This is a genomic window from Streptomyces sp. NPDC005483 (genome assembly GCF_040606035.1).
Classification (GTDB): Bacteria; Actinomycetota; Actinomycetes; order Streptomycetales; family Streptomycetaceae; genus Streptomyces.
In genome coordinates this window covers 241628-299298 of sequence record NZ_JBEXEA010000003.1, presented here as the reverse complement: position 1 = coordinate 299298, position 57671 = coordinate 241628, and the positions used below count along the sequence as shown (strand labels likewise).

The 57671-nt window shown below is 68.6% G+C and carries 47 protein-coding genes and 5 pseudogenes; 22 read left to right on the top strand and 30 right to left on the bottom strand.

The window, feature by feature from the left end; all coding sequences use genetic code 11:
* The first annotated feature begins 15 nt into the window (after window positions 1-15).
* Complete coding sequence (locus tag ABZT06_RS07455) at window positions 16-1632, top strand: cytochrome bc complex cytochrome b subunit (protein WP_355736244.1); 1617 nt, start codon at window positions 16-18, stop codon at window positions 1630-1632.
* Between the two features lie 169 nt (window positions 1633-1801).
* Here the strand turns inward: ABZT06_RS07455 and ABZT06_RS07450 are convergent, their stop codons facing one another.
* The 3 genes from ABZT06_RS07450 to ABZT06_RS07440 form a co-directional block, all read right to left on the bottom strand.
* Window positions 1802-2299, bottom strand: coding sequence for an Ohr family peroxiredoxin (locus tag ABZT06_RS07450; RefSeq protein WP_355736242.1), 498 nt, complete (start codon window positions 2297-2299; stop codon window positions 1802-1804).
* Window positions 2300-2529: 230 nt separating this feature from the next.
* On the bottom strand, window positions 2530-3426 hold the full coding sequence (locus ABZT06_RS07445; protein WP_355736239.1) for an RNA polymerase sigma-70 factor: 897 nt from the start codon (window positions 3424-3426) through the stop codon (window positions 2530-2532).
* Between the two features lie 101 nt (window positions 3427-3527).
* On the bottom strand, window positions 3528-4313 hold the full coding sequence (locus ABZT06_RS07440; protein WP_355736236.1) for a class I SAM-dependent methyltransferase: 786 nt from the start codon (window positions 4311-4313) through the stop codon (window positions 3528-3530).
* A 696-nt stretch (window positions 4314-5009) separates the two neighbouring features.
* On the opposite strand from ABZT06_RS07440, the gene ABZT06_RS07435 reads away from it, so the two are divergent.
* A complete protein-coding gene (locus ABZT06_RS07435; protein ID WP_355736233.1) occupies window positions 5010-5639 on the top strand; it encodes a DUF5134 domain-containing protein in 630 nt (209 codons plus the stop codon).
* A 23-nt stretch (window positions 5640-5662) separates the two neighbouring features.
* Here ABZT06_RS07435 and ABZT06_RS07430 read toward each other — a convergent pair whose 3' ends face one another.
* The 3 genes from ABZT06_RS07430 to ABZT06_RS07420 form a co-directional block, all read right to left on the bottom strand.
* A complete protein-coding gene (locus ABZT06_RS07430; protein WP_355736230.1) occupies window positions 5663-7054 on the bottom strand; it encodes an aldehyde dehydrogenase family protein in 1392 nt (463 codons plus the stop codon).
* Window positions 7054-8154, bottom strand: a complete 1101-nt coding sequence (locus ABZT06_RS07425) for a phenazine antibiotic biosynthesis protein (RefSeq protein WP_355736228.1) — start codon at window positions 8152-8154, stop codon at window positions 7054-7056. The genes ABZT06_RS07430 and ABZT06_RS07425 overlap by 1 nt, the downstream gene beginning before the upstream one ends.
* Before the next feature lie 369 nt (window positions 8155-8523).
* On the bottom strand, window positions 8524-9471 hold the full coding sequence (locus ABZT06_RS07420; protein WP_355736225.1) for an SDR family oxidoreductase: 948 nt from the start codon (window positions 9469-9471) through the stop codon (window positions 8524-8526).
* 266 nt (window positions 9472-9737) lie between these two features.
* On the opposite strand from ABZT06_RS07420, the gene ABZT06_RS07415 reads away from it, so the two are divergent.
* The gene (locus ABZT06_RS07415; RefSeq protein WP_355736223.1) at window positions 9738-10472 is read left to right on the top strand and encodes an alpha/beta hydrolase; all 735 of its coding nucleotides are present in this window, start codon (window positions 9738-9740) and stop codon (window positions 10470-10472) included.
* 214 nt (window positions 10473-10686) lie between these two features.
* Here ABZT06_RS07415 and ABZT06_RS07410 read toward each other — a convergent pair whose 3' ends face one another.
* The 3 genes from ABZT06_RS07410 to ABZT06_RS07400 all read right to left on the bottom strand — a co-directional run bounded on the left by ABZT06_RS07410 (window position 10687) and on the right by ABZT06_RS07400 (window position 13952).
* Window positions 10687-10974: a hypothetical protein gene (locus ABZT06_RS07410; RefSeq protein ID WP_355736220.1), complete on the bottom strand. Its 288-nt coding sequence runs from the start codon at window positions 10972-10974 to the stop codon at window positions 10687-10689.
* A gap of 608 nt (window positions 10975-11582) precedes the next feature.
* Window positions 11583-12419, bottom strand: a complete 837-nt coding sequence (locus ABZT06_RS07405) for an alpha/beta hydrolase (protein WP_355736217.1) — start codon at window positions 12417-12419, stop codon at window positions 11583-11585.
* A gap of 231 nt (window positions 12420-12650) precedes the next feature.
* Window positions 12651-13952, bottom strand: a complete 1302-nt coding sequence (locus ABZT06_RS07400) for a prolyl oligopeptidase family serine peptidase (protein ID WP_355736215.1) — start codon at window positions 13950-13952, stop codon at window positions 12651-12653.
* Window positions 13953-14077: 125 nt separating this feature from the next.
* Here ABZT06_RS07400 and ABZT06_RS07395 point away from each other — a divergent pair.
* From ABZT06_RS07395 to ABZT06_RS07380, 4 genes and pseudogenes are all read left to right on the top strand, one after another.
* Window positions 14078-14810, top strand: a pseudogene (locus ABZT06_RS07395) (PIG-L deacetylase family protein).
* Between the two features lie 169 nt (window positions 14811-14979).
* Window positions 14980-15804 (top strand): hypothetical protein, encoded by an 825-nt coding sequence (locus ABZT06_RS07390; RefSeq protein ID WP_355736212.1) that lies wholly within the window; start codon window positions 14980-14982, stop codon window positions 15802-15804.
* Between the two features lie 41 nt (window positions 15805-15845).
* Window positions 15846-16808 (top strand): Dyp-type peroxidase, encoded by a 963-nt coding sequence (locus ABZT06_RS07385; RefSeq protein ID WP_355736210.1) that lies wholly within the window; start codon window positions 15846-15848, stop codon window positions 16806-16808.
* Between the two features lie 42 nt (window positions 16809-16850).
* A complete protein-coding gene (locus ABZT06_RS07380; protein WP_355737044.1) occupies window positions 16851-17279 on the top strand; it encodes a VOC family protein in 429 nt (142 codons plus the stop codon).
* Between the two features lie 219 nt (window positions 17280-17498).
* Here the strand turns inward: ABZT06_RS07380 and ABZT06_RS07375 are convergent, their stop codons facing one another.
* The 6 genes and pseudogenes from ABZT06_RS07375 to ABZT06_RS07350 form a co-directional block, all read right to left on the bottom strand.
* Entirely contained in the window at window positions 17499-17717 is a 219-nt protein-coding gene (locus tag ABZT06_RS07375; protein ID WP_355736207.1) for a hypothetical protein, read from the bottom strand.
* 238 nt (window positions 17718-17955) lie between these two features.
* On the bottom strand, window positions 17956-18390 hold the full coding sequence (locus tag ABZT06_RS07370) for a cupin domain-containing protein (RefSeq protein WP_355737041.1): 435 nt from the start codon (window positions 18388-18390) through the stop codon (window positions 17956-17958).
* Between the two features lie 51 nt (window positions 18391-18441).
* Window positions 18442-18639 (bottom strand): annotated as a pseudogene (locus tag ABZT06_RS07365) (low temperature requirement protein A); the annotation flags it as partial.
* Between the two features lie 67 nt (window positions 18640-18706).
* Window positions 18707-19306 carry a YceI family protein gene (locus ABZT06_RS07360; RefSeq protein ID WP_355736205.1) on the bottom strand — a complete coding sequence of 200 codons (600 nt, stop codon included), beginning with the start codon at window positions 19304-19306 and terminating at the stop codon, window positions 18707-18709.
* An 82-nt stretch (window positions 19307-19388) separates the two neighbouring features.
* Window positions 19389-21089, bottom strand: a complete 1701-nt coding sequence (locus ABZT06_RS07355) for an FAD-binding protein (RefSeq protein WP_355737035.1) — start codon at window positions 21087-21089, stop codon at window positions 19389-19391.
* Between the two features lie 206 nt (window positions 21090-21295).
* Window positions 21296-21925: pseudogene (locus tag ABZT06_RS07350) on the bottom strand (sigma-70 family RNA polymerase sigma factor); the annotation flags it as partial.
* Window positions 21926-22347: 422 nt separating this feature from the next.
* Between ABZT06_RS07350 and ABZT06_RS07345 the strand changes: the two are divergent.
* On the top strand, window positions 22348-22875 hold the full coding sequence (locus tag ABZT06_RS07345) for a hypothetical protein (RefSeq protein ID WP_355736202.1): 528 nt from the start codon (window positions 22348-22350) through the stop codon (window positions 22873-22875).
* Here the strand turns inward: ABZT06_RS07345 and ABZT06_RS07340 are convergent.
* Complete coding sequence (locus ABZT06_RS07340; protein ID WP_355736200.1) at window positions 22830-23198, bottom strand: transposase; 369 nt, start codon at window positions 23196-23198, stop codon at window positions 22830-22832. The genes ABZT06_RS07345 and ABZT06_RS07340 overlap by 46 nt on opposite strands.
* Between ABZT06_RS07340 and ABZT06_RS07335 the strand changes: the two are divergent.
* The 3 genes and pseudogenes from ABZT06_RS07335 to ABZT06_RS07325 all read left to right on the top strand — a co-directional run.
* Window positions 23139-23874, top strand: a pseudogene (locus tag ABZT06_RS07335) (FAD-binding protein); the annotation flags it as partial. The gene ABZT06_RS07340 and the pseudogene ABZT06_RS07335 sit on opposite strands and share 60 nt — an antisense overlap.
* A 74-nt stretch (window positions 23875-23948) precedes the next feature.
* Window positions 23949-24695, top strand: a complete 747-nt coding sequence (locus tag ABZT06_RS07330) for an SDR family oxidoreductase (RefSeq protein WP_355736197.1) — start codon at window positions 23949-23951, stop codon at window positions 24693-24695.
* 122 nt (window positions 24696-24817) lie between these two features.
* Window positions 24818-24991, top strand: coding sequence for a hypothetical protein (locus tag ABZT06_RS07325; protein ID WP_355736195.1), 174 nt, complete (start codon window positions 24818-24820; stop codon window positions 24989-24991).
* A gap of 205 nt (window positions 24992-25196) precedes the next feature.
* Here the strand turns inward: ABZT06_RS07325 and ABZT06_RS07320 are convergent, their stop codons facing one another.
* Together ABZT06_RS07320 and ABZT06_RS07315 are read right to left on the bottom strand one after the other, a co-directional pair.
* Window positions 25197-25460: a hypothetical protein gene (locus ABZT06_RS07320; protein ID WP_355736192.1), complete on the bottom strand. Its 264-nt coding sequence runs from the start codon at window positions 25458-25460 to the stop codon at window positions 25197-25199.
* Window positions 25461-25894: 434 nt separating this feature from the next.
* A pseudogene (locus ABZT06_RS07315) lies at window positions 25895-25996 on the bottom strand (sigma factor); the annotation flags it as partial.
* Between the two features lie 157 nt (window positions 25997-26153).
* On the opposite strand from ABZT06_RS07315, the gene ABZT06_RS07310 reads away from it, so the two are divergent.
* A complete protein-coding gene (locus tag ABZT06_RS07310; protein ID WP_355736189.1) occupies window positions 26154-26573 on the top strand; it encodes a hypothetical protein in 420 nt (139 codons plus the stop codon).
* A gap of 10 nt (window positions 26574-26583) precedes the next feature.
* On the opposite strand, the gene ABZT06_RS07305 is transcribed toward ABZT06_RS07310, so the two are convergent.
* From ABZT06_RS07305 to ABZT06_RS07295, 3 genes are all read right to left on the bottom strand, one after another.
* On the bottom strand, window positions 26584-26925 hold the full coding sequence (locus tag ABZT06_RS07305; RefSeq protein ID WP_355736187.1) for a hypothetical protein: 342 nt from the start codon (window positions 26923-26925) through the stop codon (window positions 26584-26586).
* A 35-nt stretch (window positions 26926-26960) separates the two neighbouring features.
* The gene (locus tag ABZT06_RS07300; protein WP_355736185.1) at window positions 26961-28316 is read right to left on the bottom strand and encodes an NAD(P)/FAD-dependent oxidoreductase; all 1356 of its coding nucleotides are present in this window, start codon (window positions 28314-28316) and stop codon (window positions 26961-26963) included.
* Window positions 28317-28690: 374 nt separating this feature from the next.
* Window positions 28691-29101, bottom strand: coding sequence for an SsgA family sporulation/cell division regulator (locus ABZT06_RS07295; RefSeq protein WP_355736182.1), 411 nt, complete (start codon window positions 29099-29101; stop codon window positions 28691-28693).
* Window positions 29102-29394: 293 nt separating this feature from the next.
* Between ABZT06_RS07295 and ABZT06_RS07290 the strand changes: the two genes are divergently transcribed.
* Entirely contained in the window at window positions 29395-32151 is a 2757-nt protein-coding gene (locus ABZT06_RS07290) for an AAA family ATPase (protein WP_355736179.1), read from the top strand.
* Here ABZT06_RS07290 and ABZT06_RS07285 read toward each other — a convergent pair.
* Together ABZT06_RS07285 and ABZT06_RS07280 are read right to left on the bottom strand one after the other, a co-directional pair.
* Entirely contained in the window at window positions 32148-34979 is a 2832-nt protein-coding gene (locus tag ABZT06_RS07285; RefSeq protein WP_355736176.1) for an AAA family ATPase, read from the bottom strand. The two genes, ABZT06_RS07290 and ABZT06_RS07285, sit on opposite strands and share 4 nt — an antisense overlap.
* A gap of 52 nt (window positions 34980-35031) precedes the next feature.
* Window positions 35032-35406, bottom strand: a complete 375-nt coding sequence (locus ABZT06_RS07280; protein ID WP_355737032.1) for a cupin domain-containing protein — start codon at window positions 35404-35406, stop codon at window positions 35032-35034.
* A 410-nt stretch (window positions 35407-35816) separates the two neighbouring features.
* Between ABZT06_RS07280 and ABZT06_RS07275 the strand changes: the two genes are divergently transcribed.
* The 5 genes from ABZT06_RS07275 (at window position 35817) to ABZT06_RS07255 (ending at window position 44803) form a co-directional block, all read left to right on the top strand.
* Window positions 35817-36806 carry an ROK family glucokinase gene (locus ABZT06_RS07275; protein WP_355736173.1) on the top strand — a complete coding sequence of 330 codons (990 nt, stop codon included), beginning with the start codon at window positions 35817-35819 and terminating at the stop codon, window positions 36804-36806.
* A gap of 155 nt (window positions 36807-36961) precedes the next feature.
* Complete coding sequence (locus tag ABZT06_RS07270; RefSeq protein ID WP_355736171.1) at window positions 36962-38395, top strand: sugar porter family MFS transporter; 1434 nt, start codon at window positions 36962-36964, stop codon at window positions 38393-38395.
* The gene (locus ABZT06_RS07265; RefSeq protein WP_355736168.1) at window positions 38392-38763 is read left to right on the top strand and encodes a WhiB family transcriptional regulator; all 372 of its coding nucleotides are present in this window, start codon (window positions 38392-38394) and stop codon (window positions 38761-38763) included. Before ABZT06_RS07270 ends, ABZT06_RS07265 begins: the two co-directional genes overlap by 4 nt.
* A gap of 240 nt (window positions 38764-39003) precedes the next feature.
* On the top strand, window positions 39004-41757 hold the full coding sequence (locus ABZT06_RS07260; protein WP_355736165.1) for an AAA family ATPase: 2754 nt from the start codon (window positions 39004-39006) through the stop codon (window positions 41755-41757).
* A 271-nt stretch (window positions 41758-42028) separates the two neighbouring features.
* Window positions 42029-44803: an AAA family ATPase gene (locus ABZT06_RS07255; protein ID WP_355736163.1), complete on the top strand. Its 2775-nt coding sequence runs from the start codon at window positions 42029-42031 to the stop codon at window positions 44801-44803.
* Between the two features lie 237 nt (window positions 44804-45040).
* On the opposite strand, the gene ABZT06_RS07250 is transcribed toward ABZT06_RS07255, so the two are convergent.
* Window positions 45041-45988: a sigma factor-like helix-turn-helix DNA-binding protein gene (locus ABZT06_RS07250; RefSeq protein ID WP_355736160.1), complete on the bottom strand. Its 948-nt coding sequence runs from the start codon at window positions 45986-45988 to the stop codon at window positions 45041-45043.
* Between the two features lie 619 nt (window positions 45989-46607).
* Here ABZT06_RS07250 and ABZT06_RS07245 point away from each other — a divergent pair.
* A complete protein-coding gene (locus tag ABZT06_RS07245) occupies window positions 46608-47450 on the top strand; it encodes an alpha/beta hydrolase (RefSeq protein WP_355736157.1) in 843 nt (280 codons plus the stop codon).
* Window positions 47451-47688: 238 nt separating this feature from the next.
* On the opposite strand, the gene ABZT06_RS07240 is transcribed toward ABZT06_RS07245, so the two are convergent.
* The 6 genes from ABZT06_RS07240 to ABZT06_RS07215 form a co-directional block, all read right to left on the bottom strand.
* The gene (locus tag ABZT06_RS07240; protein WP_355736154.1) at window positions 47689-48441 is read right to left on the bottom strand and encodes an SDR family oxidoreductase; all 753 of its coding nucleotides are present in this window, start codon (window positions 48439-48441) and stop codon (window positions 47689-47691) included.
* A 134-nt stretch (window positions 48442-48575) separates the two neighbouring features.
* Complete coding sequence (aceE, locus tag ABZT06_RS07235; protein WP_355736152.1) at window positions 48576-51263, bottom strand: pyruvate dehydrogenase (acetyl-transferring), homodimeric type; 2688 nt, start codon at window positions 51261-51263, stop codon at window positions 48576-48578.
* 381 nt (window positions 51264-51644) lie between these two features.
* Entirely contained in the window at window positions 51645-52139 is a 495-nt protein-coding gene (locus ABZT06_RS07230) for a cupin domain-containing protein (protein WP_355736150.1), read from the bottom strand.
* 127 nt (window positions 52140-52266) lie between these two features.
* A complete protein-coding gene (locus ABZT06_RS07225; RefSeq protein ID WP_355736147.1) occupies window positions 52267-53817 on the bottom strand; it encodes an MFS transporter in 1551 nt (516 codons plus the stop codon).
* 14 nt (window positions 53818-53831) lie between these two features.
* Window positions 53832-54098: an alpha/beta hydrolase gene (locus ABZT06_RS07220; protein WP_355736144.1), complete on the bottom strand. Its 267-nt coding sequence runs from the start codon at window positions 54096-54098 to the stop codon at window positions 53832-53834.
* 168 nt (window positions 54099-54266) lie between these two features.
* Window positions 54267-54737 carry a carboxymuconolactone decarboxylase family protein gene (locus ABZT06_RS07215; protein ID WP_355736141.1) on the bottom strand — a complete coding sequence of 157 codons (471 nt, stop codon included), beginning with the start codon at window positions 54735-54737 and terminating at the stop codon, window positions 54267-54269.
* Window positions 54738-54954: 217 nt separating this feature from the next.
* On the opposite strand from ABZT06_RS07215, the gene ABZT06_RS07210 reads away from it, so the two are divergent.
* The 3 genes from ABZT06_RS07210 to ABZT06_RS07200 all read left to right on the top strand — a co-directional run bounded on the left by ABZT06_RS07210 (window position 54955) and on the right by ABZT06_RS07200 (window position 57648).
* Window positions 54955-55905, top strand: coding sequence for an alpha/beta hydrolase (locus ABZT06_RS07210; RefSeq protein WP_355736138.1), 951 nt, complete (start codon window positions 54955-54957; stop codon window positions 55903-55905).
* Between the two features lie 78 nt (window positions 55906-55983).
* Window positions 55984-56703 (top strand): alpha/beta hydrolase, encoded by a 720-nt coding sequence (locus ABZT06_RS07205; protein ID WP_355736135.1) that lies wholly within the window; start codon window positions 55984-55986, stop codon window positions 56701-56703.
* A 186-nt stretch (window positions 56704-56889) separates the two neighbouring features.
* Window positions 56890-57648 carry an NAD(P)H-binding protein gene (locus ABZT06_RS07200; protein WP_355736132.1) on the top strand — a complete coding sequence of 253 codons (759 nt, stop codon included), beginning with the start codon at window positions 56890-56892 and terminating at the stop codon, window positions 57646-57648.
* Window positions 57649-57671 lie beyond the last annotated feature (23 nt).

Sequence of the window (57671 nt, the reverse complement as noted above, 5' to 3'; positions counted from 1 at the left end):
AATGAGTGATGAACGATGAGCAACGAGAGCAGGCAGGCCGCACCACAGCAACGGCGAAAAGGTGAGAGCATCGCCCGTTGGGTCGACACCCGGCTGGGTACCCGTGGCGTGACCAGGGCTGCCGCGCGAAGGGTTTTCCCTGACCACTGGTCCTTCATGTTGGGGGAAATCTGTCTCTACAGCTTCCTCGTCCTCATCGTCACAGGCCTCTACCTTTCCTTCTACTTCCATCCCTCATCAGCACCGGTGCAGTACCAGGGAAGTTACGTTCCCCTCCAGGGTCAACTGGTGTCGGAAGCGTTCAACTCGACCATGCACATCTCCTTCGATGTCCGTGGCGGGCTGCTGATCCGGCAGGCCCACCACTGGGCGGCGCTGGTGTTCGTCGCCAGCATGTTCGTGCACATGATGCGGGTCTTCTTCACCGGGGCGTTTCGCAAGCCGCGCGAGCTCAACTGGGTGTTCGGCTTTCTGCTCCTGATCCTGGGCATGTTCGGTGGCCTGACAGGCTACGACCTACCAGACGACCTCCTCTCCGGCACCGGGCTGGCAGTCGTGAACGGCACCCTCCTCTCCGTACCGATCATCGGCACCTACCTGTCGTGGTTCCTCTTCGGCGGTGAGTTCCCCGGCGATGACCTGGTGGCTCGCTTCAACACGATCCACGTCCTGGTGATCCCGGCCGCCATGGTGCTGCTGATCGTCGCCCACGTGGTCCTGACGCTGCGCCACAGGCACACCCAGTACCCCGGGCCAGGGCGTACGGAGAAGAATGTCGTCGGCCTGCCGTTCAAGGCGCACGCCGTGAAGACGGCGGCATTCGGCCTCATGGTGTGCGGATTCATCTTCGTCATCGCGGCGATCGCGCAGATCAACCCCATCTGGCAGTACGGCCCCTACCGGGCCGACCAGGTGTCGGCAGGATCGCAGCCAGACTGGTACATGGGCGTGGCCGACGGGTTGCTGCGCGTTATGCCTGGCTGGGAGATCGACGCCTGGGGCCACACTCTGGCCCTCGACAACGTCATCCCGCTGGGCGTGGGTGTCGGCCTCTTCCTCGCGCTCGGTGCCTATCCCTTCATCGAGTCGTGGGTTACCGGCGACGATCGAGAGCATCACCTCCTCGACCGCCCGCGGAACCGGCCTGTGCGTACGGCACTTGGTGCCGCGTGGCTGAGTGTTTATACCGTGGCCCTTCTCGGCGCCGCGAACGATCTGATTGCCACGCGCTTCCACGTCTCTGTCAACGCGGTGACGTGGGCCGTCCGTATCGGCCTCTTCGCCGTGCCCCTCGTCGTCTTCGCCGTGACGAAACGCTCGGCCCTCGCCCTCCAGTGGCGCGACCGGGAGAAGGTGCTGCACGGTCGCGAGACCGGCGTCATCAAACGGCTTCCGCACGGCGAGTTCGTCGAGGTGCATGAACCGCTCAGCCAGGAACAGCTGCACATCCTCACGGCGCATGAGCAGGACGAACCTCTTACTGCCGCCCAGGCGGGAAGCGTGAACGGCAGCCCCACCAGGGCGCAGCGGCTGCGGGTCAGGCTCAGCCGGAGCTTCTACGGGGACGGAGCCCAGATACCCAAACCGACGGTGCAGGAATACAAGGAGATCACCAGCGGTCACCGGAGCTGACATATGGAGTGCCGGCTCACCCACAGGGTCCACGGTCAGCTCGCGATCAACGCGTCTCCACCGACAGCCCCAGCCGCCAATGCGAAGACGCCGTAGGCCGCCAACGGCGGCCTACGGCGTCGACATGGACACCCCCGGCGCGGCACGGTTCACAGTCCGCGCTGGTCCGCTACGGGGCCAGTGTGATGGTGGTCGGGGTTCCCTGCCACGCCATCCTTGCGTAGGGGCACAACGAGTCGGCTGTCTCGAGCAGGGGAGCCGCAATCTCGCGGTCGATGCCAGGCCACTTCACCACCAGATCAACCTGGAGCAGGTAGCCACCGTCTGACGGATCCCGCCCGAAGGCGACGGTTGCTTCCACGGAGATCGTGGAGGGGTCGAGTTCCTCCTGCCGGGCCACCAGGCTCAGGGCTCCGTGGTAACAGGCCGCGAAGCCGGCTGCGAACAACTGCTCAGGGTTCGTGCCCTGTCCGTCCCCTCCGAGTTCGGCCGGCATGCTCAGATCGAGGTCCAAGGCTCCGTCCGACGAACGCGCCTTGCCCGAGGCCCGACCGTGTGAGACCACGCCGCCGTGGACAGTCACGGTCGTGGTGTAAATGGGAGAGAAGGACGCTCCGTCGTAGTCCTTCTCGATGGACAGATCGGGCAATCGGATCCGCTCGGTCACAGCATGACTCCGGCATCGTCGCGGTACGCGCCTACCGGTGGAATGTACTTGCGGCGGGCCGGGCTATGCGCCCAGCCGCAGGCACTGGCCGCCGTGCCGCTCATAACCATCGTCACGTTGTCACTTCCTCACGCTTCGTAGGATCCCGGATCCCGGACGACCTGTAGACCGATGAGTAACGACGCTTGTGACACGTGCCCAGCGACGATCGCCCGACTACGCGGAAGCGGTCAATCGTTCAGCGACGCCACGTAGGGAGACAGTTTGGCCGGGTTCATCACCCACATGATCCGGTCGATGCCTTCCACCGACACATCCACGGACAGCAGGGCCACCGCTGCTCCGCCGGAGGAGATGAGAACGGCCGGTCGACTGTTGGCCTCGACCCACCGGATCTCCGACCGGGGCCAGAACCGTGGCGCGAACGCGGCGAGGTACTTGGACACGTGCACGCGTCCGAACACCGGGATCTTCGAGGCGCCACGAGTGCCGCCCCCGTCGGAGTAGCTGACGACGTCTGCGGTGAGCACATCCTCGAGCACCGCGAGATCACCTGTCTGCGCAGCGGTGAGAAACACTCGCAGCAGGCGGCGGTGCTCGCTCGGGCTCACGCGTTCCCGGCGCTCGGCGGCCAGGTGCTTGCGCGCACGGCTCACCAGCTGACGGGCGTTGGCCTCGCTGACCTCCAAGATGCCCGCGATCTGCGGATAGGGGTAGCCGAAGGCCTCCCGCAGGACGTACGCGCCCCGCTCCACCGGGTTCAGCTTCTCCAGGAGGAACAGCACCGCCAGTTCGAGCGCCTCAGCGCGTTCGGCGCCCAGCTGGGGGTCCTCAACGGTATCGACCGGCTCGGGAAGCCACGGTCCGACATATGACTCCCGCCGAACCCTCGCGGACTGAGCGAGGTTGATGGCCAGACGTGTGGTGATCGTGGTGAGGAAGGCCGTGGGCTCCACCACGTTCGTGCGGTCCGTGTTCTGCCACCGCAACCATGTCTCTTGAAGAATGTCCTCCGCCTCCACTGTGCTGCCGAGCAAGCGGTAGGCGATACCGAAGAGCTGCGGACGTGCCGCGAGGAAGTCTTGTGTCGCCTGTTCGAGGGAGTTGGCGTCGGCCTCGGCGTGCATAGGTGTCCCTTCGGCTGCAACGCCACCATGTTACAAGTCGCGGAAGCCGAGTGTGTCTGCGGCTCGGGCACACGCTTCCCGTCCCGCCGAGCGTGACGGAGTCATTTCAGGTGGGGACCGAGAGTCATCGCCAGCACGGCCGGATCCTCCCACGCCGACTGGGGCACGAATCCGTGAGCTTCCAGATCCTTGATCATCTCCGTGCGAGATGTCGGCCACATCCAGAAGGTCTCAGTGTGCTCGCGCAGCAGGAGCCCACTCTCCCGTACCCAGTAATCGAAGCGTGTGCGGATTCGGTCCCCCTCCGCCGACAGCACCATGCGGCCTCCGTACTCGTGCCGCCCGATTCGTTGCTCCGGGAAGCGACGCTCAGTCACCTCGTCGGGAAACAGACCCGACGGCGGAAGCTGAAGGAGCAGTGAGCCACCCGGAACCAGGGCCTCGGCGAGAGCCGGCCACAGAACATGTCGGGCGGATGGTGACAAACAGGCGATCATGTTGTGACAGATCGCGAGGTCCGCCACTTTTCGGAGCCCCGCCTCGCCGAGAGTCGTGGGATGGACGGTGACCCGAGCCCTCAGATCGGCGGGTAGCGAGGCCACGCGCGTCATCAGCGGTGTCCGCATGGCGTGTGCGGGTTCGATGGCGTGTACGTCTACCTGAGAGGCGACAAGGCTCATCAAGGTCACACGTCCCGTGCCGGCTCCGACATCCAGTACACCGACTCGGGCGTTTTCCACAGCGCGGCTGTAGAGACGACGCACCTGTACCGCGTCGTGCTCGGCCTGAAGGACGTCGTAGAACTCGGCGCTGACCGCGTAGTCGTCCTGGCGAACCCGGACCGGCCGTGAACTGTGTACAAGGGTGCGCATATTCAGCAAGACCAATCGTGTGCTGTACCTGTGACACTCTGCTGGAGCAGGTCAGAACCGCGTTGGGGTTTCCGGTGCAGGGGGCACGCATGGGATCCCATGGACGTCGTGCGTCGACACGGGGTGGATCAGCACTGGCGCGACATGTACGCCGTCCGCATGGTCGGTCGGGCGCGACACGGCGTCCACGGACTCGAAGAACAGCGCGGCACGCACGAGCGAATGGGGGATGGGGGAGCGTCGTGCCAACTCCTCCTGAGCCGCTTTCGCACGCAAGTAGCCCCCGTGCAAGGCCGGCCCCCACGATGAAGAGCGCCACGTAGTGACTTTTCCGCATGGGAAAGACGCATCGGTGAGGTCGACGACCATCTCGGCGCTGCCGTGATACGGGCACGACGTCCACCCCGCGGTCCCGGAGGCGGGCAGCAGTTCCGGAACCGGCCAGGCCGGTGGCCCCGGCAACAACTCAGCACGCAGGGAGCACGGTGGAAGGAGAACGGGTGGCCACTCATGTCACAGATCCACGGCCTGCCCGGTCATCACTTGCACAGCGTTCATGAGCCGGGCAATGCCCCCTCCTGTGACACCAGCACGACGACGCGTTGACGTGGGCGCAATCCGCTCGGTGGGGACGATCACGCGCACGCCCCGCCTGCAGTCGCCATCGCTCGCACAAGCCGGTTCCTGAAGAACCGGTCGATTCCAAGGAGAGTGCGCCAAGGCATGAGTCCCTCCGACATCGTGTACTGCTTGCTGACAGGGCTTTTCGTGGCCGCGGCTGTCCACGGACTGCGTCGGGGCCTGCTGTCCGGCAGAACGGGATGGCGCGCCCGTGTCGATCACCTGCTGCATGCCGCGATGGCCCTTGTCATGGCGGCGATGCCGTGGGGCTTGGCCCAAGCGGTGCCGGCAGCGGCACAGATGGGTTTCTTCGCCGCCGCCGCATTGTGGTTTCCGCTGACCGCTGTCCGCCGCCAGGAATCCGTACTCCGCGCACAGGTCAGGAGGCTGCCCCAGGCGGCGGGGATGGCGGCAATGGGCTGGATGGCATGGACGTCCCGCTCCACGGCGGGTCCGTCGCACGAGAACCTGGCCGACGGTCCTGCCCCGGCACGGCATCTCGCCCATTCCGCAGGGGATTCAGCCATCGGTGACGTGGTCGTCACGATGCTGGTGCTGTACCTCCTGGGCTGTGCGCTGCAGTCGCTGACCCGCGAGATGCCCGCGCTGCGCTCCACCGCCGACAGGAGAGACGCCGGAACTGAGAGGGATCTCTACGGCCGCTTCTGGGACGGGTCGATGGCCCTGGGGACGGTCATCATGCTGCTCATGCACCACTGAACGGACACGACGGCCGACCCGTCTCACCACGCGTCGAAGACGGCTTTGCTGCGCATCAGGAAATCCGAGAGGTAGCTGTCGTGGGGCACTCCCGGAGCCATCCAGTAGGTCGGCTGATCACCGATGTACAGGTTGGCGATCGTGGGTTCCGAGAGCAGGGTGTCCAGCAGTTCCCCGTCGCGCGTCAGAGCCGACAGCACGAGCGTGTCCCTCAGCGGAACAATGCCGTCCGACCGGCTCCAGGGTGCGACCCACACGCAGGGGAAGGGCAGTTCGCTGCGCAGCTGGACGGCGTCGGCGCTAGCGGTCTGGTGGACGGCGGGGCGCAGTACGGCGCTGCCGTCGCCGAGATCGTCGGCGATGCCGTCTCCGCCGAGCCAGGCGCGCGTCCCGGCGGCCACGGTTCCCAGGTATGCGCTGAGGGCGTGCGCCCGCTCCCGCGCACAGACCGGCAGAACAGCCCTCTCGTCCTGCGGAGGGAGGCTGGGCAGTGCTGACAGGCGTGCCGCGATGGCCTCGGCGAGAGGTGCTGGGTCGCCTTCGAGGAGGACTGCGGTGGCGTTGACACACGCGGTTCCGCCTTCGTCGGCGACAGACGCCACGATCGTGTCCAAGTGGTCACGCCAGTCCGTGTCCGCGGTGATGAGGATCTTCGACCGGCCGGGTCCTTGCGGCAGGACCCCGGAATCGTTCGCGTACTTGGCGACCACGTCGTCACCGCCGTACACCAGGGCCCGGTCGGCGTGGCGGACCACCGTGTCGGCGGTCCGGTGGTCGGTGGGCAGCAACACGAGCTGGTCATCTCGTACCCCGGCCTGACGCAGCGCCCCGACCAACCGGTACGGGGTGAACGGCTCACGCCTCGACGGGCGGACGGCGACGCGGTAACCCAGCGCCAGTGCCTCCAGCCACAGACGGTGAACGCCCGGGTGGTTGCCGGAGGCGTTGACGGCGAACACGTCGCCCTGACGCACCCAGACCGCGTGTCCCTCGCGGACGGCAGAGTCACGCAGACCGCGGGCCGCGCCCACCGGCCTGCCCCGCCAGGCGGACGAGCGGGCCTGCCGTACGAAGCGAGCCGTGCCATCGGTCGCGGCGTGCACCACCGACAGGGGGGTGCCCGACGTCCGGCTCACGAGTCGCTCGTACTCCCGCACGTTCAGACCGCCTATCGTGCCGGAGGCGAACGCGTCGGCCGCCGCCGCGAGCAGACCGTCGAGGTCGGCCGCGGGTATCGGCCCGGCCTGCCGCAAGGCAGCCATCGCCCGCGTCACGAAGAGCGGCGGTACCAGGCTCAGCCGCGCGACCTCGGTGCCGGCCACGTCCGTCACCGAGCTCGGAACACGCGTCCGGTAAGCACCCCGAGGGCCCAAGGCGTCCAGGTGGATGGGGTCGGCCACGTTCACGGTCGTCATCAGTAGACGCCTTCGATCACCGTCTGTCCCTTGACCGTGGGTACGGGCGCGACGTCCGCTACGGCGTCGCCCACGTGGCCTTCGTCCGGACGGACCCGCAGCGCGGTGTCCCGCTCGATGTTGTTCGGGATCAGCATGGACTTGCTGACGTGGCTGACCACCACCTGACCGCGTTCGCCGACCTCCACCCGTCCCCCGGTGCCGGGATCCACTACCGACAGGAAGACGTACGGCGACACCGGGTCGAACACGCACGGCTCCGAGGCCGTGAGACCGACCCTCTCCATCAGCGCGGTGAGCATCAGGGTGTTGCCGTACATGCCGATGACCGGCACATCGGGGAAGACCTCGGTGCTCAACAGCTCCCGCGTGTCGGGGTCCATGTGCGTACCGCCCCAGATGATCGCCTTGGCACTGCCGTTGATCATCTCGACGAGACCGTCCTCCCGGGCGAACCGCTCCAGGAGCGGGGTGGTGGCCGCGATGACGCCGATGTCCTGGCTGAGCAGGATGCGCCGGCACTGATCGACGAGGTGGTCGGTGTAGGCGTCGACCTCGTCGGCCCGACCCGCGGCAACCAACTTCCTCACCCACCGGGGGTCCATGTCGACGCTCAGGCCCACGCTGCCGAGACCCGCCGCCGCCCGCTGCAGCACGTCTCCCACGAGGTGCGGCCCCGTCGGCGCCACAGTCAGCCACAGACCGCCGTCGGGCAGCCCATGGGCCCTGAGACGTCGGTTCACCTGCTCAGTGCTGTGCCGCATCCAGTCGTCCAGCTGGATGACGCGCTTGGGCGCTCCGGTGGTCCCGCCGCTGTCGAACACGTTCAGCAGCCTGGGCCCGGATCCGTAGCCCCTGGGGATGAGATCCGCCACCCGCACCCCCCGCAGTTCGTCCGCCAGGTAGGGAAACAGGACCAGGTCCGCCACGCCCTTGACGTCGTGCCGGGGGTCGAAGTCGAGCCGTTCGGCCCGGTCGAGCCAGTACCGGGAACCGGTCGCGGGGTCGAAGTGCCACCGCATGGCCGCCCGGACGAATTCGTCCGGGTCCACGCGGTCGAAGGGACCGGTATCCAGAATGGTCAATGACTCGTCCACCATCGCAACGTCCTTTCTCGAAGCCCGTGGGGCCGGTGCCGGAGTGCGGGACAGGACCGGCGCGTCCTGCACCCACGGGACAGGCTCATGTCTGTGCCACCCCGCAGCGGTGATGCGCCGGCGCACCACCCCGATCACCAAGTCCGTACACCCGTGCCGGGTACGGCATGTTCCGTACTCCCTGGTGCACCAGGCCTGACGGCCACGTCCCCACATACAAGACCGAGGTCCTCGGATTTGTGTGACACCCGACGTAAGGGGTGAGGAAAGGTGCGAACTCCGCCCGGACCGAGCTGCCTTACGGTTCGTCAGGCATGCTTCCGTGTCCTGGGCCGGTCGATGTGGGCGCCCAAGCAATCACGCTGCCCCTGGTCAGTCGGATGCCTTCAGACCGCCCGCGAAGGTGACTCCGGTGAGGCGCTCGGAGAGCTGCCAGAGCCGGGATGCGTCGGCCTCGCTCCGGGCCGATTTGTAGAGCGCCAGTTCCGTGGGACTGCCCGTGAACTGGCCCACGCCGTCAGGGCCGTACAGGCTCCCGCCTTTGGCTTCCGGGCTCGTCGCCGCGTACAGCAGCGGACGCAGGCCGGCGTCGACGGAGTGCACGAAGACACCCCAGCGTGCGAGCCGCCTCATGATCGCCGCGTGGGGCGCGGGACGGGCGCGGCCGAGGTTGGGCCCGGCTGCGTAGAGATTGGTCAGAGTCGTACCGGGGTGGGCCGCGTTGCTGACGAGGCCCCAGCCGCCCGATGCGCTGCGCCGCTCCAGTTCGAGAGCGAACAGCAGGTTGGCCAACTTGGACTGTCCGTACGCACGCACCGGGGAGTACCGCTTCACACCCTGCGGGTCGTCCCAGTCGATCCGGCTGTTACGCGCGGCGCTGCTTGTCACCGTGGTCACCCGAGCCTGCCCCGCCCGCAGTGACGGCATCAGCCGCCCAGTGAGGGCCACATGACCCAGGTAGTTGGTTCCGAACTGCAGCTCGTATCCGTCCTCGGTCGTGTGCCGTAGCGGCGGCGCCATCACGCCCGCGTTGTTGACGAGCAGGTGGATCGGCCTGCCTTCCGCATTGAGCGTTTCGGCGAGGTCCTCCACCGACGCCAAGGAAGCCAGGTCGAGGTTGCGAAGGGAGATCCGCGCATCCGGCACGCTCGTCCGGATCTGTTCGAGGGCGGTGGTTCCCTTGGCCATGTTGCGTACCGGCAGGATCAGCTCGGCGCCGGCTTGAGCGAGGCGTGTGGCCAGCCCAAGGCCGACGCCGTCGCTCGCCCCGGTGACCACGGCCAGCTTTCCTCGCAGGCAGGGCTCCGTCATTTCGTTCATCACACACTCCTGGTCGGGCGGTACGTCCGGGTCACCAGCGTCCACGCGGCGCGCGGCCCGATCCATGTGCTGATTGACCATGGATCAACCGGACATGACATAAACCACCGGGCACCATCTGAAGATACAACCCGAAGTCGATGAGGCCGACAACATCGTGTGACACGATGTTGTTCCTGGCAATATGGTTGCCGGGCACCTCACGTGAGGTACGGCTGCTCGTCCCACGGCAGTCGACCCATCTCCGATCGACGAAGGGCACCCCCATGCCTGCCATCCTGATCCACGGCGTCCCCGATACCCACCACGTGTGGGACGACGTACGTCGGCACCTCTCCCGGACCGACGTGGAAGCCTGGGACCTGCCCGGGTTCGCCGCCGCCCGGCCGGACGACTTCGGATCCACCAAGGAGGAGTACGTCCGTTGGCTCATCGACCGCCTGGAGCGGATCGGTGAGCCGGTCGACCTGGTCGGTCACGACTGGGGCTGCATATTCACTGCCCGTGTCGCGTCCCTCCGACCCGATCTCGTGCGTACCTGGGCCGGGGGCAACGGTCCGATCAGCTCCGACTACGTATGGCATCCGCTTGCCGTGACATGGCAGGACCCGGTCGAAGGTGACCGCTTCATGAACGAGCTGCAAGCTGAGTCCTTCGCCGACGACTTGGTAAAGGGCTTCGATGTCCCCGTCGAACCGGCCAAGGAGATGGTCAGCCGCGTGGACGGGGGGATGAAGGACAGCATCCTCAAGCTCTACCGCTCCGCCGTGACCATGGGGGCGGAATGGGAACCGGCACTGGCGAACGTGTCCGCGCCGTCTCTCGTGTTCTGGGGAACGCTCGACCCCGCCTGCCAAATCGAGTTCGGTGAGAGGCTCGGCGCGTCCCTGCGCGCCTCCAAGGTCGCCAAGCTCGATTGCAACCACTGGCCGGTGCTCGAGCGGCCGGCAGAGGTCGCCGCACTCCTGGAGGCTCATTGGGCGGCCTTCCCCAACGGCTGACGCGTACGGGGAGGGGACCGCCCATGGCGCCTGGAGCGGAGGGAGCAGGCTCATCCCCTCGACGCCGCACGGGGATCTTCCACTGGCCTGACCCGCGCCCGAGCACAGCGTTCAACGTGAGTGTCGTGCCCGGCGAGGACGCCCTGTCTGACGCGTTCGGCCAGTCGGGCGCGGGTCGCTTCTCAGCCGCTTCGCGAGCAGAGTGCCAGGATCGTCAAGGGCGACATGTCGTAGAGCCGTCCAGCCACGTGAGACACACGTCGTCGGAGTCGGCGACGCTGTGCCGGAGGCCGTCGCCCGGTTCAGCCCGCTTCTGAGCCTCGGCCGAGGCCGCCGAACGGCGTAGGTGTCGTAAGGCCGCGGAGACGGCCTCGATACGCGCGTCCACCGCATCGAGGGCCTCTCGGAGCACACGCTCGTGGGCTTCCAGCAGGGTGGCTTCTGCCGCCAGCGTGGCGCCGATCGTGGCATGGCCCGAGCCGGGGTCAGTGTTTCGCGGCATCTTCTGTCTTCCTCTGGATGGAGCCGGGGGTCCGGCAAGTTCCGACTGATGCGGGGGCGTGGAGACTGCGGGGCGCGGCTGCGCCGGTTGACGCGCCGACATGGATCTGGGGCGCCGGCCACACTCGCTCCCTTCCTCGCTGAGGGGCTTCCCAGGCCGCCGACGCAGGCCCTCACAGCTCATGACCGAGTAGCTGGGGAGGCTGTGACGGGTACATCAGCTGCCGGGTGCCGACCCCTGATTCAGTGGGAGCCGGGTGGGGGCATGGCCGAGAAGCTCGTAATGGCGGAACCCGGCTGTTCCTCGCGGTATGGCTGACGCATCATCGGTCACGTGACCATGGCCGACGGGGCAGTCATACGCGACTAGCCCCGGTGCGGCGCGGAGGGGCCCACCCCTACGTGCTCTCGCACGTAGGGCTCTGCGGTCACCGTTCGGCGCCCGTCCATGTCCGCACCGAGCCCCGCCTGGTCGGAACGGCGGACGCCCCGTGCTCTGCGGAGGGGCGATGCGGGCGCGGGGAGTCGCCGCGGATCCACAACAGACGGCACATTCGGTGGTCGGAAATGCCGTGATGGGAACGGCAGTTCCCGAGTGCTCTCGTCACCTCATGCGGTGTCCCCGGAGACGGAAGACAGGAACTCGACCACTGCGGTGGTGAATTCTTCGGGGCTCTCGATATGGCCCAGATGCCCTGTCCGACGAAGGACGGCGAGCTGTGACCCGGGTACCGTCTCGTGGATCATCCTGGCCCAGTGCGGCCCACAGATGAAGTCGTCGTCTCCGACCAGTACCAACGTGGGGACGGTGAGGGCGGACAGTTCTTCTCGTACGTCGAACGCGGGGCCCTCGCCCCAGGACGGTGCCGCGTACATGCGCAGGGCTTGGCGCCCCGGGGCGAAATCGTCCTCGCGGCCCCAGTAGTCGTGGAAGTAGGCCGGAGCGATCATACGCAGCACCGCCGTCGCGCCTTCGTCGTCGAACCGGTCGGGTCGGCTGGTCAGCCCGGCGACGTAACTGGCCACCTCGGGGTGCTCGGAGACGTGGTGACGGGCGAAGTGCTCCAAGTTGGCAACCGCGGTCCGCCAGAAGTCGTCACCGGTCACCGGAGAAGTGTCGTACAGGATCAGCGAGGCCACGCGGTCCGGGTGATCAAGAGCGTAGCGTTGGGCCACGAACCCACCGTGGGAATGGCCGAGCACCATGACTTTCGGAAGCGCCAGATGCTCGATCACCGCGTGCAGAAAGTGTGTGTATGTGGACAGGTTGTAGCCACGGGGATCGGCCAGCCGGCCGGACGCACCCGTGCCGACGGGTTCCAGGTACACCATCGTCATGCTCCGCTCCAGTTCGGGCATGCGCAGATATTCCCAGCCGATGCCCGGCCCCCCAGGGTGAACAAGACATACGGGGCCGGTGCCGGCAACGTGATAGCGCTGGTCCACGACAGAGGTTCCGTGCCGTACGGAGATGGTGTGAGTGGCGGGAGAGAGAGGCGAGTCCGGGTCAACGGCTGGGCGAGGAAGGGCCGTCGGCCCCTGTGCGGCGTTCACATCTCCGAGATGCTGCAGCACCCGGGCACCCAGTGCAATACGTTGTGCCCCGCATCACACACTGTCTCGCCAGGTATGCACACTGTGTGGCTGCACGGAGGCCCGGAGCCGGTCTCGTCGGCGCTAGGACACAGCGAAGTGGAACACGTCCGCGTACAGCCGCAGTTCCTCTTCGAGGCACGTCATGAGCGTTGACTGTCGCCGAAAACCGTGGCCCTCGCCTTCGAAAGTACGGTACTTGTACGGTACCCCGTGCCGGGACAGAGCACCGGTGAAGACTTTCGCCTGGGAGGGCGGGCACACGACGTCGTCCAGTCCTTGGAAGACCAGCAGCGGTACGCCTATCCGGTCCGCTTGATGGATCGGGGACTGGGCACGGTAGAGGCCCGCGCACTCTTTCGGACCGACCAGTGAGTCCAGGTAGTGCGACTCGAAGTCGTGTGTCCCTCCCTCGGACAGAGCGAGGAGATCCAGAACGGGACAGTAAAGCGTGGCACAGGCGTACAGGTGGCGATCGTATGCCGCGACCGACACCGCCGCGGTGAAACCGCCCGCGCTGACGCCCCGGATCGCCACTCGCCCCGCGGCGGCAGTGCCCTCGGCGATCAACTCCTGTGCGACCACGGCACAGTCCTTGACGTCGACCACGCCCCACTGCTCGCGCAGCCTCTCGCGGTAGGCGCGTCCGAATCCCGGCGTACCACCGTAGTTGACCTCCGCCACGGTGATGCCCCGAGAGGTGAAGTAGGCGATCTCCGGATTGAGAGCGAGAGGAGCCCTCAGACCGGGCCCACCGTGCACCCAGATCACCAACGGGGACAGTTCCCCGGACGGGCCCGAGAAGGCGGCGTTGCGCGGGGAATGAACCTGCGCGTGAATGGCATGTCCCGCACGGCCCTTGAACACCCGAGGGACGGGTACCGGCAGGTACTCGGTGTCCACCGCCATCCTGGGCGTACGACTTATGGCCCGGGCGGCCAGGGAGTCCGCGTCCACCTCCATCACCTCGTAGGGAGTGAAGCGTCCCGCCGCGACCCCGAGGATGCGGTTCCCGACGGCATCGATATGGGGCAGCCACTCGTCCTTCGGTCCGGGCACGTCGACGTACTGCCCGCGTGCGGGGTCCAGGACGGCGAGCCGCTGGCCTCCCACGCCATGGAGGACGGCGAGACGTCCGTCGGCAAGCGGCCGGAACCACCGGAGCCCCAGGCGTTGCAGACCGGCGAACTCCTCCTCGGCCCGGTGCAGCGGACGCTTGTCACCCGTGTCCGGGTCCACCTCGTACAGGTTCCACCACCCGGTGCCCTCACAAGCCACGATCAACGTGCCGGCGGAAGACCACTCGGCCTGCGCCACCGGGTCGCCCGGCCCTCCGGTCAGCGTCCTCCCAGGCCGCAAGGAGCCGTCGTCGGTCACTTCGGCCATACACAATTCAGCCGCGTCCCACGGCATGTAGGGGTGGTTCCAGGCGAGCCACACGGCACGTCGTCCGTCGGGCGAGAGGTGTGCCACCCCGCTTCGGAACAAGGGAAGGAGTCATGATCGAGTCGATGCCCGGTCAACTGCAGCCGATGCCGACCGACTGGCAGCGTGCCCTCGCGGTGGTGGCCCATCCCGACGACCTCGAATACGGCTGCGCGGCCGCCGTCGCCGCCTGGACCGATAGCGGCCGCGAGGTGTCCTATCTCCTGGCCACTCGTGGCGAGGCCGGCATCGACACGATCGCTCCGACCGAGTGCGGACCGCTGCGGGAACGGGAGCAGCGTGCCAGTGCGGCGGTGGTCGGCGCGTCAGCCGTGGAGTTTCTCGACCATCGCGACGGCGTGATCGAATACGGCCCTCCCGCTGCGCCGCGACATCGCTGCGGCCATGCGCCGCCACCGGCCCGAACTGGTGATCACGCTCAACCATCGCACGACCTGGAGTTCCGGCGCCTGGAACACCCCGGACCACGTGGCCGTAGCGCACGCCGCTCTCGACGCGGCAGCGGATGCCGGCAATCGCTGGATCTTTCCCGAACTGACCGAGGCGGGTCTTCAGCCCTGGAACGGGGTCCGATGGGTGGCCGTGGCCAATTCCCCGAACCCCACGCACGCGGTGCGTGCTGATCACGGTCTGGAGCGTGCGGTGCTGTCGCTCCGCGAGCACCGCACGTACCTCGAGGCATTGACCGACGAGGACCCCGAATCGTATGCACGACGATTCCTGACCGAGAGCACCAGCGCCCTGAGCCCACGTTTCGGTGGGGTGCCGGCTGTTGTCTTCGAACTGTTCAGCCGGTGAGGCGCGGGCTGCCGGGTCATTGATCTCTGCCGCGTGCTGGGGACAGGTTGACACTTGCCATGCAGTGATAGTGTGGAAACCACTGTTGTGTTCCGAGCGGATCGTGTGACTGCGGCCGTCCGAGACGTCGAGCAGAGTCCCTTGAGACCGGCATGGAAGAGAATCGGCAATGACGACACTGCATCTCACTCTGCTCGGCGCGGTCCGCGAACTCGCGGCCGCGGAGCTGCCTGCCGTCGTCTCCATCCACAAGGGCCGTTCTTTGCGCCGCTTCGCGCTGGAGCTCCATGTGCCGGACGAACGGCACGAGGAACTGGACGCCGACCTCCAGGCGGCCTCCACGGCCGATGGACCGCACATTCAGGGGACGGACGCGACCTGGCGCGTGTCGGAGGGCTGGACCGCGGTCTCCCAAGGACGCAGACCCGAGATCTACATCTACAAGGCGGAGATCCAGGAGGTGGAGGAGCTCCACGTCTCCGCTCTCGAGATCGAAGGACTCACGCTCGTTCCGATCAGGTACAGAGAGGACGTCAGCGAGGAGACGATCACGGCGACGTTCGTCACCGAGGTGTCCGACGAAAACGATGAGCGGCTGCAGGAGCTTCTCAGGAAGCCGTATGAGTTCTTCGACGTCATCCGCCGAGGCATCAGTGACGAACCTCTGCGTATGCGCTTCGGGCGCCGCGTGTGGCAGCGGGCCGGGGAAGGAGCCCGCCGTCACAACCTGGTGCTGATCGCCGATGAGGACACGTCACAAGCGGCGCGCGATCCTCTCGCTCTGGTGAACCAACCGCAACTCGACCGGACCATGGAGAAGGCGTGCGCGAACACCGACGCGCTGGCCCTGCTACTGGAAGAGCTGCGATTCAAAGGTGTCCTGGACAAGGACGCCTTTGACGCGATCAAGCATGCCGCTACCGCGCATCCGTTGACTCACCAGGAGAAACGCGAGTTGTCCCGGACCGATCGTCTGGACGACTACTGGCGTTGATGACACATCTGCCTCGGCCGGCGGCTGGAAGGGAAGCCCCCATGACCGGAGACGTCGCGGAACCGGTGCCTCAGATGGTTCTGTCCCCGCTGACCAGTGCGGCGATCTTTCTCGTCGTGACGATCGACAACGGCGGCGAGACCACCGTCCGTGAGCTGCTGTCGGACATCGGCTCGCTGGAACGGGCCGTGGGATTCCGTGCCCAGCCCGACGGCAGACTGAGTTGCGTCACCGGCATCGGTTCGCACGCCTGGGACCGCCTGTTCTCCGGGACGCGTCCGGCCCGGCTCCATCCCTTCCGGGAAGTGAACGGCCCGGTGCACCGAGCCGTCGCCACCCCGGGCGACCTGCTCTTCCACATCCGCGCCTCCCGTCTGGACCTGTGCTTCGCGCTTGCCACGGAGATCATGAGCCGACTGCGCCAGGCAGTGACAGTCCAGGACGAGGCGCACGGATTCAAGTACTTCGACGAACGCGACCTGCTCGGCTTCGTCGACGGAACGGAGAATCCGACGGGCCCCGCGGCGCACGCGGCGGTGGTCGTCGGCGACGAGGATCCGTCCTTCTCGGGCGGGAGTTACGTCGTCGTGCAGAAGTACCTGCACGACCTCGACGCGTGGGAGGAACTGTCCGTCGAGGCGCAGGAGAGAGCGATCGGCCGACGGAAGCTGTCCGACGTGGAGCTCGCCGACAACGTCAAACCCGCGGATTCACACGTCGCCCTCACCAGCCTCACCGACGCAGACGGCAGAGACCTCGAGATCCTCCGCGACAACATGCCCTTCGGCGCCGTGGGCCGTGCGGAGTTCGGCACGTATTTCATCGGCTACGCCCGCACCCCCGAGGTGACGGAGACGATGCTGGAGCGGATGTTCCTGGGCACGGAGTCGGCGCCGTACGACCGCATACTGGACTTCTCCGTCCCGGTGACAGGTTCCATGTTCTTCGCGCCGGCAGCGGACTTCCTGGAGGACCTTCCCGAGCCGCCGACTGCTGGGAATTGACGACGACACCGTTTTTCTCCGTCCGTGAAAGTGATGACGACAGTGGATTTCAAACTGGAAGTTGTGGTTCTGCCCGTCTCCGACGTCGACCGGGCCAGAGCGTTCTACGAGGCGGTGGGGTTCCGCCTGGATGCCGATCACGTCACCGATGACACCTACCGGGTGGTGCACATGACTCCCCCCGGCTCGCCGTGCTCGATTCTCTTCGGCGTCGGGGTCACCACTGCCCCGCCCGGTTCGGCGCAGGGGCTCCACCTCGTCGTTTCCGACATCGAGAAGGCCCACGAAGAGCTCCTCGGCAGGGGTGTGGAGATGGGTGGGATCTTCCACGACACGAGCGAGCTGTTCCACCGCTGCACGGGTGAGAGGCGGGTCAGCGGTCCTGATCCGCAACGTCGCAGCTATTGCTCGTATGCGGAATTCAGCGACCCGGACGGCAACGGATGGGTGCTTCAGGAGGCAACGAACTGAACCCGGCCGTTCTGCTCCTGGTGCCGGCTGTCGGAGACCGAGCCGGCGCGGGTTCGGCCCGCGCCTGCTCAGGTGCCCGGCGATCCAGCTCGGCTCGGGAACAGCCGGGCGCGCATCCCCTCGTGGGCGCCGGTCGGGGACGAAAGCGGGGGGACCCGTCAGCTCGCCTGCCGTGCCACGACGACCCGGGCTGATTGCTCCGTCTGTGTGCTCGGTCCGTCAGTGGTGGTGCGTCGCCGAGTGAGACTCGTTGTCGTCGGGCCCGGACGCCGTGTGGCGCAGCCTCTGGAGGGTCTTCGAGATCGACTCGATGCGTGCGTCCACCGTGTGGATGGCCTCTCGGAGCTGGCTCAGCCGCCCCTCGAGCAGGGCGGCCTCTGCCGCCAGCGACGCGGTGGCGGCGGCGGGATCGACTTGCCGGTCGGTCCCTCGGAGCATCTTCCCGTCCTCCCTCGGTTCGTGCCGGAGCTCTGTCGGCGGGCTCACAGCGATCGCCCGAGTGCGTCGACTGACCTGGGTCCCTGCCATGCTGCCTCCTCCTCGCTGCGGGGCTCGGGTGGATGCCACCGCAAGCTGCTGACACCCGATTGACCGGGCAGCGGGAGGAGCTGTGACAGGTGCCGGCGATCGGCCGCGTCCCTACGAAGGACGCGGCCGTAGTGCGGCGCGCGCTGGGTTACTGGAACGTGCACCCGGGGTTGGGGGCGTCCACGGCGAACGGGGCGCCGTGCGGCAGCACGTAGAGGACTTCCAGGACGACGTCCGTCGTTCCGCGGTTCTGGCCCAGGTGCACGTGGTCCGCGCCCGACGGTTCCTTCAGGGAGCTGCCCTTGTCGTAGACGCCGTCGGATGCGCACGTGGCATCGAAGTGGTTCAGCGTTCCCTGCTTGACGTATGCGTACAGGGTGCCGTCGTGGTAGTGCCAGCCCGTTCCCTGGCCGGGCGGAATGGTGACCTCTCGGAGGATGTAGTCCCGGTCCACGACGGTCTTCTGGGCAAGGACCTTGCCGGTCACGCCGGGACCTCCGGGAGTCGCCTGGGCGACCCCGGAGGTGAGGGAAAGCGCGGTGCACGCTGCACCGACAGCTGCTGCACGCAGCATATTGCGCATGATGATGCCTTTCGGGGCGCAAGGATGTGCTGACCGCACAGGGGGCGAACCAGTGAAGTTCATCCAGGCCCACCAGATCGCGAAGAACACGAGTGCATAGCCGAGGAGGCCGTGACCAGGACGGCCCGAAGTGATCTCGTGCTCGAACGACGAGGCCGCCTGGGCGACGGCGGCGACGAAACACAGGTCGAAGAACAACTCCAGCGCGGTGGCGGTGCGGTGTTCCTCACCGGCATGGCGGGCGAGCATCGGCCGGTGCCAGGCACGGAGGGCAGCGAGGACTTAAGAACTGTCACCCTCGACGACCTCACCGCCTTCACGCAGCCGCGTCCTGGTCGATCCGTACCGCCGAGATGTCCAGGGCCAGAGTCACCTTGTCACTGACGAGCACGCCTCCTGCCTCCAGAGTCGTGTTCCAGGTGAGCCCCCAGTCCGAACGGCGCAGGGTGGCCCTGCCCTCGAAGCCGACCCGGAGCTGTCCGTCGACGTCGTCGGCGGCTCCACCGAAGACGAGATCGATGTCCAGCGGCAGCTCGACGTCCTTGATGCGCAAGCTGCCGGTGAGACGGAACTCGTCGTCGCCGCGCTGGACGATTTCCGTGGAGCGGAAGGCCATCAGGGGAAACGTCGCGGAGTCGAAGAACTCGGGTCCTCTCAGATGCGCGTCGCGTTCCTGGATCCCCGTGTCGATGCTGTCGGTCTGGACACTCATGTAGGCCGTCGACCGGGAGGGGTCGGAGCCGTCCAGCAGGAGGAGGCCCTCGAAACGGTCGAACCTGCCGCGAATGTTGGAGATCATGGCGTGCCGGACGGAGAATCCGACCGTCGTGTGGGCCGGATCGATGGTGTAGGCACCGGTGACTGCCGCGTAAGTGCCGGATCCGGGAGAAGTGGTTCGCTCTCGTCCTGTGAGCATGGTGAATGGCTTTCTCTACGGTTACTGCGGTGACAAGGCGCGCGCGTCTGGGGCGGGAAGCCGCGTGGTCTCCCGCTGTGCGTTACTCGACGAGCTTTCCGTCGGTGGAGACGTCCTCCATGAGTGAGGTGATCTCCTTCGGGATGGAGGGGATGCTTTCGTGGGTGATTCCCGTGGTAGGGGACCACACGAGGTTGACGCGGAGGGCGGGATCCATGACGGGGTAGTCGCTGCGGTTGTGGCAGCCGCGGGTTTCCCGGCGTTCGAGCGCCGCTTCGAGGGTGGCGCGGGCCGCCAGGGCGGCCGATTTGAGGTCGAAGGCATGCGCGAGGTCCTGGAACCCGGCGATGTCGGGGTGGACGCCGACGTTCTCCATACGCTTCTCGATGGTGTCCAGTTCCGCCAAACCGGTGCGCAGGCCCTCTTCGTCGCGGACGACGCCCGCGTGTTCGGTCATGGTGTTGCGGATGGCGCGCTGCAGGGCGCGGACGTTCTCGGGTCCGTCGGCGGCGAGGAGTTCGTCGACCTCGCCACGGGCCTGAGCGATGGCTGCCGCGGAGCGGGGCTGGGCGGTGAGTGACTCGGAGTAGGTGGCAGCGGCCTGGCCGGTGATGCGGCCATAGACGAGAAGCTCGATGAGACTGTTGCCACCGAGACGGTTGGCGCCGTGCAGGCCGCTCGACGCCTCGCCGATGGCGTACAGGCCGCGGACGTCCGTGCTGTGGTCCTCGGGACGGACCCAGACACCGCCCATCGAGTAGTGCGCCGTGGGGGCGACCTCGATGGGCTCGCGCGTGATGTCGAGCATCTGGAGGTCCAGAAGCGTCTGGTAGACCCGGGGAAGTCGGTTCATGATCGTCTGCCGGGGTAGGTGGGAGACGTCGAGCCACACGCCGCCGTTGGGAGTGCCGCGTCCTTCCTTGATCTCGGTGTAGGAGGCGAGGGCCACGCGGTCGCGGGTGGACAGTTCCATGCGCTGTGGGTCGTAGCGGGTCATGAAGCGCTCGCCGAGGGCGTTGCGCAGGATGCCGCCCTCGCCGCGGGCGGCCTCGCTGACGAGGGTGCCCGCGGCGTTCTCCGGCTCGATGATTCCGGACGGGTGGAACTGGACCAACTCGGGGTCGCGCAGCCGGGCACCGGCCTCGACGGCCAGGCGGAAGGAGTCGCCGGTGTTTTCGTCACGGCGCGAAGAAGTGCGTCGCCAGATGCGGGTGTGGCCACCGGCCGCGAGGATCACGGCGTCGGCGTGGATGAGGTAACGCTGTCCGTTGGTGAGGTCGAAGCCGTAAGCACCGAAGACGGCACCGTCGTGCACGAGGAGGCGGGTGATGTAGACGCTGTCGAGCATGGGTATGTTCAGCTGGCTCGCGCGCCGGATAAGGGTGCGCTGGATCTCCAGGCCCGTGTAGTCGCCGGCGAAGGCGGTCCTGCGGAACTTGTGCGCGCCGAAGAAGCGCTGCGAGATACGGCCGTCCTCCTCCCTGGCGAAGGCCATGCCGTAGCGCTCCAGGTCGTCGATGCCCAGGGCGGCGCCCCGGGTGACGATCTCGGCGGTGCGGGGATCGCCGAGCAGGTAGCTCTCCTTGAGGGTGTCGGCGGCGTGCTGCTGCCAGCTGTCCTCGGGGTCCATCGTGGCCAGGGCCGCGTTGATCCCACCGGCAGCCAGGGATGTGTGGGTGTCCTCTTTGGGGCGTTTGCCGACGGCCATGACATCGACACCGGCCTCGGCCAGCTCGATCGACGCCCTGAGGCCGGCCCCGCCGGTACCGATCACCAGCACCATGGTGGAAAGACGTTGTTCGGTGATAGCCACGATTGCTCCCATCGCTCCGGGTGGTCACTGACTAGGACCGGGTCCGGCGGTGGTTTGTGACACCGTGAGCGCAGCCTCAGCGCTTGACACGCGGTTACTCATGCGTGTGAGGACGGTGAGCGCGCGTTGGGGAAGCAGGAGGCTGAGCGACGCCTCGTTGGTCATCGTCAGCAGGGCAGAGAGACGGCGTCCGGTGTCAGAAGAGCCTCCAGGGACGCGATGTCCCCGGTACGCGCCGCCGAGACGAAGGTGCTGAGAAGCTGCCGGTGCTCGACCGCGTCCACGGTCTCCTGGTGGTCTGCCGACAGGTGCTTGCGGGCCCGGCTCACGATTTTGCGCACGTTGACGACCGTGAACCCGAGCATCTCCGCGATGTCGGCGTAGGTGTAGTCGAATGCCTCACGCAGCACGTAGGCGGCCCGCTCGGTGGGATTGAGTTTGCCCAGCACGAGGAGCAGAGCCAGTTCGAGGGCCTCTGCCCGCTGCGCGCCCACCTCCGGGTCGTTGCTCGTGTCTATGGGCTCGGGTAGCCACGGACCGATGTAGGTCTCACGCCGCACACGGGCGGACTGGGCCACGTTGATGGCCAGCCGGGTCGTTGCCTTGGACAGGAACGCGACGGGACTCACCACCGCCGAACGGTCTGTCCTCTGCCAGCGCAGCCACACCTCCTGGACCACGTCCTCGGACTCCACCGCGCTTCCCAGCAAGCGGTACGCGATACCGAAAAGACGCGGACGGAGCTCCACGAAGACAGAAACGGCCTCGTCCATCGTGCTCGTAGTGGAGGGCCTGTCAAGATGCATGATCCTCTGTCTCCGTTCCTCTCAGGACCCGTGATGTCGATGGCGCACTCGTTGGTTCACCGTGTGACGGTCCGCCCGTAGGCGCCTGGACACGGTGCTTTGGTGCACGCACAGGGGTGGGCCGGCCGCCACAGTGTCCGGTGTCACCACAAGGCGGGCACCAGGTCGATCGCGTCTTCTCTTCGACCGTGCGCACCCTCATTCCGTTACAGGTCTGCCATGGTCGTTGCCTCCGGCGAGCATCACACTGTCATCTTCGACAGAGTGGTCACACTGTGGCGATACTCTGAGGCCCTGTTGCGAAAGTGCGGGTCGCGGCGCGAAGTCGTGATGAGCCAACCGGGACAAGTGTCTGAGCCGATCAGCCATGATCAGGGCTGGAAGCGTCGGCTGGGGGAGTTCGGTTGAGCAGGACTGTGCCAGTGATCTCCGGTGAAGCGGTGTTCTGGGCCTATGACGTGGCGCTCGGGGTTCTCTTTATCGAGGCGGCGCGCGTTGGTGCGGGGATGCCGGCGGATCTGTGGCCCTCGGGTTGGCCGGAGTTGGAGCAGGGGCTCCGCACCCAGGCCTTGGGGGGCAGCAGTTCCGCTGTCCTGCTTGACGACTTCGCTGTCGAGCAGCGGGAGGTACTCCTGAGTTGCATTCTGGAGGCGGCACGCCGGATCGAGCCCCGCGGCGGCGTGAGCCGGGAGAAAGTTTCGACCTGGCCCGATTTGGAGGAGAGTGCGACCAGATTCCTGCGCGGTGCAGAACACATCGCTGCTGCTCCGCTTGTTGAGCTGGCGCAGGCTCTGGTCGATCCGGCAGCCGGCACGCTCTCCCCAGCTCCAGCTGAGCGCTATTGGTACTACGGAACCCCAAAGGGCGGATCGTGCAGGGCGGACAGGGCTGCTGAGACGTTGCGTCATAGCCACTCGTTGATCGCTGCGACGGGCACGGTCGCTTCGTAGCGGACCGCCGGCTTGTCGTACCTCGTGGCTACGGACCTGTGACGGTTCAGCCGGTTGATCCCGCACTCCACCGCGTGACGCTCCTTGTACTCATCCTTGTCGAACTTCGGTGGACGCCCACCGCGGGAACTGAGTTGCCTGCGGTTGCGGACCTGGTCGGTCTTCTCTGGGACGGTGCATCGGATCCCGCGTCTGCGCAGGTGGGCGCGGTTCGCGCGGGAGCCGTAGGCCTCGTCAGCCCTTACCTTGTCCGGCCGGTGTACCTGGACCTGCAGATGCTCGACACCACCCGCGAACCGATCGAGATCGCGCCCGCCGCGCACTACTCGACGGGCGGGGCGGTGGATGCGCCCGGAGGACCACAGCACGGACGTCCGCGGCCTGTACGCCATCGGCGAGGCGTCGAGCGGCCTGCGCGGCGCCAACCGTCTCGGCGGCAACAGCCTCATCGAACTGCTTGTCCTCGGCCGCCTCACCGGCCGGGCGGCGCCGCCTATTCGGAGTCCCTGACCGCGCAGCCGTGGTCGGCGTCGGCCATCGCGGAGGCCCGGGAGGAGATCGACGATCTCCTCGCCGCCGACGGGCCGGAGAACGTTCGTGCTCTGCAGCGCGCCATCCGCAACACCATGACCGAGCACGCGGGCGTCGTCCGCGATGGAGACGGCCTGCGTGAGGGACTGGCGGAACTCGCGGCGATCGAGAAGAGGATGCAGTATGTAGGCATCCGCCCGGAATCGCCGGCTATCAGGACCTCGCGCACGCTTTCGACCTCAAGTCCGCCGCGCTGGCGGCCCGGCCACCCTCGAAGCGGCACTGGAGCGCCGGGAGACGCGTGGCTGTCACAACCGCAGCGACTGTCCCGACATGGATCCTGCTCTGCAGGTCAACCTCGTGTGGTCCTCGACGACCGGCGTCACCCGCGAGAGCGTTCCGGCCGTCCCCGAAGAGATTTCCGCCCTGATGGAGGAAGTCTCGACCACGGGCAAACTCGTCGAATAAGAGGTGTCACAAACAGAACCGGTGGCCGGTCTCTACTGGTAGAGGCATCAGGGAAAATCGAAAGGAATTCCGTCATGAAGGTCGTAGTGATCGGTGGGACCGGGCTCATCGGCTCGAAGGTGGTTGCCGGGCTTGGCGAGCACGGGCACGAGGCGGTCGCGGCGTCCCCCAACACCGGCGTCAACACGCTGACGGGTGAGGGCCTTGCCGAGGTCCTGCAGGGTGCGTCGGTGGTGGTCGACGTGTCGAACTCGCCCTCGTTCGAAGACGAGGCCGTCATGGAGTTCTTCCGCACCTCGACGACCAATCTGCTGAAGGCGGAGACCCAGGCCGGCGTGGCGCATCACGTGGCGCTGTCGGTGGTCGGCACCGACCGGCTCCAGGGGAGCGGGTACTTCCGCGCCAAGCAGGTCCAGGAAGACCTGATCAAGGCGTCCGGCAACCCCTACTCCATCGTCCACGCCACCCAGTTCTTCGAGTTCGCGAAGGGACTCGCCGACGGTGTCACCGAGGGTGACACCGTGCACCTCCCCGACGCCAAGATCCAGCCCATCGTCTCCGACGACGTGGCCGTGGCCGTCGCCCGCACCGCGGTCGGCGCACCGGTGGGAGGAGTGGTGGAGGTCGCCGGTCCCGAGGCGTTCCAGCTGGAGGAGTTCATCCGCATGGGACTGACCGCCCAGAACGACCCCCGCAAGATCGTCACGGATCCGCAGGCGACGTACTGGGGCGCCCCGCTGCAGGAGAACACCCTCCTGCCCGGCCCGGACGCGCACATCGCGGAGACCCGATTCGCCGACTGGCTGTCACGGCAGAAGTAATTTCTCGAGTTGGCCCTCACCGAAAGGAGAGGGCCACCGATGTCCTTCGCCAACGGGCCGACTTCATTCCTCCGGGAGGGCGGCTCGCGCTGCTCGAACGCAAAGTCATGGAGCCACCCACGATGTCCCTGATCCATGAGGACCGCGTCGACCTCGCTGCCACATTCGAGTCGCTGACCGCCGAAGCCGCCGAGCTTCGTGACCGGGTCACGGAACTGCGCCAGGAACTCGCGGCCCTCGGCGAGCGCATGATCGTCATTTCAACCGCTCTGAACCGGCATACGCCTTGCCCCTGACCTCCTCGTCCGGGCCAAGAGGCGTTGCGGCAGGAGGCGACGGCGCGTGGGGTACGCGTCGTCCACGTCGAGCCTGGATCGGCCGCGAGAGGCTGAGCCCGAGGAAAATCGCCGACGAGGTCCGGTACGCCGTCACCCGGCCCGGGCACGTCTGCGTCGACGACACTCCGCCCGCCCGGAGGCCCGCTGACACCTGCCGCAGCGGTCACCGCCGACCGCCCGCATCACTCGACAGCACCCTCACCAGGTGCCCGAGGTCACCCGTCTGGGCCGCCGAGGGGAACGCCTGAACAAGACGCCGGCGCGCGACGCAGTCGACCTGCTGCCTGCGGCGGTCCCCGTTGAGACGCCACTGGGCGCGGGCAACCTGCTGCCTCGTGTCGACGACGCTGAGATGCAGGGAGGTGCCCGTGACCGGGTTGTTCGCGGAGGACTCCCGAAAACTTCTCGCCTCGGTCGTCACCGGCATGCTCGACCGGGGGGTGCGTGATCGCATCGTCGCTGAGACCCGCGGCAACCCATTCGCCCTGCTCGAACTGCCCCACGCGCTTGGACCTGACCGGCGACTTCGGGCGCACCGGGGCCTATGTCGAACCGGCTGGAGCAGGACTTCCTCCGCCGCGTCCAGGCGCTGCCAGCCGAGACGCAGCGCCTGCTGTTCCTCGCCGCTGCCGAGCGGGTCGGCGACGTGACGCTGCTCAGGCGTGCAGCCGAGCGGCTGGGAATCGCCGTGGACGCGGCCGCGGCGGACGCCGAGGCGGCGGGATTGATCACCCTCGGCGCCAGGGCGCGCTTCCGTCACCCGCTGGTGCGTTCGGCGGCCTATCGTGCGGCAGGCCCGGACGACCTGCGCGAGGTGCACAGGGCCCTGGCGGACGTGACCGACGTGGGCTTTCCGACGCAGCGCAGCCATACCTCCTGGACCACGTCCTCGGCCTCGACCGTGCTGCCGAGTATGCGGTAGTCAATCCCGAAGAGCTGCCCGCCTCCGTTGCTACGGTCCATCCGCTGCAGGGACCGCCACCGACGGGAACGTGTGACAGAAACGGACGATGCTTTTTCACGGGTCTGCAAAATCCCACTGTTCGAGACACTGAGATGACCTGCCTGACACTCGAACCACTGCATATGATGTCGACAAGGGTTGAGGAGGGGAGAACTCATGGTCTCCGCGAGCCGTATGGCACACAGCATCGAGGTCACCGCCGAGGGGCTCCAGGAGGAAATGGCCCGGCTGCATTTCCAGAAGCAGGCGCTGGAAAGGGAGTTGGTGGCGATCGTGGCACATCTCGGCTCCGTACAGCGGGCCCTCGGCGCTCTTGAGAGCGCGCTGGTCGCTCCGCGCGCCGCTGACCAGGTGGACGCGCACGGCCAGCAGTACGGCAAGCTCACCGAGCAGATCGTGGCGTACTTCGCCGAGGTCGGTGACGCGGAGGTGCGAGCCCGTGAGGTCGCGGCGGCGCTCGGCCGTGACGACGACAGCGGAAGCATCAACGCGGTCCGCAGCACACTCGATCGCCTCGTCGCCTCCTCCCGCATTGAGCGGGCCGGCCGGGGCCTGTATCGCACCGGGCGTTCCTAGCGCTCGGCGGTCACCGCGACGAGCCAAGGATCACTACGACGCAGGCGATGATCGTCAGGGTGATCAGCACCATTCCGGTGAGTGTTCCCCGCAGCCATTGCCGGATCCTGACGTGGTGCTGCGCCTCCATCGCGCCGACGCGTTCGGCGATGTGATCGGTCACCATGCGGGCTACCTGTTTCTGCTCGTCGACGTACCACTGCTCGATGTCCCGCTTCTGCTCGGGGGTGAGCCCCTCCACGCGCGCGGTGAATGCCGCCACGCGGCGGTACGTCGCTCCCCTGTGAGCCTCCCGGTACAAGAAGGCCTCGATGTCGGGCAGGCCGCGGGCGGCCTCTTCGCGTGCGGACACGGCGTACCCCCAATGAAAACGAGAACCCCACATGGTCATGGTGCGCTGCCTTCCTTCGCACGGCCGACGCTCGGGTCCTGCGGCTGCCCACCCGTGACGAAGGCGTCCCGCGGACGCTGGACGGAGGCGAGAGACACGAGATCCCGGCCTGTCAGGGCCGCGGTGAGCCAGACCGCCAGAACGCGGATCTTGCGTTCCCAGCTGGGCACCGCGAGCACGTGATAACCCCGGTGCATCAGCCACGCCGGGAATCCCCTGATGACGATGCCCCTGTACTGGAAGATGCCCCGCCCCAGCCCCAGCGTCGCCACCACGCCCAGGCTGCCGTGCCGGTAGTTCCGGACTCGCCGACCGCGCAGGTCGGCCACGAGGTTCCTGGCGAGACGTCTGCCCTGTCGCACGGCGTGCTGGGCGTTCGGCACCGTGCGCGCGCCCGGCACCGGCGAGGCCAGGTCGGGGATGGACGCGTCGTCGCCGGCGGCCCACACGTTCGGCACGGGCTCGGCGTCCGTGCCCACGCGTAGATCGGCGCGGGCCAGCAGCAGACCGCGCTCGTCGAGGGGCAGGTCCGTGTGGTTGTGCACGACCGGGTTCGCGGCGTTGCCGGCGGCCCAGACGATCAGCTCGGAGTCGTACTCCGCTCCGTCGGAGAGGACGACGTGGCCGTCCTCGGCGGACAGCAGTTGCGTGTTGAGATGGACATGTGCGCCGCGGCGTTCCAGGTGGCGTACCACCCAGGCACCCGGCCGGTCGCTCACCTCGGGCAGGATGCGGCCCCGGGCCTCGACCAGGTTGAAGGACAGGTCGTCGATGCTCAGTTCCGGATAGGACCTGAGCATCGCGGTCGCCAGTGACAGCAGTTCACCGAAGCCCTCGACGCCGGAGAACCCGCCTCCCACGAACGTGACGGTGAGCAGCTTTTGCCGCTCGGGGCCTGGCGGCAGCGACGCGGCCTGGTCGAACGCGGTCATCAGCCGGTCACGGATCGCCACGGCCTCCTCCACGTGCTTGAGGCCGATGGCCTGCTGCGCGAGTCCGGGAATGGGGAAGGTGCGGGTCACCGCGCCGGCGGTGACCACGAGGATGTCATACCGAAGCTCGTAGGCGTCGCCGCGCACCGGGCGGACGGTCACCGTACGGTCCGCGTTGCTGATCCCGGTCACGGTGCCAGAGATCAGCCGGGTGCCCCGCAGGTGCCGCCGCAGTGACACGACGGCGTGACGTGCCTCCACCGAACCGGCCGCCACCTCGGGCAGGAAGGGCTGATAGGTCATGTACGGGCGCGGGTCGACGACCGTGACCCGCGCCTCGCTCGAACGCAGCTTCTTCTGCAGACCCCAGGCGGTGTAGAAGCCCGCGTATCCGCCGCCGACAATCAGAATCTCTCGCATGACTTCCTCTGCTTCTTGTCCGTCACCATGTAGACCGCTCAGGCCGGGCCGGTGTGACATGCGACGACGGCTCAGGCCGTGGCGGTGTGTACCTGCTCGGCGTTCTCGCCTGTGTCCGTTTCACCCGCGGCCTCGGCGTTCACCGCTTTGTGGATCTCGACGGCGAGCCGGTGGACGAGTTCCGTGAGCGGCGTGTTGTGCCGCCATGTGGATGTGGACGAACCACATCGATCCGGTGAACCGGGTGATCCAGTCGGCGATCCGCAACTGGACGTCCTCGGCGCGCTCCTGCCGCACCTCGAGATGGGCGGGGTGCCTGTGCGCCGGGGACGCTCGTCCCTGTACGGCGTCGGTCCGTCCGGCTCGGATGGCCCTTATCGAAGTGACTCACCGGGGCCGCTCAGGAGCTGGTGGACGGCTCCGTCCATGTCCAGGTGGCACTCCTCGGTACCGGGGGGCACCACCGCGAGGGTTCGCTGTAGAAAGCTCCCGAGGGCTCGCGCCGAGGCGGTCACCACGACCGCCTCCTGCTTCGGACACGGGCACAGTGCGATGTGTACACGGTCCGCCCCCGGGTCCCGGCAGGGCCAGACCTGGACGTCACCGACGCCGGTGAGCTTCACCAGCCCGTCCAGGAGGAGATCGCGACCGATCACCCAGCACACGGTCGTGTCTGCGCACATGTGGAACGTCAGGGACACCGCGTAGGGATCGGCTCTGTCGTAGGACAGATCAAGCATCACCGGCCGGTCAACTCCTTCGGCGACGACCAGACGGACAAGCATCCGGCACACCACCGGCGTACAACTGTCGGGTTCTCTCATCACATCACCGCTCGGTAGATCTTGGGATCACGGGAGATTCGGAGGGCACACGGTGTGATGCGTCCAGCGCCGCTCATGTGATTCAGGGACATCACGATTCTGCGAGGCCCTCGTGTGCTCGCACCATCAGTCAAATGACCCGCAAGTCGCTTCGCAGTCACGTGACTGATGTTTGTCCTCGCCGACCGGTGCACGGTGAGCCCAAGCCTTCCCGCCCCACAGCGGGAGGGACGGCGCAAACGTACGGAGTCCCCATGTCACTCGGCTCGCGCGTCGAACGGTTGCCCAAGACCCCTGCCGCGGACGCCAGTCAGTCCTCTGAGGTGGTGGGGCGTGCGCGGCAACTCAGGGAGATCACGGCGCTGATCGGGCAGGGCTCGGCCGCGGGCCCTGCCCTGCTGCTCTCCGGGGAGCCGGGCGTGGGCAAGAGCGCCCTGCTCGGGGAGGTCGCCAAGGTCATGTCCGGGTCGGGTGCCCGGGTGCTGTCGGCCGTCGGCGTCCGGTTCGAGTCTGAGCTCGCCTACTCCGGCCTTCACCAGTTGCTGTTGCCGCTGAACGACCGGATCGAGCGCTTGGAGGACACCCACCGGAGGGTTCTGCGCAGTGCGTTGGGCTACGGGGGCGATCCGGTACCCGACAGTCTTCACGTCTCCCACTCGGTGATCTTCCTGCTGCGCCGAGTGGCAACCGAACGCCCTGTGTTCATCGTCGTGGACGACCTCGGCTGTTTCGACCGGGCCAGTTCGGAGGTGCTGGGCTTCGTCGCCCGTCGGTCGGCGGGCAGCCGTATCGGATTCCTCGCCGCCTGCAGATCGGGAGACGAGACCTTCTTCGACCGAGCCGGGCTCACCGAGTACGAGCTGCCGCCGCTGGATCGCGACGCGGCCGTGGAACTGCTCGGAGTCCGCTTTCCGGGGCTGGCCGGACCGGCGCGGGACCGCGTCCTGGCGCAGGCGCAGGGCAACCCGCTGGCGCTCGTGGAGCTGCCCGCCGCGCTGAGCGGCCCGCAATGCGGCGCGCCGGCCGATCTGCACGACGTACTGCCCCTCTCCTCACGTCTTCGGATCCGCCTCGCTTCGCGCGTGGCCCGCCTTCCGGCCGAGTCGCGCCGACTTCTTCTGCTGCTCGCCCTCGACGACACCGGAGATCCGGGAGTCCTCCGTGCCGGATCGGACGACCCGAAGGCTCTTACGGCGCTGTCAGGGGTGGAGTCGGACCGTCTGATCGCCTTCGACGACACGAACCGACGGTTCGTCTTCCGGCATCCGCTGACGAGGGCCGCGGTCGTCGAGACCAGCACCCTGACCGAGCGATGCCAGGCCCACAAGACCCTGGCCGAGATCCGCGCGGAGACGCCTGAGCGGCGGGCCTGGCACCTGGGACGGGCAACGCTCGTTCCCGACGAGCGTGTCGCCGCCCTGCTGGAGGAGGCCGGGCATCGTGCCGCCACGCGAGGTGACGCTGCAGAGGCGGTCGCCACGTTCACCAGGGCCGCCGAGCTGAGCCCCCGTGCCGTGGACCGAGGACGCCGACTGACCCGGGCCGCGTACCTCGGTGCCGACGCAACCGGTGAGTTGCGCGCGGCGTCGGAACTCCTCGACCGCGGCCGGCGCGCGGACCCGGGGCTCACCGGGTCTCCGCTGAGCGCCGCCACGGCGGCTCTCCTCCTGCTCAACGGTGGTGACGGCGACATCGACATGGCCCACCGTCTCCTGGTGGAGGCCATCGAGACCGGCAGCCATGGATACGACGCCGAGGACGACCTTCTCATCGAGGCACTGCGCATCCTGCAGCTGGTGTGCTGGGCCGGTGGTCGCGATGCCCTGTGGGAACCCTTCCACGCGGCCCTCGACCGTCTGAAGCCGACTGCAGGGCCTGCGCTCTCCGTCTGCGGCAGGACGTGGAGGGAACCTGCCGGCACCGGCTCGGTCGGCCGTCACGGCATGGCCCCCGTCCGCCTCGACCGGCTCACGGAACTGCGGGGCGTCTCTTGGGAAGCGGTCCGTCGGGGACGCCGGGGCGGCCACGTGCGCCGGTACATCGACGCGCTCATGCACCTGTGCCTGCAGGATTTCCCGGCCGGCCGGTGGGAGGAGGCCGAAACGCTGTCCGCCGAGGGCCTGAGGCTCTGCGAGGAGCGCCAATACCCGTTCTTCTCCTGGTATTTCGAGTACCACCAGGCCCTGCTCGCCGCCGTCCACGGGCATTTCGAAGAGAGCAGGAGTACGGCCGACCGAATCACGCAGTGGGCCGTGCCTCGTGGAGTTCTGGCGGCGGCGGCCTTCGCCGACCATGCGCGAGTCCTGGCCGAACTCGGTGCCGGCGACTACGAATGCGCGTACCGGCACGCCGTGGCGATCAGCCCTGGGGGCCGACTCGCGCCCCACGCTCCGTACGCGCTGTGGGTCTGCATGGACCTGGTGGAAGCGGCGGTGCACACCCGGCGCACCGCTGAGGCGGAGGCACACGTGCGTGCGATGCGGGAAGCCGGTATCGCGGCTCTCTCCCCGCGGCTGGCGCTGTTGGTGGCGGGCTCGGTTGCGCTGGCGGCACCCGATGACGGCGCGGTCGGGTGCTTCGAGCAGGCGCTGGACGTCCCGGGAGCGCAGGACTGGCCCTTCGATCTGGCGCGGATCCGGCTGGCCTACGGGGAGCGTCTGAGGCGCATGCGCTTCGTCACGGAGGCCCGAGCCCAGCTGGACTCGGCGGCCGAGGTGTTCGAGCACCTGGGCGCCCGGCCGTGGGCCGACCGGGCGACGGGCGAACTCCGCGCCACCCGCCGGTCCCGCACCGGAGCGAAGCACGGTTCCGTGTCCCTCACCGCGCAGGAGCAGGAGATCGCCGTACTCGCCGCTTCCGGGTTGACCAACAAGCAGATCGGCGAACGTCTCCACCTCTCGCCCCGAACCGTTGGGTCGCACCTCTACCGCTTGTTCCCGAAACTTGGAATCGCCTCACGTGCGGCGCTGAGGGACGCGCTCGCGTCCCTTGCAGGAAGCAACGCCTTCTAGGCCTGCGAAGAGGTGGCAGACCGCTCCGCCCGGGACTGCTGAGGCGGGAGCGCGGCCAGGGCCTCACCGAGGGTGACACGCGAGGTGATGCCGAGCTTCCGGAAGATCCGGTGCAGGTGGGCCGCCACGGTTCGGTGGGAGAAGAAGAGACGTTCGCCGATCTGTTTGTTGCTCAGCCCGGTCGCGGCGAGTGCGGCGATCTGGTGTTCCTGCTCCGTGAGCGGCTCGGCCCCCAGGTGCTGATGGGCCCCCCAGGTGGCGGTACGACCGGTGGCCCGCAGCTCTTCGGCCGCCCGCGCGACCCAGGGGGCGGCCCCGAGACGGCGGAAGGTCTGGAGGGCGGCGGCGAGGTGCGTCCGGGCGTCCTGGGCGGCCCGTGCGCTACGCAGGTGCTGCCCGTAGGCCAGGCGGACGCGGGCGAGGTCGAAGGGCCAGCGCTCGGCACCGGGAACGGCGAGCGCTTCCTCGAAGGCGTCGGGCGCCCGGTCCTCGGGGGCGGCGAGCGCGGCCGAACCGGCGGTGACCAGTGCCAGGCGGCCGGAGATTCCGGGCAGGCCCGTCTCCCGCATCGCGGCGACATGGGCGAGTGCCTCGGCTCGGCGTCCGCTGCGCACCGCGGCTTCCACGAGGTCCATGGCAACCCACAGAGCCAGCGGGGCATGCGGGGCCAGCACGCCTGAAGGGCTGATCGCCGAGGCGTCGAGGAAGGCGTCCTCGTGGTCACCACGACCCAGGGCGGCCAGTGCCGTCATGTGCCGTGCGAAGTGCTCGACGGTCCACGCACCGCGGGGTACCGCCCACTCCGTGATCCTCTGTGCCAGCCCCCGCACCGTGCCGTCGTCGCCCCGCGCCGCGGCCAGCAGGCCCTGGGCCCGGTGGAACTGCTGGGCCAGCATCTGATAGCCGTGGGCCTCGCTCAGCGCCAGCCCCTCCGCGGCGAGACGGCCGCACTCGTCCCACCGACCCGTCGTGAAGTCGTCCAGGCACAGCACCACCAGCGCGATGAGCGCCGACGTGACCGCGCCGCCTTCGCGCCCGTTCTCGACGACGGGCCAGAGCGCCGCACGGCACCCTGTCGCCCGGTCCACGAACAGTGCCGCCATCGCGATCCGTTCGATCCGGCTCGGGTCGGTCTGCCGGTGCAGGTCGTGGATGACCGCATCGAGAAGGCCGAGGCCTGTCGGGGAGGAGCGTGCCGGGTCGGCGTAGACGTCGCCGAGCAGTTCCTGAAGGGGAGGCATCGGCACGGTCAGCTGCGACATGGCGGCCTGGTACGCGTTCCAGAGCTCGGGTCTGCCCGCGCACAGACACACCCTGCGCAGGGTGCACAGCGCCTCGAAGAGCGCCTCGTCGTCGCCGTCGGACCTGCCGTCGCGGGTCATGATCGCGCCGACCAGCAGCCGGTGCGCGGTGTTGACATCACCGTCGCGGTTGAGCAGCACCTGGGCGGCCGCGGCCGCCGCCCGCAACGATCCCCGGAGTTCCGGGTCGGCACGTCGGGCCTCCACGAGCAGTTCGGCCGCGGTACGCAGCTCTCCGGCCACGTCCGCGCCCACGAAGGCGGCTTCGGCCAGCCGTCTGGCGCGGTTCGCGGGGCCGGGAGTGAGGTCGGCGGACCGCACCAGCGCGTTGAAGGCGCCGACGGCGTCCCCGCGCCGGCGGACCCGGTGTGCGGTGTCCTCCAGGAGCGCGGCGACCTGCTCGTCAGGATCGGGTGTGGCCTCGGCCAGGTGCCAGGCCCGGCGATCGGGCTTACTGGTGAGCGCTTCGGCCAGAGCCAGGTGGGCGTCCAGGCGCTGACCGCTGGTCGAGCCCGACACGACGGTCGCGCGGATCAGCGGATGGTGGAAGGACAGCCGCCCCAGACCTCGGTGTTCGATCCGCAGCAACTGCGCCCGCTCCGCGGGAGCGAGAAGGGCCAGTACGTCCTCGCCGGGGGCGGCGGCCCGCAGGACCGACAGGTCCCCGCCGCCCTCCAGCGCGGCCAGGAGCAGCAGGCGGCGGGTGGGGGCCGGCATCTCCGCGACCCGGGAGCCATACAGGTCCCGCAGCCGACGGCTGAGCGGGAGTACCTCGGACAGCAGCACTCCCGCGCTGCCTCGCGAGTCGTCGAGCGCGGCCGGCAGCTCCAGCAGTGCCAGTGGGTTGCCCCGCGCCTGCGCGAGGACCCGACGCAGCTCCCGCCCGGTGAGCAGCGGGAAGTGGGTGCCGACCAGGGCGGCTGCCGCCCTGTCGTCCAGTGGGGACACAGTGTGTTCGGGAAGCCCCGCGCGTTCGAAGAAACTCTCGAACCCCGGCCGCGAGGCCGCGAGAAGGCCCACTCGGCTCCCGGTCAGCCGCCGGGCGACGAACGCGAGCGCCGCGGCGCTCGCCCGGTCGATCCATTGCAGGTCGTCGATGACCAGCAGAACGGGACGGCTGCTCGCTGCCCGGCGGAGCAGTGCCAGTACGGCCCCGTAGAGGACCAGCCGATTCACCGGGGCGCCGTCACTCGCGCCCAGCGCCACGGTCAGGGCTTCCCGGTGCACCGGGTCGAGCCCGTCGCACTCGTGCAGCAGGGGTTCGAGTACGTGGTTCAGTCCGGCGAAGCTCAGATCCGCGAGGAACTCGACCCCGTCGGAACGCAGGACCAGGGCACCGGCCGCCGTCGCCGCCGTTGCCGCGGCATCAAGAAGCACGGACTTGCCGACACCCGGTTCCCCGGACAGCACCAGCACCCCACCGCGCTCGAGCACCTGGTCGACGTACGACCGAAGCAGCTCCAGTTCCCGGTCGCGTCCTACCAGCCCCTCGGTCGTGCTGCGCGGCGCCGATCCATGACCAGCCACAGCGTCCCCCTTCGAGATCTGACGTGGCGGACTCTCGTCCCCCGGGGCGTGGTCAGTCCTGGGAAGGCCGCGGGGCTCGCAGGTGGGCCCGTTTCGACAGCTCTTCCTCTTCGACCAGGGTGAGCATCGGCTGGCCGGGCGCGCACAGCATGATGACGACGTACTTGGCCGGCGTATCCGCCAGGGCGTTGCCGTTCTGGTAGTGGATCACGTCACCGCCCGGCTCCCAGAAAGTCTCACCGGCCTTGATCACCCGCTCGGGCTCGCCCTCGAGTTCCCACCGGACGGCGCCTTCGGTGACGTAGCCGAAGCACGGCCCCGAGTGTCGGTGCGGCGGCGTCCCGGGGTGTCCCGGAGGCCACTCGACCACCACGGTCATCGCCGAAGCACCCTCCGGCACGAAGGGCGGCTTGACGTCTGCCAGCATCCTGGGCCCGGTCCCGTCCTGGCTCCCGTGCTCGTCGAGTCCGCTCATGGATGTCTTGTCCAACACCGTGTCATACCTCCGCTAGATCCGACTTGGTTCGCTTAGAAGACAACGCAGGGCACCGATATGTGACACAGCGAGCGACTACGGCTGGACACAGTCGAATGACTCATGCAACTCGCCACCCGAGCACGGAAGCTGAGCTGGTAGACGAACCGGCGGCGAACCGCCGCCTCCAGGGTGCCGAACCCGCCATGCCCGTTGTTCCGGCTGGTGACGAGCCGACCCCCCTCCTTCACACGACATCACAACGTCAGGAGCCACAGCATGTCTCACGGACCCGTCAGCCGGTCAGGCGGACACAAGCGTCGGTACGCGCACCGTCGGTTCGACGGCGTGGGCGGTGCCGCATGAACGACCACAACGGCGGTCTGACCGTCGGCGTAGATCTCGGCGGCACGAAGATCGCCGCCGGGACGGTCGACCCCGGCGGGGAGGTCGTCTCCCGGGTGCGCGTCCCCACCCCGCACGACCCGGACCGGATCGCGGGGGCGATCGCCGAGGCGGTCCAGCGGGTCCGCAAGGGCTGGGACGACGTCCGAGCGGTCGGTGTCGGAGCAGCCGGATACGTGGACGCGGACCGCTCGACGGTGCGCTTCGCACCCAACCTGGGCTGGCACGGCAAGGAGATCCGGGACATCGTCCAGGAGGCCACCGGGCTTCCGGTCGTCGTCGAGAACGACGCGAACGCCGCCGCTTGGGGCGAGTTCATCCATGGAGCCGGTGCCGGGCATGACGACATGTTGATGGTCATGGCGGGCACCGGCCTGGGCGGCGGCATCATCAGCAGGGGCCGCCTCTTCCGCGGCCGCTTCGGCATGGCCGGCGAGATCGGCCACTACCGGGCGGTCCCCGACGGGCTCCCCTGTCCCTGCGGCCAGCACGGCTGCATGGAGCAGTACGCCAGCGGGGCGGCCCACACCCGCCGCGCCCGCGAGATGGCGGCCGCCGATCCGGCACGGGCCGCGGTGGTGCTCGCGCTGGGCGACGGCACCCCCGACGGCCTCGATGGGCACCATGTGACCGAGGCTGCCCTCAGTGGCGACCCCTTCTCTCTCGAGGTGTTCGCGCAGTCGGGCCGCTGGTTGGGCCAGGCCCTCGCCGACCTCGCCTCCATCCTCGACCCGTCCGTCCTCGTCATCGGCGGCGGCCTCGGCGACACCGGCGAGCTGATCAGGCGTCCGGCCGAGATGTCCTACCGTCGAGCCCTCGGCGGCGGCGAGCACCGCGTCTACGCCGAGGTCCGCACCGCCACCGTGGGATCGGACGCCGGCCTCATCGGCGCGGCGAACCTCGCCCGCCTGCACGAACTGCTCTCAGCCCCGACGGCCGGCGTCTGAGCGGCGGCATGCTCGCCGCCCGGCACGACGACCGGTGCCCGGTCGTCAGCGCGGTCGTCCATCCGATCCACGTCCCCTACAACTGGTACGCCCGCCTGGCCGGGAGCTCCCGCCTGCGCCGGTGCGTACCCGGTCCTGTGAAGGAGTCCTTGTCCATGACCGCGAACGCCTCTTCAGCGGGGCGGGCCCACCCAGGGGCCGCGCTCCGCCCGACCAACCTCCGGCGCGTCACCCATATCTCGGCGGCCGCGTCGATCGGCGGGTTCCTGTTCGGCTACGACAGTGCCGTCATCAACGGCGCCGTCACCGGAATCCAGCACCGATTCGATGTCACCTCCAGCGAGACGGGCACCATCGTCGCCTCCGCTCTTCTCGGTTCCGCCTTCGGAGCGGCCGTCGCCGGCCGTCTCGCCGACCGCATCGGCCGTCGGCGCGTGATGCACTTGGCTGCGGTTCTCTTCGCGATCAGCGCGCTCGGCTCGTCCATGCCCTTCTCCGTCTGGGACCTGGGCGCCTGGCGCGTCGTCGGCGGTATGGCGATCGGCCTCGCCTCGCTGATCGGGCCCACCTACATCGCCGAGGTCGCGCCGCCCGAGCACCGCGGGCGGCTGGCCTCGTTCCAGCAGGCGGCCATCGTGCTCGGCATCACCGCCTCCCAGCTCGTCAACTGGGGCATCGCCCAGGGGGCCGACGGCAAGAGCGAGAACCCGCTGGGCGCCCTGGATGCCTGGCAGTGGATGCTGATGGCCGCGGTCGTACCGGCGCTCACCTACCTGTTCCTCACCTTGCGCATCCCGGAGTCGCCGCACTTCCTCGTCGCCACGGGGCGCGAGGTCCAGGCCCTCGCCGTGCTGCGCGACCTGCAGGGCACGTACGCGGGCTCCGAGGAGCGGATCGCCGAGATCCAGCATGCTCTCAAGACCGATCACAAGCCGCGGGTACGCGATCTGCTCGACGGCCGCTTCGGACTGCTGCCGATCGTGTGGGTCGGCATTGGGCTGGCCGTCTTCCAGCAGCTCGTCGGCATCAACGTCATCTTCTACTACTCGTCGCTGCTGTGGCAGTCGGTGGGCATCGACCAGGCCAACTCCCTTCTGATCAGCCTGTCCACGTCGATCATCAACATCATCGGCACCGTCGTCGCGATGCTGCTGATCGACCGGGTCGGACGGAAACCGCTCGCGCTGACCGGTTCGGCCGGCATGGCCGTGTCGCTGGCCTTCGCCTCCTGGGCCTTCTCGTACAAGACAGGCAGCGGCGGCAGTCTGTCCATCCCGGACACCCAGGGCACCGTGGCGCTGGTCGCCGCCCACTCCTTCGTGTTCTTTTTCGCGGTCTCATGGGGTGTGGTGCTCTGGGTGATGGTCGGCGAGATGTTCCCGCTGAGGATCCGCGCCGCCGCGATGTCGGTGGCGACCGCCGCGAACTGGATCGCCAACTGGGCCGTCACCGAGAGCTTCCCCCGCATGTCGGACTGGAACCTGTCGTCCACCTACGCGATCTACGCGGCCTTCGCCGTGCTCTCGTTCGTCTTCGTCGCCGTCAGGGTGCGCGAGACCAACGGCAAGAAGCTGGAGGAGATGGGATGACAGCGTCTCGTACCCCCGTGATGAACAGCGGTGTCCTGCCCGTCCGCCCGGCGGCGGTCCGGTGGCCGGCCGCGGCCTGCCGAGGTGCCGACATCGAGACCTTCTTCCCGTCTCCGGGCGACCTGGCGACCGTCCGACGGGCGCTGATGATCTGCGATCGGTGCCCGGTGCGGATTCCGTGCCGCAGGTATGCGCTCGACCACCGGGAGCGGCACGGGATCTGGGGAGGTCTGACCGAGGAGACGCGGGAGACGCTCATCCGCATCGGGCCGCCGCCGGCCGTGCCCTCTCTGCCACAGGAACCCGTCGCCGAACCCATCGTGGAACGGGGGTTCGCCCTGCTGGAGTCGTCGCGGGGCGCGCGGTGAGCGCGGAACCGGCCGGGCCCACCGGCTGGGCCGGTTCTGTCGCGTGACCGTCTTCGGATCCGGGCCTCGGCGCCGCGGCGCAGACGAGACTCGAGTCGTTCTACCGATGGTGCGATCGCGCCGAGGGTGTAGGGGGCCACGGTTAGGATGTGGTGCGACGTGACTCCCTGCACTGAGGAAGCCGCACATGTTCAGCACAGCAGCCGGGGCCCTCCAGAGGCCGAACCGAGCCTCCGCGCGATGATCGGCCGGGACGAGGAGCTGCGAATCCTGCGCGGGCTGCTGGCGGACGCGGCGGACGGACGCGGCAGTGCGCTGTTGATCCACGGCACCGCCGGTGTCGGTAAGTCGGCTCTGCTGCGCTCGGTCGGTGCCGAGGGCACCGAGGGCGGTTTCAAGGTGCTGAGCGCAGCCGGTGTGGAAACCGAGCTGTGGCTGCCGTTCGCGGCTCTGCAACTGCTGCTGCAACCGGTAGCCGACGGCATCGGGAAGCTGCCGTCTCCGCACCGCAGCGCGCTGGTCGACGCCTTCAGCGCCACCCAGATCGAGCCCCATATCTTTCGGGTCGCGCTCGCCGTGCTCGAACTGCTCACCGACGAGGCCGACCGGCAACCGCTCCTGCTGCTCGTCGACGACCTGCAGTGGATTGATTCGCCGAGCCGGGACGTTCTCAGATTCGTGGTCCGGCGCACCCGCGATCTTCCCGTACTGATCGTGGCGGCGTCCCGGGTTCATTCTCCCGACTCCTACGCCCCGAGCGCGCAGCCGGACCTCCATCTGCAACCGCTCGGCCGGTCCGCCGCCGCCGAACTGCTCGACGCGGGTGCACCGGACCTGTCGGCGCCGCTGCGGGCCCTCATCCTGGAGCGCGCCGCGGGCAACCCGCTGGCCCTGGTCGAGCTGCCCAAGACGGTGCAGGACATCACACCGCAGCTGGACGATCTGCCGCTGACCCAGCGGCTGGAGGACGCGTTCGCCGCGCGTACGGACTCGGCGAGCCCGGAGTGCCGAACGCTCCTGTTGGCCCTGGCCACCGAGCCCAGCGCACCACTGAACCGGCTGCTGGACGTGTCGAGTCGTCTGACGGGAACGACGGTTTCCGTGGACGCGGTGCAGGAGGCGGTCGACGCGGGCCTGGTCGAGCTGGTCGGCCGTAGCCTCGGGTTCCGGCATCCGCTGATGCGCTCGGCGATCTACACCCGCGCCACGGTCGCCGACCGGCTGGCCACCCACCGCGCCATCGCCGTGGCCATGGCCGACACCCCCGAGCGCCGGCTCCTCCACCTGGCGGCCGCGACGCTGGGCCCGGACGAGGAACTCGCCGCCCAGCTGGAACGTTTCGCCGAGACCGCGCTGGCCCGGGGCAAGGTGGCCTCCGCCGTGCCGGCCCTGCGCCAGGCGGCCGAGCTCGTCCAGGACCCGCGCCGCAGGACCGAAATCCTGGTCCGGGCGGTCGAGTCGGCCAGCGAGATCAATGACCGGGTTCACACCCAGCTGTTGCTGGACCGGGCCGACATGAGCGAACTCGGCCCGCTGGAGCGGGCCCGCCTCATGGTCGTGTCCGACAAGGCGGCGTTCGAACCCGACGAGCCGCAGCGCCGGATCGAGGACATGGTGACCACGGCGGCCGGCGCGTTCGACGCAGGCGGCGTGCATGTCGCCGAGAACCTGCTGTGGCGGGCGGCCGCCCGGTGCTTCTTCCAGGACGGCGACGCACGGGTGCGCACGCTGGCCGCAGCCGAGCTGGACCGATGGAACCCTGATCCGGACGCTCCCGTGGTGCTGACGGTACGGGCGTACACGGAGCCGTACCGGTACGGCGCCGAGGTGATCGCACGGCTCGGCAGCCTGCGGCCGGACCGCCTGGACGGCCGGATCATGCATTTCCTCGGCAGCGGCGCGATGGTCCTGGGCGACGCCACCCTCGCCGCCCGGTACCTGTCACTGGCGGCCGCGGCGTGGCGGTCGCAGGGCAGGCTCGGGCTGCTCGCCCGGTCACTTGCGGGCAGTTGGCCGCGGGTGTACCTCGGTCAGCTCGATCGGGCCCGCGAGGAGTCCGTCGAGGGACTCGCGCTGGCCGAGGAGACCGGGGAGTGGATCGTCTGGCTGGGGGTGAAGGCGACAGGGAGTCTGGTGGCGGCGCTGCGCGGGGAGACCGAGGCCGCGGAGCGGATGCTCGGCGAGCTGCGCGCCCACCGGCTGTTCCCCGGCATGCCTTTCGCCGCCGTCATGGCGCAGCAGGTAGAGGGCCTGCTCGCGCTCTTCGACGGCCGCGCGGCCGAGGCGTACGACGCACTCGCGCGCGCGTTCGATCCGACGGATCCGCATTACCACTCGGTCAGCCGCTGGCTGCTCGCACCGGACCTGGCGGACGCCGCAGTGGCCGCGGGCACCGTGCAGCGGGCCCGGGAACTACTGGAAGGACTCCCCGAGCTGGCCGCCCGACTGCCCTCGGAAATGATGGTGGTGGCCCACGTCTACACCGAGGCGGTGCTGGCGCCGGACGACGCGGCGGAGGAGCTCTACACCGCGGCGCTGGCCGCGTTGCCCGCCGGCTGGGCCCTGGCGCGGGCCCGGCTGCACCTGCACCAGGGCCGCCGGCTGCGTCGGCAACGGCACAACGTCGAAGCCCGGAACCCGCTGCGCAGCGCCCGCGACGATTTCGACCGGGTCGGCGCGCGGCCCTGGGCCGAGATGGCTCGCGAGCAGTTGCGTGCCGCCGGCGAGTCGAGCGGCCGGCGGCAGGCGAACACCAGCGACCGGCTGTCGGCCCAGGAGATGCAGATCGCCGTGCTCGCGTCGCGGGGACTGAGCAACCGGGAGATCGGCCAGCGCCTGTTCATCTCGCACCGCACCGTCGGAGCCCACCTGTACCGCATCTATCCCCGCCTCGGCATCACCAGCCGGGGCAAGCTCGCTGCCGCGCTCGCCGCGCTCCAGGACGGAGACCCGGCGAGCGACTGGTCAGGCGCCGACGCCGTTGACAACACGTAGTCACCCGCCTGCTCGACTCTTGGCCGCCCGGGCGGGGAGAGACGCCGCTGCCTGAAATCGACGAGGACCGGCGGGCGTCCCGTTTCGCCCCCGCGTTGCGCGCTCGAAGTCCGTGGGGAACCGCCCTGACCAGCCCCGTCACAGGGCGGGCGAGCCTGCTCAATCGTTCTGCGGGCCCGCAGGCGAGCCGGCTCGTCACGGTCGACCACGGTCACGGCGATCAGCAGACGGATTACCATACTCAGCGAACATTTCGGACAAGGGAGCTGCCATGGCGAGCCGCGGTGCACGGGCCGGGCTTCTCGGCAGGGAGAGCGAATGCAAGGCCCTCGACGAGCTCGTGGCAGGTGCCAGAGCCGGGCGCAGCGGTGTCCTGGTCCTGCGCGGTGAGCCCGGGATCGGCAAGACCGAGCTGCTGAGACATCTCCTCGGTCGTGCCACCGGATGTCGCACCATCAGAGCGGCCGGCGTCCAGTCGGAGATGGAACTCTCCTACGCCGGCCTGCACCAGCTCTGCGCTCCTCTGCTCAGCGGGCTCGACCAGCTGCCCGAGCCTCAGCGTGATGCGCTCGGCACGGCTTTCGGTCTGCGCGCCGGCGCCGCGCCCGACCGGTTCCTCGTGGGTCTGGCCACCCTGAGTCTCATCGCGGACGCCGGCGGTGGCCAGCCGCTGGTCTGCGTTGTCGACGACGCGCAGTGGCTGGACATGGCGTCCGCGCTGACCTTGGAGTTCGTGGGCCGCCGACTGCTCGCAGAATCGGTTGTGCTCGTCTTCGCCGTCCGTGAACCCAGTGCCGGCCATACGTTCGGCAGTCTTCCCGAGCTGTTCCTCACGGGACTGATCGAGCGTGACTCCCGGACACTGCTCGACTCGGTCGTCACCGGTCCGCTGGATGAACGGGTGCGCGACCGCATAGTCGCCGAGTCACGCGGCAACCCGCTGGCCCTGCTCGAGCTGCCGGTCGGGTTGACCACGGCGGAGATGGCCGCAGGGTTCGGGCGTCCGGATGCATCGCCGTTGTCGAGCCAGATCGAGCAGGGGTTCCTCCGCCGCGTTCAGGCGCTTCCGTCCGAGACCCGACGCCTGCTGTTCATCGCCGCCGCGGAACCGCTGGGCGACGTGACACTGCTGAGGCGCGCGGCCGGCCGCCTCGGAGTCGACGCCGACATCGCCGTGTCGCACGAAGGCGTGGCAGACCTGATCACACTCGGCACCCGGGTGCGGTTCCGGCACCCGCTGGTGCGCTCGGCGGCCTATCGAGCGGCGGGCCCGAGCGAACGTCGAGAGGTGCACAGGGCGCTGGCCGACGTCACCGATGCCCGGCTCGACCCCGACCGCCGGGCCTGGCACCTGGCCGACGCGGCCTCGGGGCCCGACGAGACAGTGGCCGCCGCACTGGAGCGCTCCGCGGGCCGGGCCCACGCACGCGGCGGCATCGCCGCGGCCGCCGCCTTCCTCCAGCGTGCGACCGCGCTGACACAGGATCCCGCGCGACGCGCACAGCGCGCGCTGGACGCGGCACAGGCGAAACTCCACGCCGGGGCGTTCGAGCCGGCCGCCACCCTCCTCGCCACGGCGGCGGCCGGACCCCTCGACGAACTGGGCCGAGCGCGGATCGAGGTGCTGCGCGCCGGGATCGCGTTCGCCCAGAACCGCGGCGGCGAGGCCCCGCAACTGCTGCTCGCCGCCGCTCGCCGGTTCGGCCGGCTCGAAGATGTCGCACTCGCTCGTGAGACCTACCTGGACGCCATGGCGGCGGCGATATTCGCCGGCCGCCTGGCGCGCGGCCCAGGGCTGCTGGAGGTGGCCGAGGCCGCCCGTGAGGCCCCGCCGGCCCGCCAGCCACAGGTGTCCGACCTGGTGCTGGACGCCCTCGCCGTGCGAGTCGCCGACGGTTCCCCGGCCTCGGCGTCGATGATGGAGCACGCACTCGAAGCACTCTGTGACGAGCGGCTCCCCGTACAGGAGCAGCTGCGCCGGCTGTGGCTCGCGTCCATCATCGCCTCGGATCTGTGGGACGACGAGCGCTGGCACGGGGCCGCGACCCGTCATGTGACGGTCACCCGCCAGGCCGGAGCGCTCAGCGCTCTCCCCGACGCACTCGACTCCCGCGCGTTCGTGCACCTCATCGCCGGGGAACTGGCGGAGGCCGCGTCGCTGATCGAGGAGATCGCGGCGGTGTGCGCGGCAACCGGCAACAGCAACCCGGGACGTGTGGGCCCCCTCGGCCTGGCCGTCTGGCGCGGTCGTGAGGGAGCGGCCCGTACGTTGATCGACGCGGCCCTGGCCGAGGCGGTGCCGCGGGGCCAGGGGGCCGTTGTCACCGTCACACGCTGGTACGAGGCGGTGCTCTGCAACGGGCTCGGCCAGTACGCGCAGGCGCTGGCCGCAGCCCGGGAGGCAGCGGTCGAGCAGCGGGAGTTCTCCTCGCCGCGATGGGGCTTGGTCGAGCTGATCGAGGCGGCCGTACGGAGCGGCTCACCCGAGTCGGCCGCCGACGCGCTGGAGCAACTCTCGGAGGTGACGCGAGCCAGCGGCACCGACTGGGCGCTGGGCGTGGAAGCGCGCTCGCGGGCGCTGCTCAGCGAGGGCGACTCCGCGGAGCGGCTCTACCGTGAGGCGATCGAGCGGCTCGCACGGACCCGGGTCCGCATGGAACTCGCCCGAGCACATCTGCTGTACGGGGAGTGGTTGCGCCGCGAGAACCGCCGCTCTGATGCCCGTGTCCAACTGGACGTCGCACACGAGATGTTCAGCCGGTTCGGGGCGGAGGCGTTCGCCGAGCGCGCGCGAGGCGAGTTGCAGGCGACGGGGGCGAAGGTCCGCACCCACGCGGTCGCGACGCCCACGGCTCTCACCTCGCAGGAGGCGCAGATCGCCCGACTCGCCGGGCAAGGGCTCACCAATCCCGAGATCGGCGCCCAGTTGTTCATCAGCCGGCACACAGTCGAGTGGCACCTCCGCAAGGTGTTCTCGAAGCTCAGCATCTCTTCCCGCCGGGAGATCCGTGCCATCCAGTTCGAAGACGAGGCGACATCGGCCTGACCGCGACTGGAGTGACCCCGAAATCCGAGACCTGGACCTTGGACACCTCGTATCCAGGGGGTCCTCACGGAGATGGGCCGGAGCCTGGATATCCATCCCTTGTTCTTCGCGGGCAGCCCCGGCTCTCGGGCCGGGGGGAAGGTGATCCTCGGCCTTGAGGCGCGAGGCGTTGGAGTTCTCTGCGTCTTCGGAGCGGCGGTCAGGCCGGGCGCTTCTGGCTCTCGATAGGACACCGTCTCAGTCCCGGTCTGCAGCGGACACGTTGTCCGACCCACCAGGCCCACCAGGTAGCCCAGGCACCTGAGGTACACCGGGAGAGGCATCCGGTCGGTTCCAAAGGCGCAGTTTGTCGGGGTTCAGAACGGCCCAGACCTGGACGACGTGATGGCCGGCGATGTCGAAGCTGATCACGGCGGCGACCTGGCCGTCGTAGCGCACGACGATCCCCGTCCGGCCGTTGACGGAGTGGAGGTCCAGAGCGGTACGGGGGCGGTGGGAGAGCAGAGTGAGCAGGCTGCGGGCGACCTTCAGGGCACCGTGGACCGGCCTGTCCAGAGCCCGCACCTTGCCACCGCCGTCGAAGAAGGCCGTGGCGTCGGGGGCCAGCAGAGATGACAGGAGGGCCGAGTCCTCCGCAGCGCAGGCCTCACGGACCGCCCGGACCATCCGGTCGTGCTGCTGCGGCATGGTGGGACTCGAACGCCTGGTTCGCAGGGTGCGACGGGCCCGTTCGGCGAGTTCGGTACATTCCCGTTCCGTCCGGCCCACGATCTCGGCGACCACCTGTGGCGCCATCCCGAAGACATCATTGAGGACGAACGCTGCCCGCTCGGCCGGGGACAGGGAATCCAACGCGGTCAGCAGAACCTCGCTGACCTCGTCCGTCAAAGACGGACAAGCCCTCACCCTCGTATCACCGGCTGTCCCTGCCGCGCCCGGTTCTCGACGCTCGGGCAGGGCCAGGCACGTCAGGCAGATGGCGCCCGCCGTCTTCACCAGCCAGGAGAGCGGCTCCGTGATCCGCGCCCTCTCGGGATCGGACAGGCCGTACCACCGCCGGTAGGTCTCGGTAACGACTTTGTCGGCATCAGGACCTGTGCCCACCATCCAATAGGCGACGGCCAGCAGGTGCTGCCGCTCGTCGAGCATCTCAGCGATCGGCACCGCGTCATCGGCCTGGTCCATACGGCATCTTCCCTCTCACACGGCAGTCCATCGCCTACACCGCGACGTCTCGGCCGACGTCCGGAACGGCCTCGGTGGACCGAGCGCGCAGTCCCGACCTGTTGTGTCCGACGTTCTGGTCACGCTGTTCTCGACAGTGCAGACCGGACAGGCATGAACCATGTGACACGGGCAGTGACGCGGGAGAGAAAAGTGCCTGCGAACGCGCTGGGTGACGTTGCGATGAGGGCGGGTGCAAGCCCGCAGTGGGCCGACACGCGACTGGCTGAGTGGCGACCCGTATGGGACAGGGACCGGCCAAGCCCGCACGTCTCGAGCCCGCGGCGACGAGGGGCACATGTCACACATTCGATGAGCGTCCTGTCATAAGGGCGAAAGGCGGTGAGTGGGACTGTCGAGCCAACCGGCCGTCCCCGCCCGGCGGTTGGCAGCCGGCATGTCCACGTTGCCAGCCGGCCTGCTACCTGGCTTCCGCCTCGCACCAACGATGCTGACCGCGCCGCCGTACACGGCTCCAGCCCCGCCTCAGCAGTGGGCTGTCGTAGGCCGCCGACCATCAGCGCCGCGCTCCTTCCACCAGAAGTCGGCGTGTCTGCACAACCTCGAAAGGTGTCTGCCTATGTTCCGCTCATCCCTCGCCCGCCGGTCCCGTACCCCGCTCACCGTTGTCGCCGGGGCCAGCATCGCTGCGGGCCTGCTGGTCACCGCGGTCGCCCCCGCCTCCGCCGACAAGGGTGTCCACCCACGGAGTCCCAAGCCCACCGTCGTCCTGGTCCACGGTGCTTTCGCCGACTCCACAAGCTGGAACGACGTCATCAAGAAGCTTCGCCACGACGGTTATCCGGTCATCGCGGTCGCCAACCCGCTGCGGTCCCTGAGCGGTGACTCCGCCTATCTCAAGGACATCCTGGAGGGCATAGGCGGTCCCATCGTTCTGGCCGGCCACTCCTACGGCGGCTCCGTCATCAGCAACGCGGCCACCGGCAACAAGAACGTCAAGGCGCTGGTCTACCTCGCCGCCTTCCTCCCGGAGAAGGGCGAGAGCGCGGCCGACCTGTCGGGCAAGTTCCCCGGCAGCACCCTCGGCGAAGCCCTCCGCTCCGTACCGCTGACCGAGGCGGACGGCTCTCAGGGCGCCGACCTCTACATCCAGAACGACAAGTTCCGTCACCAGTTCGCCGCCGACGTGCCCCGTAACAAGACCGACCTGATGGCCGTCACCCAGCGACCTGTCACCAACGCCGCCCTGGCCGAGGGTGCGGCCGAGCCGGCCTGGAAGACCATTCCCTCCTGGGTCCTGGTTGCCACGCAGGACCTCAACATCCCTGCCAAGGCTCAGGAGTTCATGGCCGAGCGGGCAGGCGCCCACACCTCGGAGGTCCGCTCGTCGCACGCGGTGAGCGTTTCGCAGCCCGGTAGGGTCACCGACGTCATCGAGGACGCCGCGCGCTCGGTGCGCTGACGCCTCTTACGTATGTCGGTCAGGGGATCGGGACGGACCGGACGGTCCGTCCCGATCCCCTGTGTGCCCGCTGCAGGCCCTTCGTAAGCGGGCCCCGTCACAGGTTGGGAACGGCGAGGACCCTGCCGACCTGGATGGGCACACCACAACGGCAGGTACCGGACAGGTGTCTCGGTACCTGCCGTCGTGCGGTCCAGTCGCGCGGGACCGGATTCCGATCGCCGGCCGTTCTCCGGTTCTACTTCCTCTGCTGCGCGATCCAGTCGCTGAATCGCGTCTCGCCGAGGCGCGCGTCCGGACCGGGCAGCAGCGTCTTCTCCTCCAACTGGGCGCCGAAGTAGGGGGCCTTGGGATCGGAGACGACCGTGCGCGGGTCGTTCTTGGCGGCCAGGCCTTTACGGATCAGCTCGTCCAGCTGGAACGTGTCAGGTCCGGCGACCTCGACGACACCGCCCACCGGCTCACCGACGGCAGTGCGGCCGACCGCGGCGGCGACGTCGTCGGAGTAGATGGGCTGGATCGCGATGGGGGCAAGGTGCACGGTGTTGTCGTCCTTTGTGGCGGAGTCCGCGATGCCTTTCATGAACTCGAAGAACTGGGTGGCGTGCACGATGGAGAACGGAACTCCGGACTCCCTGATCAGCTCCTCCTGCGCCTGCTTGGCGCGGAAGTAACCGCTCTCCTGGAGCCGCTCCGTGCCCACCACGGACAGTGCGACGTGGTGCGTGACACCAGCCTCCTTCTCCGCCTTGAGCAGATTCGTGGTGGAGGTGCGGAAGAACTCCATGACCGCGTCGTCCTCGAACGAGGGCGAGTTGGACACGTCCACCACTACCTGAGCGCCCTGCAGAACCTCAGCCAGGCCCTCACCCGTCAGAGTGTTGACCCCGGTGTTGGGCGCGGCCGGAATCGCCTCGTGGCCGTGCTCGGTGAGCTTGCCGACCACCTTGGAGCCGATGAGACCGGTTCCGCCGACAACTACGACCTTCATGATGGTTCCTCCTCGATTATTGGGGTTTCCGTACCAGTAGTGACAGGACAGGGGGAGGTATGTGTGACATGGCACCGGGCGCATCATGTGCGGCGCGTCGTGTCACGCAGGCCCGGGTTGCGGCACCTCGCCGTTCACTGGTCGAGGCCGTAGCGCGCGCGGGCCTGTGCGACGGTCTCCGGGGTGACCTGCCGGGTCCTGGCCAGCCGGTACAGCGCCGTCACCACGATGGACTCGGCGTCCACCTGGAAGTGGCGGCGCACGTCCGCACGGGTGTCGGAGAGACCGAAACCGTCGGTGCCCAGGGAGTAGTAGTCCTGCTCGACCCACTGGCTGATCTGGTCGGGCACCTGCCGCATCCAGTCGCTGACGGCCAGCACCGGGCCCGGCGCACCGGCCAGCGCCCGGGTGACGTACGGGGTGCGCTCCTCGCCGCGCATGCGGGCGGCGTCGGTTTTCATCGCGTCGCGACGCAGCTCGGTCCAGGACGTCACCGACCACACGTCGGCGTGTACGTTCCAGTCGGAGGCGAGGAGTTCCTGTGCACGGAGTGCCCAGTGGATGGCCGTACCGGAGGACAGCAGCTGGAGCCGGGGACCGGTCGCCGTGGGCTCGGCGGCCCGGAACCGGTAGATGCCCCGGACGATGCCCTCCTCGATACCCGGCAGCGCCGGCATGGCCGGCTGGTGCTTGGGCTCGTTGTACACGGTCAGGTAGTAAAAGACGTTCTCCGGCTGCTCGCCGTACATCCGGTGCAGACCGTCCCGGACGATCACCGCGATCTCGAACGCGAACGCCGGGTCGTAACCGATCACCGCCGGGTTGGTGGAGGCCAGCAAGTGCGAGTGCCCGTCGCCGTGTTGCAGCCCCTCACCGGTCATGGTGGTGCGTCCGGCGGTGCCACCGACGACGAAGCCCCGGCCCATCTGGTCGCCGAGCGCCCAGAACTGGTCGCCGGTGCGCTGGAACCCGAACATGGCGTAGAAGATGTAGAACGGGATCATCGGCTCACCGTGCGTGGCGTACGAGGTCGCAGCGGCGGCGAACTCGGCCACGGAACCCGCTTCGGTGATGCCCTCGATGATCAGCTGCCCGGTCTTGCTCTCCTTGTAGTAGAGCAGTTGGTCGGCGTCGACCGGGTCGTAGTTCTGGCCCAGCGGTGAGTAGATCCCGGCCGTCGGGAACATCGACTCCATCCCGAACGTACGAGCCTCGTCGGGGATGATCGGTACCCAGCGCGCCCCGGTGCGCTGGTCCCGCATCAGGTCCTTGACCAGGCGGACCAGCGCCATCGTGGTGGCGACCTCCTGATGGCCGAAGCCCTTCTCCAGCGCCTCGAAGGGCTTGGCGGACGGTTCCGGCAGCGGTTTGGCGATCACCCGGCGAACGGGGAGGGGGCCGCCCAGAGCCGCCCGCCGCTCGTGCAGGTACCGCACCTCCGGCGAGTCCTTGCCGGGGTGCCAGAACGGGACCTCCTCACCCGCGAGCGCGCTGTCGGGGATGGGAAGCTCCAGCAGGTCGCGCATCTCACGGAACTGCTCCATCGTGAGCTTCTTCATCTGGTGGTTGGCGTTGCGGGACTCGATCGCCGAACCGAGGGTATGACCCTTGACCGTCTGGGCGAGGACCACCGTCGGCCCGCCCCGGTGCTCCACGGCGGCACGGTAGGCGGCGTACACCTTCAACGGCTCGTGGCCGCCGCGGGAGTTCTCGAACAGCTCGACGACCTGGGCGTCGCTCAGGGAGGCGGAGACGGCGGACAGAGCGTCGCCGGTGAAGAAGTTCTTGCGTATGTAGGCGGCGTCCCGCGCGGCGAGGGTCTGCATCTGCGCGTCGGGCACCTCGCCCAGGCGCCGCACCAGGTCCCCGGTGGTGTCCTGGTGCAACAGCGGGTCCCAGGCTTCGCCCCACAGGGTCTTGACCACGTTCCAGCCACTGCCGCGGAACCGGGCCTCCAACTCCTGAACGATCTTGGAATTCGACCGGACCGGCCCGTCCAGGCGCTGCAGGTTGCAGTTGACCACGAAGGTGAGATTGTCCAGGCCCTCGCGGGACGCCAGCGTGAGAGCGGCGATCGACTCCGGCTCGTCCATCTCCCCGTCGCCCAGGAACGCCCACACCCGTGAGGCGGAGGTGTCCTTGATGCCGCGAGCCTGAAGGTAGCGGTTGAACCGGGCCTGGTAGATCGCGCCGAGCGGACCCAGCCCCATCGACACCGTCGGGAACTCCCACAGCCACGGCAGCCGGCGCGGGTGCGGGTAGGACGGCAGGCCGTGGCCGCCGGCCTCCCTGCGGAAAGCGTTCAGTTGCTCCGTGCTCAGGCGCCCCTCGAGAAAGACCCGGGCGTAGATGCCCGGCGAGGCATGCCCCTGCAGGAACAGCTGATCGCCCGAGCCGTCACCGTCCTTGCCCCGGAAGAAGTGGTTGAACCCGATCTCGTAGAGCCAGGCCGCAGACGCGTAGGTGGAGATGTGGCCGCCCAGTCCCAGACGCGAACCGCGGGTGACCATCGCCGCCGCGTTCCACCGGTTGAGCGCGGTGATCCTGGATTCCATCTCCAGGTCCCCGTCGAACTCCGGCTGCGCTGAGGCCGGGACGGTGTTGATGTAGTCCGAGGACAGCAGCCCCGGCAGGGACATCCCGGACCGCGCCGCGAACTCGTGCACCCGTCGCATCAGGTACACCGCCCGCTCCGGCCCGGCGTTGCGCACCACAGCGTCGAGGGAGGCCTGCCATTCGGCGGTCTCCTCGCGGTCACGGTCGGGTATCTGGTCGAGCTCACTGATCGCAGGGGACTCAGTGGGCCGGGACGGATCACTCATGGCACTTCCTGTCGCGGCGTGGAGAAGAGGGGAATGCCGGCTGCGGAAAGGGTCGGTGTCGCACAGACGGCCGGCCGGCAGGCACGGACGGCGACGGGTGCCGCCGCCCTGGTGGGGCAACGCACGTTGAGCTACTGGGTCGACCTGTGGTGGTCCAAGTCGCGCTCGGCCCGGAGGGCGTCCGCTCAGCGGGCACGACGCCGACGAGCGCAAGGACCCCGGACAGCGGCATACGGCGACACGGCGACCTGCACGATCCCCACCCCGTGGTCGCGGAGCTCGGAGACGGTCCTCGCAGCGATGAGGCCGGCGGCACCTGCCACGACGACTCCCATCTGAACCTCTGTGAGAGGCTCGGGATCGAGGCCGCTGATCACGCTGCTACTCGACGAAGTACGAGTCGTGCCTGTCGAAGAAAGCGGCACGCTCCTCCTCCGAGGCGTGCGCCAGCTGCGACACCTGCTCGAAGTACTCCTCACGTGGCGCGCCCGGCGTGAACAGCAGCAGCATGTCGGCCGGGGCGTCGGAGTCGTTGCGGAAGGCGTGCAGACCGCCCTGGGGCACATGCAGGAAATCACCCTTGCGCGTTTCGACCCACTGCACACCGTCGAACACACGCACCGTGCCGTCCAGGATGTAGAACGACTCCGAGATCCGCTTGTGGAAGTGCTTCTTGGGTCCGCCCGCCTTCGGCCTCATCTCCACCCGATACAGGCCGAACTCACCCCGCGTGGTGTCAGTGGTCGCCAGATAGTGAGTGGCGTCCTTCCCGGTTCCGCTCTCGCCGATGGCCGGCGGTGTGGTGGCAGGCCGGTAGACGGCGCTGACCTCGCCGTCCTCTCCCCAGTACTTCTGCTCCGGATACGGGTACGACATGTCGCGATTCCTTTCCTGCGACGCACACGCGGTGAGGCGCCGACGCGGGCCGCTGAACAGCGGTCCTCTCAACAGTGAGACCGATGAACACCCATCGATGTGACACGGGGCGCCCGAGGACGAGACGTCAGTCGACGACGTGGTGATGGGCGAACCGGGACACCAGCGGGGGCTCCATCAGCCAGCTGTGCGCCCGCCCGTGCAACGGATGAGGGGCCGTGTCTGCTTGCCGCAACGTGCCGAAGGCCACCAACGCGCCGATGGCCAACAGGCCTGCACACAGCGGCATGGCCCGGCTGAACGACGTGTCGAAGGCGGTGCCTGATCGGTAGGCATCCGGCCCCATCCCCACCAGCAGCGGCAGCGCTGCCACGGAGACCAGGCCGGAGGCGCGGGCCGCGGCGTTGTTGATGCCACTCGCCAGCCCGGCGTTCGCGGCCTCCACCGACGACAGCAGGGTAACGCTCAGCGGGGCGACCATGATGACCATGCCGGTGCCCATCACCATCAGGGCGGGCAGGACGTCGTGGAGGTAGGACGTGCCGGGGCCGACCCGCAGCATCATCAGCATGCCGGCCCCGCACACCAGCGGGCCGACGGTGAGGGGGATCCGCGGCCCCAGCCGTTGGGCGAGCATGCCGGAGTGGGACGAGAACAGCACCATCAGCACCGTGCTGGGCAGCATGGCCGCGCCGGCTGCCAGCGCCGAGTACCCGACGACGATCTGCAACTGCAGGGCGGTCAGGAAGAAGAACCCGCCCGTGCCCGCGTACACGCACAGCGTGATCAGGTTGACGGAGCGGAACTGCCGGGACGAGAAGATCGACAACGGCATCATCGGGTCGTTGCTGCGTCCCTCCACCACAAGGAACGCGAAGGCTGCCACGGCGCTTCCCACGGCCGCGGCCAGGACCACCGGTCCGCCGTCCCGGGCCTCGGTCAGTGCGTAGGTGGCCAGGGCGAGCGTCACAGCGCCCAGCACGGCGCCGGGGATGTCGAAGCCGAGCCGCCCTCTGCCACCGGCGCCGACTGCGGGACTGTCCCGCCGGGGCGTGCCCACGGACTCCGGGACATGACGTAGCGCCACGGGCAGGCACAGAAGCGCCGGCACAGCGCTGAGCAGGAAGGTCCAGCGCCAGCCGGGGCCGTCCACCAGCCAACCGCCCACAAATGGCCCGAGGGCCGCGCCGATTCCGCCGAATCCCGACCACAGGCCGATCGCCCGGGGCCGGTCGTCCGGGTGGAACGAGGCCTCGATGATCGCCAGTGAGCCGGGGGTGATCAGGGCGCCGCCGACGCCCTGCAGTGCTCGGCCGGTGATCAGCGTGGTGGTGTCGGGAGACAGACCGCACAGCAGGGATGCCAGCGTGAACCACACGATGCCCATGACGAAGAGGCGACGCCGTCCGAAACGGTCGCCCAGCGAGCCGCTCAGCAGGATCAGCGCCGCCAGCGTGAGCATGTAGGCGTTCGCGGTCCACTGCAGAACGCCGAGGTCGGCGTCGAAGTCGGCGCCGATGCGCGGCAGCGCGACGTTGGTCACGGTGGAGCCGAGCGTGACCACGCTGGATCCCAGAACGGTGGCCAGCAGGGTCCACCGGCCGCGGGCACTGGCGATACGGAGGGGGCCCCGATCGTCCGGAGACGGAGACGGAGACGGAGACGGAGATGAAGTCATGTCGCGTCCTGGCGTCAGTCGGCGAAGCCGTCGCGTCCGGCGTGTTCCTGCCGCAGGGCGCGCACGTCACGCACGGCGGCCGCGAACGCCTCCGGGCGTTCCTGCGGGAGATTGTGACCGGCGTCCGGCACCTGCCGGTGCAACCGGGGACCGGTGAAGTGGTGAGCGCTGGACGAACCGTCCGTCGCCGGGAAGTTCCCGTCGGCCAGGCCGTCACCGTGCAGGAGCAGCACAGTGTCGCCGTCTGTGGGACCCGTCTCGTGGTAGGCGACTTCCAACACGTCGGTTCTGCCTCGTCGCAGAGGGGCGAGTGCGGGGCGATCTGGCATGGGAGGCCTCTGGATTCCGGTACGAGTGGGGTGGCGACGGCGCGCCGTCCGTCTTCTGGTCGAGGACCAGGACGACCAGGAGACGGGGGGCGGGTGCCCGGTGTGCCCCGAGCGGACGTCTCAGCCGAACATGCCGGGCTTGTAACCGCCCGCGGGCTGCTGGTTGATGATGTTGATGCGGTTGTAGGCGTTGATGACGGCGATCAGAGAAATCAGCGCGGCGAGCTGGTCCTCGTCGTAGTGCTTCGCGGCGTTCGCCCATGCCTCGTCCGACACACCGTTCGCGGCGTCCGCGGTGCGGGTGCCCTGCTCGGCCAGCTCCAGCGCCGCACGCTCGGCGTCGGTGAAGACGGTGGCCTCACGCCACGCGGCCACTAGGTTCAGACGCTGCTGGTCCTCGCCCGCGGCGATGGCGTCCTTGGTGTGCATGTCGGTGCAGAAACCGCAGCCGTTGATCTGGCTGGCACGGATGTTCACCAGCTCCACGGTGGCTGCCGGAAGCGCCGAGTGCACCACACTGGCAGCCGAGTTCAGGTGCCTCATGACCTTGCCCGCAAGGGCGTTGCCGAAGTAGTTGATACGTGCGTCCACGACGGGATCTCCTCGGATGTGGGACCGTTACAACGCACTGACCGGGACCGCCCTCGATCTGTGACAGCGTTCGGAGACGACGCCCCAGAGCACGGCACAGTCGCGCCGTGATTCACCCACCTTGGTCCCTTTTCTTGGTGTGTCACACATCGGCTCCTGGCCCGGTCTGATGATGTGGACGTCCTGTGAAACCCCACCATCTCTGAAGGAGCACACTGTGAGTGACATCATTCTCGAGCCCGCCGCGCAGGAGTTCGCCGACGCGACCGCCAAACCGCCGCTGCTGTACGAGCTCGGCGTTGACGGTGCCCGCAAGCTGCTCGACGACGTGCAGGCCCAGCCCATCGAGAAGCTTGACGTGGACGAGAAGTGGATCACCGTCCCCGCCCGTGTGGGTGACGTGAGGGTGCGCATCGTCAAGCCTGTCGGCAGCAGTGGTGTCCTGCCCGTGATCCTCTACGTGCACGGCGGCGGCTGGATTCTGGGCAACGCCGGTACACACGACCGACTGGTGCGCGAGCTGGCGGTGGGGGCGAAGGCGGCCCTGGTCTTCGTCGAATACGACCGTTCACCCGAGGCGAAGTACCCCGTCGCCATCGAGCAGGCCTACGCCACCGCCCAGTGGATCACCACGAAGGGGAGCGAGGAATCCCTCGACGGGTCCCGCCTCGTCGTCGCCGGTGACTCCGTCGGCGGCAACATGGCCGCGGCCCTCACCCACATGGCCAAGCAGCGCGGTGACGTGACCTTCCTGCACCAGTCGCTGTACTACCCGGTCACCGACGCGGCCCAGAACACCGAGAGCTACAAGAGCTTCGCCCACGGCCCGCATCTGACGGCGAAGGCCATGGAATGGTTCTGGGACGCCTACACCACCGACCCGGCCGAGCGCGCTCAGATCACCGCCTCACCCCTGCGCGCCACACGGGAAGACCTCCAGGGCCTGCCGCCGGCACTCGTCGTCGTCGACGAGAACGACGTGCTGCGTGACGAGGGCGAAGCGTACGCCCGCAAGCTCGTCCAGGCCGGCGTGCCGACCACGAGCATCCGCTACAACGCCAGCCTGCACGACTTCATGATGCTGAACACGGTCCGCGGAACCCAGGCCTCGAGCGCGGCGATCGAGCAGGCCGTCCACGTTCTGCGCAAGGCCCTGGGAACCGACTGACACCCATCGCGCGGTGACGCCCTCGTGGCAGCCCAGGTGCGCCGGGCATGCCGCACCAGTAGAGGAAAGGCCACTCTCGTGAGTGCACTGAAACCAACCATCGTCCTCGTCCACGGCGCCTTCGCGGACTCCTCCAGCTGGAACGGCGTCGTCGAAAGGCTCCAGTCCCACGACTATCCGGTGGTGGCCGCCAGCAACCCGCTGCGTGGACTGGCCGTCGACGCCGATCACGTCAGGCAACTCGTGGCCTCCATCGACGGCCCGGTCGTCCTCGTCGGCCACTCCTACGGCGGGTCGGTCATCAGCAACGCCGCGACGGGACTGAACAACGTCAAGGCGCTCGTCTTCGTCGCGGCCTTCCTGCCCGACGAGGGCGAGAGCGCGGTCACCCTGTCGGGCAAGTTCCCCGGCAGCACTCTCGGAGAGACGCTGCGCCCCGTGCCGGTCACGCTGCCCGACGGCAGTCAGGTCGCGGATCTCTATATCGAGCAGAGCAAGTTCCACCACCAGTTCGCCGCCGACGTCCCCGACGAGACGGCTGCGGTCATGGCCGCCACCCAACGTCCCGTGACCGATGCCGCGCTGGCAGAGGGCGCCGCGGCCCCTGCGTGGAAGGACCTTCCGGCATGGGTTCTCGTGGCCACCGAGGACCGGAACATTCCGCCGCAGGCGCAGACCTTCATGGCTGAGCGTGCGAAGGCCACGTTCGTGAGCCTCAACGCCTCCCACGCGGTCAGTGTCTCGCACCCCGGTGATGTCGCCCGCCTGATCAACGAGGCGGCGCAGGCGACCGCCTGAGCGGACGGCTTTCTGAGTACGGCACTGTCGGGTGGCCGGTCGCGCATGCGATCGGCCACCCGACAGTGCCGGCCGGGTGCACCTCGGCCTCGAGTCATGCCCTGTCACAGGATCAGCGTCTGCCTTGTCTATAGGGCGTCTGTAGGGCCGTGGTCGGAACCACCGACGGGTACGAGGAGGAAGCGCATGCAGGTCGCTGTCGCCGGAGGAACCGGCCTGGTGGGGAAGTGCGTCGTAGCCGAGCTGCGAGCGGCGGGACATCAGCCAGCGACCCTCGCCCGCTCGCAGGGCGTGGATCTGACCACCGGCGTCGGATTGCAGGACCGGTTGTCCGGCTGTGACGTGGTGATCAACGTTGCGAACGTCGTCACGACGAGAGCGAAGGTCGCAGTCGACTTCTTCTCCCGGACCACCGGCAATCTGCTCTCCGTCGCCCGGCGAACGGGGGTCAAGCATGTGATCACCCTGTCGATCGTCGGCAGCGACAAGGTGGACTTCGGGTACTACATGGGCAAACGCGCGCAGGAGGAACTAGTCCGCGACGGAGACCTGCCATGGACAGTGCTCCGCGCCACCCAGTTCTTCGAGTTCCCCGAGCCCCTGCTGGACAACCGGTCACCGGTGGTCCTGATGCCGAACATGCTGACTCGCCCCGTCGCCGCCCGAGATGTCGCAAAAAGGCTCGTCGACCACGTGACCCAGGACCCTGCGGGAATGGCACGGGAAATCGCCGGACCCCAGCAACTGGGCATGGTGGACATGGCGCGCCGTATCGTGCGCGCCCAGGGTCGGCACCGGATCGTTGTTCCGGTGTCGCTCCCGGGGAAGGTCGGCAAAGCCATGTCAGGAGGGGGTCTGCTGCCTCACGGGGACTACGACGAGGGCCCGTTGACGTTCGACGACTTTCTCGCGGGCTTGGCGCGGCCCATGGCGACCGGTCGGTGAACGAGCATCCGGCATGCCGGACC

Bases quoted from the DNA above. Each gene is read 5' to 3' on its own strand.
- ABZT06_RS07455 (WP_355736244.1), top strand. From the start codon at position 16: ATGAGCAACGAGAGCAGGCAGGCCGCACCACAGCAACGGCGAAAAGGT.
- ABZT06_RS07445 (WP_355736239.1), bottom strand. From the start codon at position 3,426: ATGCACGCCGAGGCCGACGCCAACTCCCTCGAACAGGCGACACAAGAC.
- ABZT06_RS07430 (WP_355736230.1), bottom strand. From the start codon at position 7,054: ATGACGACCGTGAACGTGGCCGACCCCATCCACCTGGACGCCTTGGGC.
- ABZT06_RS07425 (WP_355736228.1), bottom strand. From the start codon at position 8,154: ATGGTGGACGAGTCATTGACCATTCTGGATACCGGTCCCTTCGACCGC.
- ABZT06_RS07420 (WP_355736225.1), bottom strand. From the start codon at position 9,471: ATGAACGAAATGACGGAGCCCTGCCTGCGAGGAAAGCTGGCCGTGGTC.
- ABZT06_RS07415 (WP_355736223.1), top strand. From the start codon at position 9,738: ATGCCTGCCATCCTGATCCACGGCGTCCCCGATACCCACCACGTGTGG.
- ABZT06_RS07410 (WP_355736220.1), bottom strand. From the start codon at position 10,974: ATGCCGCGAAACACTGACCCCGGCTCGGGCCATGCCACGATCGGCGCC.
- ABZT06_RS07400 (WP_355736215.1), bottom strand. From the start codon at position 13,952: ATGGCCGAAGTGACCGACGACGGCTCCTTGCGGCCTGGGAGGACGCTG.
- ABZT06_RS07390 (WP_355736212.1), top strand. From the start codon at position 14,980: ATGACGACACTGCATCTCACTCTGCTCGGCGCGGTCCGCGAACTCGCG.
- ABZT06_RS07385 (WP_355736210.1), top strand. From the start codon at position 15,846: ATGACCGGAGACGTCGCGGAACCGGTGCCTCAGATGGTTCTGTCCCCG.
- ABZT06_RS07375 (WP_355736207.1), bottom strand. From the start codon at position 17,717: ATGCTCCGAGGGACCGACCGGCAAGTCGATCCCGCCGCCGCCACCGCG.
- ABZT06_RS07370 (WP_355737041.1), bottom strand. From the start codon at position 18,390: ATGCGCAATATGCTGCGTGCAGCAGCTGTCGGTGCAGCGTGCACCGCG.
- ABZT06_RS07360 (WP_355736205.1), bottom strand. From the start codon at position 19,306: ATGCTCACAGGACGAGAGCGAACCACTTCTCCCGGATCCGGCACTTAC.
- ABZT06_RS07355 (WP_355737035.1), bottom strand. From the start codon at position 21,089: ATGGTGCTGGTGATCGGTACCGGCGGGGCCGGCCTCAGGGCGTCGATC.
- ABZT06_RS07330 (WP_355736197.1), top strand. From the start codon at position 23,949: ATGAAGGTCGTAGTGATCGGTGGGACCGGGCTCATCGGCTCGAAGGTG.
- ABZT06_RS07325 (WP_355736195.1), top strand. From the start codon at position 24,818: ATGTCCCTGATCCATGAGGACCGCGTCGACCTCGCTGCCACATTCGAG.
- ABZT06_RS07320 (WP_355736192.1), bottom strand. From the start codon at position 25,460: ATGCCGGTGACGACCGAGGCGAGAAGTTTTCGGGAGTCCTCCGCGAAC.
- ABZT06_RS07310 (WP_355736189.1), top strand. From the start codon at position 26,154: ATGGTCTCCGCGAGCCGTATGGCACACAGCATCGAGGTCACCGCCGAG.
- ABZT06_RS07300 (WP_355736185.1), bottom strand. From the start codon at position 28,316: ATGCGAGAGATTCTGATTGTCGGCGGCGGATACGCGGGCTTCTACACC.
- ABZT06_RS07295 (WP_355736182.1), bottom strand. From the start codon at position 29,101: ATGCTTGTCCGTCTGGTCGTCGCCGAAGGAGTTGACCGGCCGGTGATG.
- ABZT06_RS07290 (WP_355736179.1), top strand. From the start codon at position 29,395: ATGTCACTCGGCTCGCGCGTCGAACGGTTGCCCAAGACCCCTGCCGCG.
- ABZT06_RS07280 (WP_355737032.1), bottom strand. From the start codon at position 35,406: ATGCTGGCAGACGTCAAGCCGCCCTTCGTGCCGGAGGGTGCTTCGGCG.
- ABZT06_RS07275 (WP_355736173.1), top strand. From the start codon at position 35,817: ATGAACGACCACAACGGCGGTCTGACCGTCGGCGTAGATCTCGGCGGC.
- ABZT06_RS07270 (WP_355736171.1), top strand. From the start codon at position 36,962: ATGACCGCGAACGCCTCTTCAGCGGGGCGGGCCCACCCAGGGGCCGCG.
- ABZT06_RS07265 (WP_355736168.1), top strand. From the start codon at position 38,392: ATGACAGCGTCTCGTACCCCCGTGATGAACAGCGGTGTCCTGCCCGTC.
- ABZT06_RS07260 (WP_355736165.1), top strand. From the start codon at position 39,004: ATGATCGGCCGGGACGAGGAGCTGCGAATCCTGCGCGGGCTGCTGGCG.
- ABZT06_RS07255 (WP_355736163.1), top strand. From the start codon at position 42,029: ATGGCGAGCCGCGGTGCACGGGCCGGGCTTCTCGGCAGGGAGAGCGAA.
- ABZT06_RS07250 (WP_355736160.1), bottom strand. From the start codon at position 45,988: ATGGACCAGGCCGATGACGCGGTGCCGATCGCTGAGATGCTCGACGAG.
- ABZT06_RS07245 (WP_355736157.1), top strand. From the start codon at position 46,608: ATGTTCCGCTCATCCCTCGCCCGCCGGTCCCGTACCCCGCTCACCGTT.
- ABZT06_RS07240 (WP_355736154.1), bottom strand. From the start codon at position 48,441: ATGAAGGTCGTAGTTGTCGGCGGAACCGGTCTCATCGGCTCCAAGGTG.
- aceE (WP_355736152.1), bottom strand. From the start codon at position 51,263: ATGAGTGATCCGTCCCGGCCCACTGAGTCCCCTGCGATCAGTGAGCTC.
- ABZT06_RS07230 (WP_355736150.1), bottom strand. From the start codon at position 52,139: ATGTCGTACCCGTATCCGGAGCAGAAGTACTGGGGAGAGGACGGCGAG.
- ABZT06_RS07225 (WP_355736147.1), bottom strand. From the start codon at position 53,817: ATGACTTCATCTCCGTCTCCGTCTCCGTCTCCGTCTCCGGACGATCGG.
- ABZT06_RS07200 (WP_355736132.1), top strand. From the start codon at position 56,890: ATGCAGGTCGCTGTCGCCGGAGGAACCGGCCTGGTGGGGAAGTGCGTC.